At 58.5% G+C, this 57,671-nt stretch carries 48 protein-coding genes (1 of these 48 running past the window's edge); 20 read left to right on the forward strand and 28 right to left on the reverse strand.

Features of this window, described 5'->3' with window-relative positions; translation table 11 throughout:
- Positions 1-189 precede the first annotated feature (189 nt).
- The 3 genes from PMI27_RS30820 to PMI27_RS02870 all read right to left on the reverse strand — a co-directional run bounded on the left by PMI27_RS30820 (position 190) and on the right by PMI27_RS02870 (position 5,910).
- Positions 190-555: an endonuclease domain-containing protein gene (locus PMI27_RS30820; RefSeq protein ID WP_008148981.1), complete on the reverse strand. Its 366-nt coding sequence runs from the start codon at positions 553-555 to the stop codon at positions 190-192.
- 250 nt (positions 556-805) lie between these two features.
- On the reverse strand, positions 806-3,334 hold the full coding sequence (locus tag PMI27_RS02875) for a PepSY domain-containing protein (protein WP_008148978.1): 2,529 nt from the start codon (positions 3,332-3,334) through the stop codon (positions 806-808).
- A gap of 257 nt (positions 3,335-3,591) precedes the next feature.
- A complete protein-coding gene (locus PMI27_RS02870; RefSeq protein WP_008148976.1) occupies positions 3,592-5,910 on the reverse strand; it encodes a TonB-dependent receptor in 2,319 nt (772 codons plus the stop codon).
- A gap of 206 nt (positions 5,911-6,116) precedes the next feature.
- Between PMI27_RS02870 and PMI27_RS02865 the strand changes: the two genes are divergently transcribed.
- The 4 genes from PMI27_RS02865 to PMI27_RS02850 all read left to right on the forward strand — a co-directional run bounded on the left by PMI27_RS02865 (position 6,117) and on the right by PMI27_RS02850 (position 11,003).
- Entirely contained in the window at positions 6,117-6,797 is a 681-nt protein-coding gene (locus tag PMI27_RS02865) for a Fe2+-dependent dioxygenase (protein WP_008148973.1), read from the forward strand.
- On the forward strand, positions 6,794-7,549 hold the full coding sequence (locus PMI27_RS02860; protein ID WP_008148970.1) for a tetratricopeptide repeat protein: 756 nt from the start codon (positions 6,794-6,796) through the stop codon (positions 7,547-7,549). The genes PMI27_RS02865 and PMI27_RS02860 overlap by 4 nt, the downstream gene beginning before the upstream one ends.
- 219 nt (positions 7,550-7,768) lie before the next feature.
- Positions 7,769-10,033 (forward strand): alpha-xenorhabdolysin family binary toxin subunit A, encoded by a 2,265-nt coding sequence (locus PMI27_RS02855; protein ID WP_008148968.1) that lies wholly within the window; start codon positions 7,769-7,771, stop codon positions 10,031-10,033.
- 76 nt (positions 10,034-10,109) lie between these two features.
- Entirely contained in the window at positions 10,110-11,003 is an 894-nt protein-coding gene (locus tag PMI27_RS02850) for a hypothetical protein (protein WP_008148966.1), read from the forward strand.
- 62 nt (positions 11,004-11,065) lie between these two features.
- On the opposite strand, the gene PMI27_RS02845 is transcribed toward PMI27_RS02850, so the two are convergent.
- The 5 genes from PMI27_RS02845 to PMI27_RS02825 all read right to left on the reverse strand — a co-directional run bounded on the left by PMI27_RS02845 (position 11,066) and on the right by PMI27_RS02825 (position 16,150).
- Positions 11,066-12,229: a type III PLP-dependent enzyme gene (locus tag PMI27_RS02845; RefSeq protein WP_008148964.1), complete on the reverse strand. Its 1,164-nt coding sequence runs from the start codon at positions 12,227-12,229 to the stop codon at positions 11,066-11,068.
- Positions 12,230-12,699: 470 nt separating this feature from the next.
- Positions 12,700-13,857 carry an osmoprotectant ABC transporter ATP-binding protein OsmV gene (locus PMI27_RS02840; RefSeq protein WP_008148962.1) on the reverse strand — a complete coding sequence of 386 codons (1,158 nt, stop codon included), beginning with the start codon at positions 13,855-13,857 and terminating at the stop codon, positions 12,700-12,702.
- The gene (locus PMI27_RS02835) at positions 13,854-14,507 is read right to left on the reverse strand and encodes an ABC transporter permease (protein WP_008148960.1); all 654 of its coding nucleotides are present in this window, start codon (positions 14,505-14,507) and stop codon (positions 13,854-13,856) included. The genes PMI27_RS02840 and PMI27_RS02835 overlap by 4 nt, the downstream gene beginning before the upstream one ends.
- Before the next feature lie 12 nt (positions 14,508-14,519).
- Positions 14,520-15,413, reverse strand: coding sequence for a glycine betaine ABC transporter substrate-binding protein (locus tag PMI27_RS02830; RefSeq protein ID WP_008148958.1), 894 nt, complete (start codon positions 15,411-15,413; stop codon positions 14,520-14,522).
- Between the two features lie 20 nt (positions 15,414-15,433).
- Positions 15,434-16,150, reverse strand: a complete 717-nt coding sequence (locus PMI27_RS02825) for an ABC transporter permease (protein WP_008148956.1) — start codon at positions 16,148-16,150, stop codon at positions 15,434-15,436.
- Positions 16,151-16,753: 603 nt separating this feature from the next.
- Here PMI27_RS02825 and PMI27_RS02820 point away from each other — a divergent pair.
- Complete coding sequence (locus PMI27_RS02820) at positions 16,754-18,337, forward strand: peptide chain release factor 3 (protein ID WP_008148954.1); 1,584 nt, start codon at positions 16,754-16,756, stop codon at positions 18,335-18,337.
- 423 nt (positions 18,338-18,760) lie between these two features.
- Positions 18,761-19,006 (forward strand): hypothetical protein, encoded by a 246-nt coding sequence (locus PMI27_RS02815; protein WP_008148951.1) that lies wholly within the window; start codon positions 18,761-18,763, stop codon positions 19,004-19,006.
- 111 nt (positions 19,007-19,117) lie between these two features.
- On the opposite strand, the gene PMI27_RS02810 is transcribed toward PMI27_RS02815, so the two are convergent.
- From PMI27_RS02810 to PMI27_RS02765, 10 genes are all read right to left on the reverse strand, one after another.
- The gene (locus PMI27_RS02810) at positions 19,118-20,098 is read right to left on the reverse strand and encodes a peptide ABC transporter ATP-binding protein (RefSeq protein WP_008148949.1); all 981 of its coding nucleotides are present in this window, start codon (positions 20,096-20,098) and stop codon (positions 19,118-19,120) included.
- Complete coding sequence (locus PMI27_RS02805) at positions 20,098-21,066, reverse strand: ABC transporter ATP-binding protein (protein WP_008148946.1); 969 nt, start codon at positions 21,064-21,066, stop codon at positions 20,098-20,100. The genes PMI27_RS02810 and PMI27_RS02805 overlap by 1 nt, the downstream gene beginning before the upstream one ends.
- Positions 21,067-21,076: 10 nt before the next feature.
- On the reverse strand, positions 21,077-21,988 hold the full coding sequence (locus tag PMI27_RS02800; RefSeq protein ID WP_008148945.1) for an ABC transporter permease subunit: 912 nt from the start codon (positions 21,986-21,988) through the stop codon (positions 21,077-21,079).
- 10 nt (positions 21,989-21,998) lie between these two features.
- On the reverse strand, positions 21,999-23,009 hold the full coding sequence (locus tag PMI27_RS02795; RefSeq protein ID WP_008148942.1) for an ABC transporter permease subunit: 1,011 nt from the start codon (positions 23,007-23,009) through the stop codon (positions 21,999-22,001).
- A 74-nt stretch (positions 23,010-23,083) separates the two neighbouring features.
- Positions 23,084-24,679, reverse strand: a complete 1,596-nt coding sequence (locus tag PMI27_RS02790; protein WP_008148940.1) for an ABC transporter substrate-binding protein — start codon at positions 24,677-24,679, stop codon at positions 23,084-23,086.
- Positions 24,680-24,757: 78 nt separating this feature from the next.
- Entirely contained in the window at positions 24,758-26,170 is a 1,413-nt protein-coding gene (locus PMI27_RS02785; RefSeq protein WP_008148937.1) for an OprD family porin, read from the reverse strand.
- Positions 26,171-26,343: 173 nt separating this feature from the next.
- Positions 26,344-27,945 carry an ABC transporter substrate-binding protein gene (locus PMI27_RS02780; protein WP_008148935.1) on the reverse strand — a complete coding sequence of 534 codons (1,602 nt, stop codon included), beginning with the start codon at positions 27,943-27,945 and terminating at the stop codon, positions 26,344-26,346.
- A gap of 308 nt (positions 27,946-28,253) precedes the next feature.
- Positions 28,254-29,879 (reverse strand): ABC transporter substrate-binding protein, encoded by a 1,626-nt coding sequence (locus PMI27_RS02775; RefSeq protein ID WP_008148932.1) that lies wholly within the window; start codon positions 29,877-29,879, stop codon positions 28,254-28,256.
- A 258-nt stretch (positions 29,880-30,137) separates the two neighbouring features.
- The gene (locus tag PMI27_RS02770; protein WP_008148931.1) at positions 30,138-31,739 is read right to left on the reverse strand and encodes an ABC transporter substrate-binding protein; all 1,602 of its coding nucleotides are present in this window, start codon (positions 31,737-31,739) and stop codon (positions 30,138-30,140) included.
- Positions 31,740-32,044: 305 nt separating this feature from the next.
- The gene (locus PMI27_RS02765) at positions 32,045-32,761 is read right to left on the reverse strand and encodes an SIMPL domain-containing protein (RefSeq protein ID WP_008148929.1); all 717 of its coding nucleotides are present in this window, start codon (positions 32,759-32,761) and stop codon (positions 32,045-32,047) included.
- Between the two features lie 343 nt (positions 32,762-33,104).
- On the opposite strand from PMI27_RS02765, the gene PMI27_RS02760 reads away from it, so the two are divergent.
- The 4 genes from PMI27_RS02760 (at position 33,105) to PMI27_RS02745 (ending at position 37,674) form a co-directional block, all read left to right on the forward strand.
- The gene (locus tag PMI27_RS02760) at positions 33,105-34,367 is read left to right on the forward strand and encodes an ATP-binding protein (protein ID WP_008148927.1); all 1,263 of its coding nucleotides are present in this window, start codon (positions 33,105-33,107) and stop codon (positions 34,365-34,367) included.
- Complete coding sequence (locus PMI27_RS02755; protein ID WP_008148925.1) at positions 34,360-34,926, forward strand: response regulator transcription factor; 567 nt, start codon at positions 34,360-34,362, stop codon at positions 34,924-34,926. The genes PMI27_RS02760 and PMI27_RS02755 overlap by 8 nt, the downstream gene beginning before the upstream one ends.
- 97 nt (positions 34,927-35,023) lie before the next feature.
- Complete coding sequence (locus PMI27_RS02750; RefSeq protein ID WP_008148923.1) at positions 35,024-36,751, forward strand: ABC transporter ATP-binding protein/permease; 1,728 nt, start codon at positions 35,024-35,026, stop codon at positions 36,749-36,751.
- Between the two features lie 176 nt (positions 36,752-36,927).
- Positions 36,928-37,674 carry a FadR/GntR family transcriptional regulator gene (locus PMI27_RS02745; RefSeq protein ID WP_008148921.1) on the forward strand — a complete coding sequence of 249 codons (747 nt, stop codon included), beginning with the start codon at positions 36,928-36,930 and terminating at the stop codon, positions 37,672-37,674.
- A 54-nt stretch (positions 37,675-37,728) separates the two neighbouring features.
- Here the strand turns inward: PMI27_RS02745 and PMI27_RS02740 are convergent, their stop codons facing one another.
- From PMI27_RS02740 to PMI27_RS02725, 4 genes are all read right to left on the reverse strand, one after another.
- Positions 37,729-38,082 (reverse strand): hypothetical protein, encoded by a 354-nt coding sequence (locus PMI27_RS02740; RefSeq protein ID WP_008148919.1) that lies wholly within the window; start codon positions 38,080-38,082, stop codon positions 37,729-37,731.
- Positions 38,083-38,467: 385 nt separating this feature from the next.
- Positions 38,468-38,614 carry a hypothetical protein gene (locus PMI27_RS02735; protein ID WP_238545921.1) on the reverse strand — a complete coding sequence of 49 codons (147 nt, stop codon included), beginning with the start codon at positions 38,612-38,614 and terminating at the stop codon, positions 38,468-38,470.
- Positions 38,615-38,925: 311 nt separating this feature from the next.
- Complete coding sequence (locus PMI27_RS02730; RefSeq protein WP_008148915.1) at positions 38,926-39,120, reverse strand: hypothetical protein; 195 nt, start codon at positions 39,118-39,120, stop codon at positions 38,926-38,928.
- A gap of 14 nt (positions 39,121-39,134) precedes the next feature.
- Positions 39,135-40,451, reverse strand: a complete 1,317-nt coding sequence (locus PMI27_RS02725; RefSeq protein WP_008148913.1) for a hypothetical protein — start codon at positions 40,449-40,451, stop codon at positions 39,135-39,137.
- Between the two features lie 238 nt (positions 40,452-40,689).
- Here PMI27_RS02725 and kdgD point away from each other — a divergent pair, with 238 nt between their 5' ends.
- From kdgD to PMI27_RS02700, 5 genes are all read left to right on the forward strand, one after another.
- Positions 40,690-41,601: a 5-dehydro-4-deoxyglucarate dehydratase gene (gene kdgD, locus PMI27_RS02720; protein ID WP_008148911.1), complete on the forward strand. Its 912-nt coding sequence runs from the start codon at positions 40,690-40,692 to the stop codon at positions 41,599-41,601.
- Between the two features lie 60 nt (positions 41,602-41,661).
- Complete coding sequence (locus tag PMI27_RS02715; RefSeq protein WP_008148909.1) at positions 41,662-43,107, forward strand: aldehyde dehydrogenase family protein; 1,446 nt, start codon at positions 41,662-41,664, stop codon at positions 43,105-43,107.
- A 171-nt stretch (positions 43,108-43,278) separates the two neighbouring features.
- Positions 43,279-44,646, forward strand: coding sequence for an MFS transporter (locus PMI27_RS02710; protein ID WP_008148907.1), 1,368 nt, complete (start codon positions 43,279-43,281; stop codon positions 44,644-44,646).
- Between the two features lie 11 nt (positions 44,647-44,657).
- Positions 44,658-46,211 carry a galactarate dehydratase gene (garD, locus tag PMI27_RS02705; protein ID WP_008148906.1) on the forward strand — a complete coding sequence of 518 codons (1,554 nt, stop codon included), beginning with the start codon at positions 44,658-44,660 and terminating at the stop codon, positions 46,209-46,211.
- Positions 46,212-46,392: 181 nt separating this feature from the next.
- On the forward strand, positions 46,393-47,334 hold the full coding sequence (locus PMI27_RS02700) for an AEC family transporter (protein ID WP_008148904.1): 942 nt from the start codon (positions 46,393-46,395) through the stop codon (positions 47,332-47,334).
- 130 nt (positions 47,335-47,464) lie between these two features.
- On the opposite strand, the gene PMI27_RS02695 is transcribed toward PMI27_RS02700, so the two are convergent.
- From PMI27_RS02695 to gatC, 6 genes are all read right to left on the reverse strand, one after another.
- Entirely contained in the window at positions 47,465-47,845 is a 381-nt protein-coding gene (locus PMI27_RS02695) for a carboxymuconolactone decarboxylase family protein (protein WP_008148900.1), read from the reverse strand.
- Positions 47,842-48,903, reverse strand: a complete 1,062-nt coding sequence (locus tag PMI27_RS02690; RefSeq protein WP_008148897.1) for a calcium/sodium antiporter — start codon at positions 48,901-48,903, stop codon at positions 47,842-47,844. The genes PMI27_RS02695 and PMI27_RS02690 overlap by 4 nt, the downstream gene beginning before the upstream one ends.
- 50 nt (positions 48,904-48,953) lie before the next feature.
- Positions 48,954-49,328 carry a septal ring lytic transglycosylase RlpA family protein gene (locus tag PMI27_RS02685; protein ID WP_008148895.1) on the reverse strand — a complete coding sequence of 125 codons (375 nt, stop codon included), beginning with the start codon at positions 49,326-49,328 and terminating at the stop codon, positions 48,954-48,956.
- Positions 49,329-49,572: 244 nt separating this feature from the next.
- Entirely contained in the window at positions 49,573-51,018 is a 1,446-nt protein-coding gene (gene gatB, locus PMI27_RS02680) for an Asp-tRNA(Asn)/Glu-tRNA(Gln) amidotransferase subunit GatB (RefSeq protein ID WP_008148893.1), read from the reverse strand.
- Between the two features lie 10 nt (positions 51,019-51,028).
- A complete protein-coding gene (gene gatA, locus PMI27_RS02675; RefSeq protein ID WP_008148892.1) occupies positions 51,029-52,480 on the reverse strand; it encodes an Asp-tRNA(Asn)/Glu-tRNA(Gln) amidotransferase subunit GatA in 1,452 nt (483 codons plus the stop codon).
- A gap of 16 nt (positions 52,481-52,496) precedes the next feature.
- The gene (gene gatC / locus PMI27_RS02670; protein WP_008026876.1) at positions 52,497-52,784 is read right to left on the reverse strand and encodes an Asp-tRNA(Asn)/Glu-tRNA(Gln) amidotransferase subunit GatC; all 288 of its coding nucleotides are present in this window, start codon (positions 52,782-52,784) and stop codon (positions 52,497-52,499) included.
- Positions 52,785-52,998: 214 nt separating this feature from the next.
- On the opposite strand from gatC, the gene mreB reads away from it, so the two are divergent.
- From mreB to rng, 5 genes are all read left to right on the forward strand, one after another.
- Positions 52,999-54,036, forward strand: a complete 1,038-nt coding sequence (gene mreB / locus PMI27_RS02665; protein ID WP_002555108.1) for a rod shape-determining protein MreB — start codon at positions 52,999-53,001, stop codon at positions 54,034-54,036.
- 142 nt (positions 54,037-54,178) lie between these two features.
- Positions 54,179-55,336, forward strand: coding sequence for a rod shape-determining protein MreC (gene mreC, locus PMI27_RS02660; protein WP_081757446.1), 1,158 nt, complete (start codon positions 54,179-54,181; stop codon positions 55,334-55,336).
- On the forward strand, positions 55,336-55,827 hold the full coding sequence (gene mreD / locus PMI27_RS02655; RefSeq protein WP_008148886.1) for a rod shape-determining protein MreD: 492 nt from the start codon (positions 55,336-55,338) through the stop codon (positions 55,825-55,827). The genes mreC and mreD overlap by 1 nt, the downstream gene beginning before the upstream one ends.
- Positions 55,828-55,870: 43 nt before the next feature.
- Complete coding sequence (locus PMI27_RS02650; RefSeq protein WP_008148884.1) at positions 55,871-56,467, forward strand: Maf family protein; 597 nt, start codon at positions 55,871-55,873, stop codon at positions 56,465-56,467.
- Between the two features lie 57 nt (positions 56,468-56,524).
- Positions 56,525-57,671, forward strand: the 5' portion of a protein-coding gene (rng, locus tag PMI27_RS02645; RefSeq protein ID WP_008148882.1) for a ribonuclease G. The gene runs 311 nt beyond the window's last position; the window shows 1,147 of its 1,458 coding nt (coding positions 1-1,147); it begins with the start codon at positions 56,525-56,527; its stop codon lies off the right edge, out of view.

Here is a 57,671-nt window from a genome sequence, read left to right on the forward strand (position 1 = left end):
CCCCAGCCCTCTCCCCAAAGGGGAGAGGGAGCCGACCGAGGTGTCTTGCGCTGTACATCGACCTGAATGTCCGAGTCGATTATGGATTCAACGCAGCTGTTTCAGGTCGCAGATTTTCTACAGAAACCCACGGTCAATCCCCTCTCCCTCTGGGAGAGGGTTAGGGTGAGGGGGGATTTAAGATCAGAATCACGACGTTCGATTCACAGCAAACCTCAGGATCTGCTCAAGCACATCACTCATCCGCTCAATTACCTCTAGATTGCTAAACCGCACAACCTCAATACCATGCTGCTTAAGGTAAAGCGTTCGACGCTGGTCATGTATTTTTGCCGTCGTCTCGTAATGCTGACCACCATCCAGTTCGATGGCCAACTTCAGTTCCACGCAATAAAAATCGAGGAAGTACGGCGGGCATGGAAACTGCCGACGAAATTTCAGATTGGCGATTTGCCGAGAACGAAGTTTTTGCCAGAGCAGCAGTTCGCAGTCGGTTTGGTGGGTACGCAGGTGGCGGGCGAATTGGCGTTGGTTGGGAGTGGGGCGGGTGGGCATGCTTCACGTCCGTGTGAAGGGGGGATGGAGGTTTTACTGTAGCTGAGGTATTGCGATTCATCTTGAAATCGACCCCTCATCGGAACGCCGCCCGCCCATCCCTCTCCCCAAGGGGGAGAGGGGGAAAGGGAGCCGATTCTCATCGTTTTCAAAGCCTGAGTTCGACTCTATTTTTCAGGTCGATGTAACTCTAAGAACAACTCGGTCAGTCCCCTCTCCCTCTGGGAGAGGGCTAGGGTGAGGGGGACTTTTAGTAGACGTCGCGGCGATAGCGGCCTTGCTCAATCAACCGGTCGACCTCTGCAATTCCGAGTATTTCGTTGAGCACGTGATCCACGCCTGAAGCCATCCCTTGCAAGCTGCCGCAGATGTAAATGACCGCACCCTCCGCCAGCCATTTTTTCAATTCGTCCGCCGACTCGCGCAGTCGATCCTGCACGTAGATCTTCTCGGCCTGATCCCGCGAGAACGCCAGGTCCAGCCGCTCCAGATCCCCCGAAATCAACCACTCCTCAAGCTCATCACGACACAAGTAGTCATGCTCGCGATTGCGTTCGCCGAACAACAGCCAATGACGTTGCTGGCCATCGGCGATCCGCGCCTTGAGCAAACTGCGCAGCCCGGCCAGGCCGGTGCCGTTGCCCAGCAGGATCATCGGCACCGGTTCGACCGGCAGGTGGAAACCGCTGTTGCGCCGCACGCGCAAACTGATGGTGCCGCCCACCGGGGCGTGTTCAGTCAGCCAGCCGGAGCCGACACCCAGGCTGCCGTCAGGATGCAGTTCCTGGCGCACGATCAGTTCGAGAACGCCATCGGCGGCGATCGAGGCGATGGAGTATTCGCGCATGGCCAGGGGCACCAGCGCATCCACCAGCGCCTGGGCATGCAGGCCGACCAGGTGAGCTCTGTTTTCCGGCAGTTGTCGACTGGCGAGGGCTTGCTCCAGTGGTTGCGACAGGCCATCGAGCGCAACCGTGGCGCGACCGTCAATGCCCAGGCCATCGAGGAAATGTTCGATCGCCCACGGACAATTGCGCGGCAACACTTCCACCAGGTCACCGGCCAGCCAGCTGCTGGTGGTGGGGGCGGTGAGGCCGAGCAGGTAAACGCCCGAACCGCTGCTGTCAGGATTGAGCAGCTCACGGCGGATCAGGTTCCAGTTGTCATAGCTTGGCGCTTGCCAGGTGTCCACGGGCGCCTGTCCGGTCAGCAGACCCAGTTGCTGCTGCCAGTGACGCAAGGCGTAAGGGTCGCCGCTGTCGACCTCCACCGGCGCGAACAGGGTCTTGCCGCCGTGCTCGCCGAGCCAGGTGTGCAAGCGTCGAGCGAATCCGCAGAAGTGTTGATACTGCCGATCACCGAGGCCGAGCACGGCGTAGTTCAGGCTTTCCAGGCTCAACGTACGGCCCAGCACTTTGCGCTCAAACCCCCGGGCGCTATCCGGCGCTTCACCGTCGCCGAAGGTGCTGACGACGAACAACGCATTGCTGGAATCTCGCAAGTCTTGCTCGCTGACGTCCGCCAGCGGCTGAACCTTCACCGGCAGGCCCGCAGCCTGTAATTGCCCGGCGGTCTGCCACGCCAGTTGCTCGGCAAAGCCGCTCTGGCTGGCAAAGCCGATCAGCCACGCCGGTGCGTCATTGTCCGGTTGTGCGAGGTCTTTGCGGGCATCCTTGATCTGTTTTTTCTTGCGTCGACGATCGAGGTACAACAACCAGCCTGTGACGAAAAACAGCGGCATCGTCAGCGCACTGATCGTCAGGATGATCCGCCCGATGATTCCGAAATAGCTGCCGACGTGCAGCGCGTAAATGCTGGTCAGCAGTTGCGCCTTGAGGCTCTTGTCGCTGTAGCGATCATGCCGGGCGACGATACCGGTCGCCGGGTCCAGCGTGATCTGGTTCAGTGCACGGTCGTGGGGTGAGGTGTTCAACAGGTAGAACACGGTGGCCGGTTTTCCGGCCACGGGCGGCATGCGTATGTTGTAGGCACTCAGTGCCGGGCCGGCAGCGCTGTAGATGCTGCTCCACATCGCGGCGTAATCGGCAGTGGGCACCGGACCGCTTGGCGCAGGACCGCGACCGCTGCGGGCGCGCTCGTTCTGCGGCGAGTCGGAAAGCAATCGGGTCAGGCCCTTGTTGTACCACTCGTAGGACCAGGACAACCCGGTGAGCGCTGCCAGGAGGTAAAACACCAGGCACCAGGTACCGGCCACCGAGTGCAAATCCCAGTTGAAGCTGCGGCCTTTTTTCTTCCAGTCGAGGGTCAGCCAGGCACGCCAGCTTTTCCACTGACGCGGCCAGCGCAGGTACAGACCGGACAGGCAGAAGAACACGAGAATCAGCGTGCACGCGCCGGTGATTTGCCGACCGGTATCGCCCATGGCGAGGAACCGGTGCAGTTGCAGCATCAGGCCGAAGAAATCCTGGCCAGTGGCGTCGCCCATGAACTCGGCGGTGTACGGGTCGAAGTAGCGCATCTGCCCACGTCGTTCGCCCGGTGGCGGGGTAAAGATCACCCGCGCGGCGTTGCCGCTGTCGGTCTCGACCCAGAGCATCGAGACTTTCTTGCCGGAGGCGCCTTCGATTTTTTCCACCAGTTCGGCGGGCGGCAGGACGCCGGCGACCTGCTTCTCGACCTGCAACACGGAAGGGTTCAGCGCGCGCAGGATTTCATCCTGAAACGACACCGTCGCCCCGGTGATGCCCATCAGGGCCAGGACCAGTCCGGCGCTGATGCCGAAAAACCAGTGCAACTGGAACAGGGTTTTCTTCAACACGTCACTCGCCTTGTTCGTTCGAAAATAATGATCACGGCGCGCATTATGCCGTGGGTTGTCGAGAAACATTCTTTATTACGCACAAAAGCCCCGTTCACCTGGATGAACGGGGCCTGTCCCTGATTTCAGCTTCCATTCTCGCCTGTAGGAGCACAGCTTGCTGGCGATGACGGCGGCACTTCAGCATTGATGTCGGCTGACACACCGCTATCGCCAGCAAGCTGTGCTCCTACAGGGGATTGCGGTGTGACTGGCAATCAGAAGTGGAAGTTGGTGCTCAGCAATGCTGTACGACCCGCCGCCTGGTTGGCGAAGTGGGTCGAGAAAGCTTTGTCGTAGTAGGTTTCATCGGTCAGGTTCTGCACGTTCAGTTGCAGGTCGACGTTTTTGCTCAGCTTGTACGCGGCCATTGCGTCGTAACGAACGTAGGAATCAACCATGGTGGTGTTGGCCACGCTGCCGAACACATCATCGACATAAAACGCACCGCCACCGATGGTCAGCTTCGGCGTGACCTGATAAGTCGTCCACAGGCTGGCACTGTTTTTCGGTGTGTTAGGCAGCTCGTTGCCATCGTTGGCTTTACCCAGCGGACCGCCGTCGACTTGCTCGCTGTCCATAAAAGCGTAACCGGCGAACACTTGCCATTTGTCGGTGATCTTGCCGGCGGCCGACAGTTCGAAACCTTGAACGCGGGTTTTACCGGCGTTTTCATACGACGTGGTATTGACTTGAACGCGAGCGTTTTCTTTCTCGGTGCGGAAGATGTCAGCGGTCAGCGACAGACGGTCGTTCAACAGATTCCACTTGGTACCGATTTCGTAGTTCTTGGTGGTTTCCGGTTCCATGTCGCTTTTCAGCAGGTTGCCGTTGCGATCCGGCGTACCACCCAGCGGGTTGCCTTCCTGACCTTCGCCCAAGGTGTTGCCAGGTGGCGTGGCGGACGTTGCGTAGGACGCATAGATGCTGCCATTTTCTGCGGGCTTGTAGACCACGCCGAACTGCCCGGTAACGAACTCGCTCGTGTCGTCGCCTTTGGAGGTGGTCGTGCCGGCAGCGTTAAAGGTTTTGTATTCGGTATCAAAATGGTCGTAACGCAGGCCCATGTTCACCAGCCATTGCTCGGACAACTCCAGCGTGTCGAACACATACAGCGCATAGGTGTTGGCTTTGGTGTCGGTGCCAGCGTAGTTACGCGAGATTGCCCCGTTCCATGGGTCGTTCGGGTTCGGGTTGGACAAGGAGGTGCAGTTATAACCGCTCGGCGCACCAATCAATGTCGGCGAGCAGTTGGTGGTCACTGCAGCTGTTCTCGGGGTGGTGTCGGTGTTGACGTTATACGAGGACTTTTCGCTTTCCTCACGGCTCAACTCGATACCGGTAGAGAAGCTGTTTTTGAATCCGGCGATGTAGACGTCGCCAAACAGATCAGTCTGGTTAGTGGTGGTTTCGGTGTTGCTGACCCGGGTGTTGGCCCGACGCCAGACGCTGCCGTTATTGACGTTGCCCTTGCTGTCGTCCGGCTGGGTCAGGATGTAGTCCTGCATGCTGGTGCCGTGGCGCAGGGTGTTCTTGACGGTCAGCGCGTCGCTCAGATCGTGCTCGATGGCGATGGTTGCGGTGTCGGTGCGACCCTTGCGGAAGTCGCGGCCGTCGAGACCGTAGAAGTTGCTGCTGTCGCCGCCATCGTCAGGCTTGTCCGGGTTGGACTTGGTGCGAGCCGTCGAACCCGCGACCGGAATGCTGTATGGAATGCCGGAATCTGGCGTGTCGTTGCTTTCCAGGTGGTAGTAGTCGAGGTTGACGCGAGTGTCGGTGCCCAGGCCAAAGGCCAGCGACGGCGCGACGCCCCAGCGATCGTAATCGACGCTGTCACGACCGGCGACATTGCTTTCGTGGCTCATCAGGTTCAGACGGCCAGCGGCGGTGTCGGTGAACTGATAGTTGCCATCCATGGTGTAACGCTGGGTCTGGTCGGAACCCCAGGTGAAACCGCCATCGAGCGAGTTGCCCAGGTGAGCTTTTTTACTCACCAGGTTGATGCTGCCGCCCGCAGCGCCGCGGCCACCGATGGCCGAGTTCGGGCCTTTGCTGACTTCGATCGACTCAACGGCGAAGATTTCGCGGCTCTGCGAACCGGTATCGCGCACACCATCCAGATACGTATCGCCCTGGGCATCGAAGCCGCGAATGAATGGGCGGTCGCCTTGCGGGTTGCCGCCTTCACCGGCCCCGAAGGTAATGCCTGGAACAGTGCGCAGCGCGTCCTGCATGTTCAGGGCGCCAGTGTCCTTGAGCACTTGTTGCGGGATGACGGTGATCGAACGCGGCGTGTCCACAAGCGGTGCGGTGTACTTGGGCGAGGAGGCTTTTTCGACGTTGTAGGAAGTCTCGTCCTGGGCTTCGCCGGTGATAGCGGTTGCGCCCAGAGAAATCACATTACTCGGTGCTTTTTCGTCAGCTTTTTCCGCCGCGAAAACCATGTGGCCCGCAGAGCCGGCAGTAATCGCCATACCGATGGCCGATGCGAGCAAACGTGGTGAACTGACCGGTACTTGTGGTTGTTGACGTGACATTTGAATTCCCCTCCCCAAGGATTTGAGGCCGCGGAATATAGGGTAAACAGGTATTTGTATCAATTGCGAAACGTTACTATTCGCGACGAATTTACATTCTTTACAATTTAACCTTACGGTTTTTGCTGTCTCGTTCGTCACGGGGGTTTTACAGAGTCAATAAGAATCAATACCATTGGCGCCCCTTTGCCTTCAGGTGTCATCCCATGCTGCTGCACATTCCCGGCGTGTTCGCGAAAGAAGAAGTGCAGCGCATCCGCGAGGCTCTGGAGCAGGCGGATTGGGCTGACGGCAAGATCACCGCCGGCTACCAGTCGGCCAAGGCCAAGCACAATCTGCAACTGCCGGAAGGTCACCCGCTGGCCAAGGAAGTCGGCGCGGCGATGCTGGAGCGGTTGTGGAAAAATCCGCTGTTCATGTCAGCTGCCTTGCCGCACAAAGTCTTCCCTCCGTTACTGAACTGTTACACGGCCGGTGGCAGTTTCGACTTTCACATCGACAACGCCGTGCGCCAGCCCAAGGGCAGCATCGAGCGGGTGCGCACCGATTTGTCGGCCACGCTGTTCTTCAGCGAACCGGACGACTATGACGGCGGCGAACTGGAAATCCAGGACACCTTCGGCACTCAACGGGTGAAGCTGCCGGCCGGCGACATGGTTCTGTACCCCGGCACCAGCTTGCACAAGGTCAACGCCGTGACGCGCGGCACTCGCTACGCTTCGTTCTTCTGGACCCAAAGCCTGGTCCGCGAAGACAGCCAGCGTGCCTTGCTGTTCGAGATGGACGGGGCGATCCAGCAACTGACCCAGGACATGCCCGATCACCCTTCGCTGATTCGCCTCACCGGCACTTATCACAACTTGTTGCGTCGTTGGGTCGAGGTATGAGTTATCAACTGCGCCGTGAGGAAGTGCTCGACGGTGATCGTCTCAAAGCCATGCTCGAGGAAAGCCCGGCGCGCGCGGCACAGGCGATTCTGATCGCCGCCCGCGAAGGTGTACTCGATGCTCAGGCGTTGCTCGGGCAGATTCTGCTGGACGGGCAGGGCATCGAGCAGGATCAGCCGCTGGCCTTGCGTTGGTTCGAGATCGCCGCCCATGGCGGGCACTTGATGGCGCGTAACATGCTCGGTCGTTGTCATGAGCATGGTTGGGGTTGCGTTGCCGATGCCGCCGTTGCTGCGAGGCATTACCGGCAAGCCGCCGAAGCCGGGCTGGATTGGGCGATGTACAACTACGCTAACCTGCTGGCGACCGGGCGGGGTGTTATCGAAGATCAGGAGCAAGCGCTGAGTCTTTATCGCCGGGCAGCGGAACAGGGCCATGCGAAATCAATGAATTTGCTGGGGCGGTATCTTGAGGAAGGGCGGTACTGTCGGGCGGATCCTGTGACGGCGTTTGAGTGGTATCGACGTTCGGCGCTGGGCGGTGATTTTCGTGGGCAGTTCAGTTATGCCAGCGTTCTGGTGGAACTCTCGCACATCGAGGAAGCGCTGGTCTGGTATCGCCGGGCAATGCACGCGGGGCATTCGGTTTTTTTAAGTATCGCGGCGCAGACACTGTCGAGCGTGCCCCACGCGCAAGTGCAAGCAATGGCCGTGGAATATCGCGCACGGGCAGCCAACCAAGTAAACAGTTGAAGTTTGCCGTCGGCTTATCAAACGAGTGGCTGACTGATTAGTTGCTTGCTCGCCAGACGTTGGTATTTTTTATAAACATATTCTCGTGAGTCCGTACTTTGCGGCGGTGCGGTGTTGTGTTTTATTGTCAGTGCGAAGTTTGAATGGATTTAATATTTCGGCTTTGCATATCGCGTTATTAAATATCCAGTTGTATGTTGACTAATTAAAGGAATAATTATGTTTGGTAATAAGTTGTGGGATGACGCTCTGAAAAACGCCTCTCCCGAGCAAATCATGCAGTACGCCGCTGAAGCACCGGCACGGTTAATCAGTGCATCCGCTTCGGACTCTAATAGCGATGTACGTGCCACGGGACTGTTGCTGACTAAAAAACAAATCATCGATCTGCACAAGTATCAGGCTGCCGCTTTCAGGCTTCCGCGCACATTGAAAGACGTTACTGACTATCTGCGCTTCGGTGCCGGTCAGAATGGTGGCCCAGGCCTTTCCCCCGCGGAGTTTCTGACCACTTTCCTCAATACTCACAACCATGCCTCGCGTTGGACGGACTTGCGCGAACGCATCATGATGACGGGCCGCGGCCTCAGTAACTTCGCAACGAGCATGCTCACTTATAGCGCATCGATGGAAGAAGTTTATACCGATGTCAGGGCAGGCAATCTGTTGGACCTGCACGATATTAGAACGCTTGAGCAACTCAGAGCATTGGAGGTCGCGTTGGGCGACAAGTTTCCAGGTCTACAATTGGAAAGCGATACGCTCAATGATTTAGGTTATTTTCTCGACAAGATATTTGAAGAGGTCGATAAAAACTTAAAGGCTACCAGCGATATCAAGAAAGACCTCGATGCGTTTGGTACGGATCTTCAGGAATATATTCTGCCTGGCATCCAATTAAAGGTTGATCTGATAAAAAATAATACCTTGTCGGCAGAAATCAAAGCGCTTCAAGGGAAGATCGAGGAGCGCTCCAAAGAGATTGAACTGAAAAATACCGAGTACAAAGCCGCCGTCCAGGAAGCATTGAAAGCGGCCGCCGGGATGAACATTGTCGGGTTGGCGATGGCTATTTATATGGGCGTCGAGGCCGAAAACATCCGTGTAGCGCGTAACGAACTGTATGCCCAACAGGATCGCGACATTCTGAAACTGAACAACATGAATCAGACCTTGGGTTCTCTGGCGCGTGTAAAGCACGACTTGCAGAGTCTTGAGATCGTGGCAATCGATGCTGAAATCGCGACAAAAAACCTTATCTATACCTGGAACCTCTTGCACGATGCTGTCGCAAACTCTTCCAGGGCTATCGCTACCATCCACGATGCATTGTCGCTGCGACAGTTCATGGCGCAATTCAGGCTGGTCGTTAATCCATGGAGAAAAATCGAGACCGATGCCGACGCTCTTATTCTGGTGTTCAAGGAAGCTCAGGAGGAATTTTCGCGCAATAACCCGTTGGGAGCACGTTCGATGAATGTTGTAAGAATGTTCAATTCGGCCTATCCGCCGCTGGACTTGGTGGCATTAAGTACCCATCACCAACACATGCGTACTGCGCGCACTCAGGCCAATACCTGGCAGGTCAAGCTTGGTTACTTGCCGGACTTGTTCAGCCGCTTCGACAGCGTTGTCAAAGAGGTAGGTCGGGGAAGCAACGAGTTACAAGAAGCCGCTCAGACCAGCAAGTACGAACTCGAAACCATTCAGAGCGGTCTTGAAGACCTCGAAAAAGAACGACTGAGCGAGGCTGATCCGCTAGATATCGAAGAAATCGATGGCGATCGTAAGCGACTCTTGAAACAGGCAGCCGATGTAATCAAGGAGAAATCGGCCAGAATTGACAAATGCCTGGCGAATATCAGCGATTCGTTCGATCGACGCCTGGTCCAGACTTACCTGGTTGATTTTGCGCACGACGAGCAAATGGCCAAAGATGAAATCAATGATCTGCAGTCGAAGTTGCAGGCGCTGAGGGATGAGCGCAAAGCCCTCTCTGACGCAATCGCTACCTTGGAAAAGGCAGGCGTTGAAGCACTCGGCAAGGACATTGAACTGACCCTCAGCAAGGTCACCCAGTTGGGCTTGGCGCCTCCGCAAATTCAACTGGTAATGATGGCGATCGACCAACTTAAAAAAACATTAATCGACGCCGGAAAGACAATTGGTTTTATCGACATGCTTCGCGAGAGTGACAAGTTGAAGCTGAAGATTGACGCCCAGGCCGAGAAGATTGATGTCCAGAATTCAATTATTCAAGCATCACTCGGCAGGATGAAATACTTGCAGGCGATTCTTTTGATAGAGGATGCGCGACATGAATATGCCGCTGTCTATGGCAGTGCTGCGGCAGCTTATCGGCAGTTCCTGGCGGCGACCGCCGCAGCGCAATTTGCCGACCTCGAAGCACTGAGCAACGCATTCAAAGTGCAGGCACCGCTGTTTATCAAGTTCCTCGCTCCCGTGTCGGTGCCAATGCGCTGATAAACGGATGACCACGGGCTGCCAGCGGCAACTTTGACGCTGGCAGTCGAGGATTTGTCAGGTCAGGGAGAGACTGATGCTGGATTATTTATTGGCAGAAAAGAATTTTGCCTCGTTGAAGCAATACATTGTTTTTTTGAACGACTTGCCTGGCGCACTTGGGGAAATCAACCGGTTCTCAGATTCTATCGCTCGATCCGGATATACCTTGTTGCCTCGGCCCGATTCTCAGGCATTGATTCAAGTTGCGCGTGACAACGCAGTCTGCTGGCGAACGATCGGTATTACTGTACCTCGCCTCGGTGAAGTGTCGAGTCGGGTACTGCAGGATGTGAGCGGTTTTATCCGCGAGTTTCAGGCGATTGTCAGCGTTACCGAGAATCGGCGTTTGGCGATTTCGGTGATTGATCCGCAGCAGTTCGCCGTTGTCAGGTCTGCCGGTTGGGGCAATGCACCCCGTGCCAATGTGATTGATGTGATACACGAACTCTATGCGCGGCTCGAACGTTGCAGATATGCAGTGACGGACTTCAAGTTGCAGGTAACTAAACTTGCGGTGTCGATCCACAGCATTTTTATTCGCTTCATCGAATCGCTGAGATTGCCGTTAAGTACCGAAGGCCCGATGTCCAAGATTGAAGCCTATTACACCTTGGGTCGAATTGGGTTGCCGGGCATGGATTACGATCCTGGCGAGCCGTACTCGCAAGCGCAACGGCAAGCCATGTCCCTAGCGCATATGGGACGCCTTGACGATCTTTACCGGCAAGCCAGTGTTGCCGCGTGCAACCTCGGTGATTTCTGCTACCGCTGGACCTACATGCTCGATGAAACCAAACGGTCGCTGGCAACTCATCATCCTCACCAAACGATGAGGCGTGCCAAGGCCTCTTTGCCGATGATTACCGGCTCACTGGAGGATGTTAAATCCATGTCTGACCAACTGTTGAAAATGGCCAGGGTCTTCTAATAAAAAAAACCCATGACACTGTCATGGGTTTTTTATTGGGCGCTTGAAACTCGAAGCGTCAGTTACACGTAAAACGACTTCAACGGCGGGAATCCATTGAACTCAACGGCGCTGTAGCTGGTGGTGTAGGCACCGGTCGACAACCAGTACAAACGATCACCAATCGCCAGGTTCAGCGGCAAGCCGTACTTGTAGTTCTCGTACATGATGTCGGCGCTGTCGCAGGTCGGGCCGGCGATGACGACTTCTTCCACTTCACCTTTTTTCTCGGTCCAGATCGGGAACTTGATGGCTTCGTCCATGGTTTCGATCAGGCCGGAGAACTTGCCCACATCCGTGTACACCCATCGCTCAACGGCGGTACGGGATTTACGGGCGACCAGCACTACTTCGCTGACCAGGATGCCGGCGTTGGCGATCAACGAACGGCCCGGTTCCAGGATGATTTCCGGCAGGTCGTCACCGAAGTCTTCCTTGAGGAAACGGATGATTTCTTCAGCGTAGGTTTCCAGGCTGTTGGTGCGGGTGATGTAGTTGGCCGGGAAGCCGCCGCCCATGTTGATCAGCTTCAGGTGAATGCCGTCTTCTTCTTTCAGGCGTTCGAAGATCACTTTGACCTTGGCGATCGCCGCGTCCCAGACGCTGATGTCGCGCTGTTGCGAGCCGACGTGGAACGAGATGCCGTAAGGCACCAGGCCCAGGTCACGAGCGAGGATCAGCAGGTCCATGGCCATGTCGGTCTGGCAGCCGAATTTGCGCGACAAAGGCCAGTCAGCGGTGGTCGAGCCTTCGGTGAGGATGCGCACGTAGACTTTCGAACCCGGTGCAGCCTTGGCGATGTTGCGCAGGTCGGCTTCGGAGTCGGTGGCATACAGACGCACGCCCTTCTCGTAGAAGTAGCGAATGTCTTTGGATTTCTTGATGGTGTTGCCGTAGCTGATGCGATCCGGGCCGACGCCCTGGTTCATCACTTTGTCGAGCTCGTAGATCGAAGCGATGTCGAAGTTCGAGCCTTTCTCTTTGAGCAGGTCAATGATTTCGACGGCCGGGTTGGCCTTGACTGCGTAGTAGACCTTGGCGAATTCGAAACCGGCGCGCAGGTCGTCATAGGCCTGGCTGATCATCGCGGTGTCGATCACCACGAACGGGGTTTCTTGTTTGTCGGCGAAGGCCTTCATTTTGTTGAAGGTATCGCGCGCGAAATAGTCTTCGACGTTGATCGACATGCTGGGAACTCCTACTGGCAAACTAGATTAATCAATGGGTGCAAATGAACGTCCTCCGTATCCCCACTTTGGTTCGCCTACTTCCCAAGGCATGTCGCCGAAAGCAAAAAGGCCATGGGAAGCGGTGCTTTCCCTTGGCCTTGCTGTCTCGTCGTCAGTACTTGAGCCGGATGGATCGTTTCCAGCATGGACGTTCGGCGCGAACTTTAGGGCGTGAGGGGCTTGAGATCAACAAAAAATGTCGCGTTTTTACACGCATCCGTCGTGCGGTCCCGGACAGCTACTGATGTAACCGACCTGCATGACAGTGTGATGTTCCCGTAGGAGGGATATTTGAGGTGTTTCAGAAGAGATTTGTGTTGCCCCATTCGCGAGCAGGCTCGCTCCCACAGTAGATTTTTGTTGATGCATAGATTGCATGCACACCACAGATCCAAAGTGGGAGCGAGCCTGCTCGCGATGGCGCCAGATCAGGCGACGGCAGTCTCTGCCGGCGACACAATGCTGGTCTTGCCCCCACGGGACTTACCGGAGCTCAGATACTCGGCAATCGATTCCTGTGTCACTTCACCCAGGAACACCCGCTCCGCATCCATCACCGGCAACCACGAGCGGTTGAACTCGTACATCCGCGACAGCAGGATGCGCAAATGCTCGTCGAACGCGGCGGTAGCGTTGAATTCGCGCAAATACTGCGCGCAAGTACCGGTCTGACGGTGCAGGTCGCGACGTCGTACATAACCCAGTGCTTTATTGTCGGCGCAAGTGACCACCACATAACGACGGTCAAGTTCGTCCATCAACTCCAGGGCTTCAGCCACCGGCGTTTCGGGGCTCACCGACGGCGCGTTGTCCGCCGCGTCTTCGGCTTTCACCAGCAACAGACGCTTGAGGGTGCTGTCCTGGCCGACGAAGTTGCTGACAAAATCGTCCGCCGGGTGCGCCAGCAGCGTGTCCGGGTGATCGATTTGTAGCAGCTTGCCAGCGCGGAAGATTGCAATCTTGTCGCCCAGCTTGATGGCTTCGTCGATGTCGTGGCTGACCATGATCACGGTCTTGTTCAACGCCCGTTGCATCTCGAAGAACTCGTTCTGGATCATCTCGCGGTTGATCGGGTCGACCGCGCCGAACGGTTCGTCCATCAACAACAGCGGCGCATCGGCTGCCAAGGCACGAATCACGCCGATCCGCTGCTGTTGGCCACCGGACAATTCACGCGGGTAGCGGTTCAGGTACTGCTTGGGTTCCAGCTTGATCATGCTCATCAACTCGCGGGCGCGGTCGTGGCATTTCTGTTTGTCCCAGCCCAGCAGACGCGGAACGATGGTGATGTTTTCCTCGATGGTCATGTTCGGGAACAGACCGATCTGCTGGATCACATAACCGATGTTGCGGCGCAGGGTGACGGCGTCGAGGTCGGTGGTGTCTTCGCCGTTGATCAGGATCTTGCCGGAGGTCGGCTTGATCAGGCGATTGATCATTTTCAGCGTGGTGCTTTTGCCGCAGCCCGATGGCCCGAGGAACACACAGATCTCGCCTTCATTGACGGTCAGGCTTACCGAGTCCACGGCTTTCACATCTTTGCCGTTGCTTTGGAAGGTCTTGCTGAGGTTTTGAAGTTCGATCATTTGAGCAGTCCTTTTGGAGTCAGCGTGCGTTGCAGCCATTGCAGAAGCAGGTCGGCGAAGATGGCCAGGAGACTGACCAGCACGGCGCCGACGATCAGCATCGACATGTCGCTGCGGCTGATTGAAGCGAGAATAAGTACACCAAGGCCACCGGCGCCGATGGTGGCGGCGATGGTCATCACACCAATGTTCATGACCACGGCGGTGCGCACACCGGCGAGGATCACTGGCACCGCAATCGGCAGTTCGACCATGCGCAGGCGCTGGCCGAAGGTCATGCCGATGCCGCGGGCGGCTTCGCGAATGCCGGGGTCGACGCCGGTCAGGGCGAGGTAGGTGTTACGCATGATCGGCAGCAGCGAGTACAAAAACACCGCGGTGATCGCCGGCATCGGGCCCAGGCCCTGGCCGAATTTGGAGTAGAACGGCAGCAGCAGGCCGAACAGCGCAATCGACGGCACCGTCAGCAGCACCGTGGCGCTGGCCTGCAACGGGCCGGCGAGGGTCGGGAAGCGCGTCATCAGGATGCCGAGCGGCACGCCGACCAGAATCGCCAGGGTCACGGCGATACCGACGAGGGTGATGTGCTGCCCGGTCAGTTGCAGGACCAACGGCCAGTCGAGATGGGAAAAGGCGTTCAGAAATTCCATGTCTCTTCCTCCTTATTTGATCGGATGCTGGCGCAGGAAATCTGCAGCAACGGATGAAGGACTTTCGTGATCGACATCGACCCGCGCATTGAGTTGACGCATGGTGGCGTCGTCGAACAGTTCGGCCAGCGGCTTGAGCTCTTCCGCGAGTTTTGGGTGAGCGTCGAGGTAGACCTGACGCACCACCGGCGCAGCGGTGTAGTCCGGGAAGTAGTGCTTGTCGTCTTCCAGCAGTTTCAGCTTGAAGGCGTTCAAACGACCGTCCGTGGTGTAGACCAGTCCAGCAAACACCTGACCATTGCGCAGGGCGGTGTAGACCAAACCAGCATCCATCTGCCGGATGTTTTTGCGGGTCAGGTTCATGCCGTAGAGGTCGACCATGCCGTCCAGACCGTCGGAGCGGTTGGCGAACTCGGTGTCCAGGGCGACGAGGTGATTGGTCTTCGCCTCAGCCTGCATCACCGTGTTCAGCTCGCTGATGGTGTTGATCTGCGGGTAAGCCTTGGCGGTGTTTTCTGGCAGGGCCAGGGCGTAGGTGTTGCTGAATTTCGACGGGGTGAGCCAGATCAGGCCTTTTTTCGCGTCGAGTTCTTTCACCTTGGCGTAGGACTGAGCGCTGTCGAGCTTGTCGGTGATGTGGTTGTAAGCCACCAGCGACACGCCGGTGTATTCCCACATCAGGTCGAGCTGACCACTTTCATGAGCGCTGCGGGCCAGGTTACTGCCCAGACCGCCGGTCACCTGAGTGTCGTAACCCTTGGTGCGCAGGTATTGGGAGGTGATTTCCGCCAGCAGGGTTTGTTCAGTGAACACCCGGGCGCCGATGCGGATCACCGGTTTTTCAGCGGCTTGGGCAAATCCTGCGAACAGCAGGACGCAGCCTAGTATTAAGCTTACTTTTTTCATGTTGATTCCTTTGCCGAGGCTTAAGACGGGCGCAAGCCGCGTTCGAGCCAGAGGCGGCTGGCGAGTGTCACCAGACCGTCGAGCAGCAAGGCCAGCAGGGCGGTGCAGGCCGCGCCGAGCAGCAGTTGCGGCTGATTGTTCAGGGCGATGCCAGGGAAAATCAGGCTGCCCAGGCTGTTGGCGCCAATCAGGAACGCCAGCGGTGCGGTACCGACGTTGATCGCCAGCGCCACGCGCACGCCACCGATGATGATCGGCACGGCGTTCGGCAGTTCGACCCGCCACAGCACCTGAGTCGGTGTCATGCCGATGCCGACGGCCGCTTCCTTGAGCGAACCCTGGACGTTTTTCAGGCCTTCATAGGTGTTGCGCACGATCGGCAACAGCGAGGCGAGGAACAGGGCGAAAATCGCGGGGCCGCTGCCAATGCCGAGGATACCCAGGGCGATGGCCAGTACGGCAAGAGGCGGCACTGTGTTGCCGATGTTGAAGATCTGCATGAAGCGTTCAGCGCGGCCCACCATGGTCGGGCGGCTGAGAAAGATACCGGCGGGTATGCCCACAACAAGGGCGGCCAGCATGGAAGCGAGGACAAGAATCAAATGGGCTTGCAGGTAAAACAACAAATCGTCGCGGTAATGTTCGATCGTGTTGATGCCAATCCAGTGGACCAGCAGGGCCAGAAGGGCGACGACAACCGCACCTCCTATCAGCCCCTTGCCATAGCGAATAGCCACAGGCGGACTCCTTTTTTTCAGTCGGCGGACGCAGTCCCGTGTGGTGGGTGGCCGGGGTAGTCAGTTTTGTGGGTTCAACTTCGGCACCAGAAGTCCATATCCTGCGTTGCTGTTCCTCGCCATAGCTAGCTATGACTCGTCACAGCGCCTTGGCTATGAACTTCTGGCATCCGAATTTGAACCCACAAAACTGACCACCCCGGCCACTAGCCATTCCTGGCTGCCGGGATGATCAACGTTCGCGAGAAGCAGCTCTTCATGCTGATAAAACCGCATGAGATCGAGCCATAAGCGCAGCCTCGTCAGGCCAACTTGCTGATTTTTCAGCCCCTGGTACGAGTGCCGTAACAGGGGAGTGGACGTCTGCACCTTTTAAAAGGTTCCATATTTAGCAGCAATTAGCCACCGTAGGAGCTGCCGAAGGCTGCGATCTTTTGATCTTGATCTTCGGTGGTCTTGAAAAAACAAGATCAAAAGATCGCAGCCTTCGGCAGCTCCTACAGGGGATGCGGTGTTCGGGAAGACCTACGGACGGTGGTCCGTAGAGGTCGGTTTGCGCTATACTCGCCGCCCTTTTTTGAATCACCTGCCAGGCGATTTCCCATGACCAAACAGGCCGCCGAAGTCGCGAAACGCCGCACTTTCGCCATTATTTCCCACCCCGATGCCGGTAAAACCACCATCACCGAGAAGCTCTTGCTGATGGGCAAGGCGATTGCGATTGCTGGCACGGTGAAATCTCGCAAGTCTGACCGCCATGCCACCTCCGACTGGATGGAAATGGAAAAACAACGGGGTATTTCCATTACCACGTCGGTCATGCAGTTCCCGTATCGCGACCACATGATCAACCTGCTCGACACCCCGGGCCACGAAGACTTCTCCGAAGACACCTACCGCACCCTGACGGCGGTTGACTCGGCATTGATGGTTCTCGACGGCGGTAAGGGTGTTGAGCCACGCACCATCGCGCTGATGGACGTCTGCCGTCTGCGTGACACGCCGATTGTCAGCTTCATCAACAAACTCGACCGTGACATCCGCGACCCGATCGAACTGCTCGACGAAATCGAAGCGGTCCTGAAGATCAAGGCAGCGCCGATCACCTGGCCGATCGGCTGCTACCGCGACTTCAAGGGCGTTTATCATCTCGCCGACGACTACATCATCGTGTACACCGCGGGCCACGGCCACGAGCGCACCGATGTGAAAATCATCGAGAAGCTCGACTCCGATGAAGCCCGCGCGCACCTCGGTGACGAATACGATCGCTTCGTCGATCAGCTGGAACTGGTGCAGGGCGCCTGTCACGAATTCAATCAACAGGAATTCCTCGACGGCCAACTGACCCCGGTGTTCTTCGGTACTGCACTGGGCAACTTCGGTGTCGATCACGTGCTCGACGCCGTGGTCAACTGGGCGCCGAAACCGCTGGCCCGTGTCGCCAACGAGCGCACCGTGGAACCGGTTGAAGAGAAATTCGCCGGCTTCGTGTTCAAGATCCAGGCGAACATGGACCCGAAACACCGCGACCGTATCGCCTTCATGCGTATCTGCTCCGGCAAGTACGAAAAAGGCATGAAGATGCGCCACGTGCGCACCGGCAAGGATGTGCGGATCGGCGATGCGCTGACCTTCTTCTCCTCCGAGCGTGAGCAACTGGAAGAAGCCTTCGCCGGCGACATCATCGGTTTGCACAACCACGGCACGATCCAGATCGGCGACACCTTCACCGAAGGCGAAGTCCTGGGCTTCACCGGTATCCCGCACTTCGCCCCGGAACTGTTCCGTCGCGTACGCCTGCGTGATCCGCTGAAATCCAAGCAACTGCGTCAGGGCCTGCAGCAACTGGCGGAAGAGGGCGCCACTCAGGTGTTCTTCCCGACGCGCAGCAACGACATCATCCTCGGCGCCGTTGGTGTGCTGCAGTTCGATGTGGTCGCCAGCCGTTTGAAAGAGGAATACAAGGTTGAGTGCTCTTACGAGCCGATCACTGTTTATTCCGCGCGCTGGATCGATTGCAGCGATAAGAAGAAGCTCGAAGAGTTCAGCATCAAGGCTGTGGAAAACCTTGCCATCGACGGCGGCGGTCACCTGACCTACCTGGCCCCGACGCGGGTCAACCTGGCGCTGATGGAAGAGCGTTGGCCGGACGTGAAATTCCGTGCGACGCGTGAGCATCATTAAGCGTTGAGCTGAAACACCCAAAAGCCCCGCCGCGAAAGCTGCGGGGCTTTTTATTGCCTGTGACATCGCCACCCCTCACCCTAGCTCTCTCCCAAAGGGAGAGGGGACTGACCGAGGTGTTCTTGGCGCTACATCGACCTGAGAGTACGAGCTGAACTCAGGTTTTTAAAAAACATGGAGATCGGCTCCCTTTCCCCCTCTCCCCCTTGGGGAGAGGGCTGGGGTGAGGGGGGGCTTTTGAGCTCGCCGCAAATTTCAGAAATAACCATTCGACCTTGCAATTATTCAAAACCAATCTCCCCGCAAACGGCATTCCGTCCATTCGTTAGCGCCCTATCTGGAGAACCGAATCAATCGGAACTAGATTCTATTCAACGCCAGAGAAGGCATCGCTGTTTCACCTACAAATGGATGGAATCGGCTATGAACAGGTTGCTACGCGTTTTATTGATGTTGAAAGTATTGGTAATGCTGACCCTCGGCAGTTCGGCGGTCTGGGCCGAGTGCGAGAATCACGATACCCAGGCTTCGAGCGGGCAGGTCGGGCATGGTGAGTTGATGCTCGCCAAGTCCGAATCGGAGCCGGGCGATCAGGGGCAGGGCGGCAGCGCAGACGATGACGACTCGACCACTGACGAACCGGACAGCGACGAGGATGAAGGCGCTTAAGTGACAGACAAAAGAAAACCCCTCCTGCCCGACTGATGCGCAGCCGAGAAGAAGGGGTTAGTGAACAGGACGTCTATCCCTGGGGGAGCGAGCGGGCTCACTCCCACATTTTTATGCCGCGCCGTCGAGGAATTGCTCGGCGTAGTGGCAAGCCACCTGGCGGCCATCGAGCAGGCGCAGGGCCGGCTCTTCAGTGCTGCAACGCTCGGTCGCGTACGGGCAGCGCTTGTGGAAAGCGCAACCCGATGGCGGGTTCAACGGGTTGGGCAACTCGCCGACGATCTTGATTTTCGGCTTGTTCGGGTCCGGGTGAATGGTCGGGGTGGCCGACAGCAGCGCCTGGGTGTACGGGTGCAGAGGACGCTCGTAGATGTCGTTCTTCGGGCCCATTTCTACCGGGCGACCGAGGTACATCACCATTACGTCATCGGCGACGTGTTGCACCACCGCCAGGTTGTGGGAGATGAACACGTAAGCGGTGTTGAACTCTTGCTGCAAGTCCATGAACAGGTTCAGCACCTGCGCCTGAATGGACACGTCCAGCGCGGAGGTCGGTTCATCCGCTACCAGCACTTTAGGCTGCAACATCATCGCGCGGGCCAGGGCGATCCGCTGGCGCTGTCCGCCGGAGAACATGTGCGGATAACGCTGGTAGTGCTCAGGACGCAAGCCCACCTGCTTCATCATCGCCTGCACTTTCTCACGACGTTCGGCGGCGCTCAGGTTGGTGTTGATCAGCAGCGGTTCGCCGAGCTGGTCACCGACTTTTTGCCGTGGGTTCAACGACGCATAAGGGCTCTGGAACACCATCTGCACGTCTTTGCGCAGTTGCTTGCGTTCAGCCTTGTTCGCACCGGCGACTTCCTGCCCGGCGATTTTCAAGGAACCGGAGGACGGCTCTTCGATCAGCGTCAGGGCACGGGCCAGGGTGGATTTGCCGCAGCCCGATTCGCCGACGACAGCGAGGGTCTTGCCGGCTTCCAGTTCGAACGACACACCGTTCAAGGCGCGTACGGTCGCATGGCCCTTGAACAGGCCTCGGGACACTTCGTAGTGACGGGTCAGGTCGCGGGCGGTAAGTACGACGGCCATTACGCCACCTCCTGATTCAGCGGGTAGAAGCAGCGGGCGAGGCTGTTGCTTTTCGGGTCAAGGGTTGGACGTTGCTGACGGCAGTTATCCTGCACGTACGGGCAACGCGGCGACAGCAGGCAACCCTGCGGACGGTCATAACGACCGGGAACGATGCCCGGCAGCGTGGCCAGGCGCGTGGCGCCCAGGCTGTGTTCCGGAATCGCCTTGAGCAGCGCTTCGCTGTACGGGTGCGCCGGGATGTCGAACAACTGAGGCACCTGACCCACTTCGACCGCTTGGCCGGCGTACATCACGCACACGCGCTGAGCGGTTTCGGCCACGACCGCGAGGTCGTGAGTGATCAGCACCAGGCCCATGTTCTGCTCTTTCTGCAGCGCCAGCAGCAGGTCCATGATCTGCGCCTGAATCGTTACGTCCAGTGCCGTAGTCGGTTCGTCGGCGATCAGCAGTTTCGGTTCGCCGGCAATCGCCATGGCGATCGCAACACGCTGGCTCATACCACCGGACAGTTGATGCGGGTAAGCATCCATGCGGCTGGCGGCGCCTGGGATTTCAACTTTTTCCAGCAGTTCGATGGCGCGCTTGCGGGCGTCTTTGCGGGACATTTTCAGGTGCAGGCGCAGCACTTCTTCGATCTGGAAACCGACGGTGTAGCTCGGGTTCAGGGCGGTCATCGGGTCCTGGAAAACCATCGCCAGGTCTTTGCCGACAATCTGCCGACGCTGACGGTTGCTCAGTTTGAGCATGTTTTTGCCGTCGAAATTCAGGGCGTCGGCGGTGACGATCCCCGGGTGTTCTATCAGGCCCATCAGCGCCATCATGGTCACGGACTTGCCGGAACCCGATTCGCCAACGATGGCCAGAACTTCGCCCTTGTCCACGGTAATGTCGAGACCGTCGACCACCGGAACGGCGTTCTTGTCGCCGAAGCGAACGTTGAGATTCTTGATTTCTAACAGTGACATTTGAATCTCCTCAGGCGGCGTTCTTGAGTTTCGGGTCCAGCGCATCGCGCAGGCCGTCGCCCATCAAGTTGATTGCCAGCACGCTGAGCAAAATGGTCAAACCAGGCAGACTGACGACCCACCAGGCGCGTTCGATGTAGTCGCGAGCCGAAGCCAGCATGGTGCCCCACTCAGGGGTTGGCGGTTGAACGCCAAGGCCGAGGAAGCCCAGTGCGGCGGCATCGAGGATCGCCGAGGAGAAACTCAAGGTCGCCTGAACGATCAGTGGCGCCATGCAGTTAGGCAGCACGGTGACGAACATCAGGCGTGGCAGACCGGCACCGGCCAGGCGCGCGGCGGTCACGTAGTCGCGGTTCAGTTCGCCCATCACCGCGGCGCGGGTCAGACGAACATAGGACGGCAACGAAACCACGGCGATGGCAATAATGGTGTTGATCAGGCCAGGGCCGAGGATGGCGACAATCGCCACCGCCAGCAGCAGGGACGGCAGGGCCAGCATGATGTCCATCAGACGCATGATGGTCGGGCCGAGCAAGCGCGGGAAGAACCCGGCGAACAGCCCCAAAAGGATGCCCGGAATCAGCGACATCACCACCGACGACAAGCCGATCAGCAGGGACAGGCGCGAACCGTGGATCAGCCGCGACAGCAGGTCGCGACCCAGTTCATCGGTGCCGAGCAGGAACTGGAGTTGCCCACCTTCCAGCCAGGACGGCGGGGTCAGCAGGAAGTCGCGGTACTGCTCGCTCGGGTTATGCGGTGCCACCCAAGGGGCGAACAGGGCGCAGAAAATAACCAGCAGCATGAACAGCAGGCCGGCGACGGCGCCTTTGTTCTTGGAGAACGCTTGCCAGAATTCTTTGTAAGGGGACGGATACAGCAGGCTTTGATCGACTGCTACCGGTGTAGTGAGAGTGGTCATGGTCTTGATCTCAGCGCTGATGACGGATGCGTGGGTTGGCAAAGCCGTAGAGGATGTCCACCACGAAGTTGACCAGAATCACCAGGCAGGCGATTAACAGGATGCCGTTTTGCACCACGGGATAGTCCCGTGCGCCAATGGCTTCGATCAGCCATTTGCCGATGCCGGGCCAGGAGAAGATGGTTTCGGTCAGGACGGCACCGGCCAGCAATGTGCCGACTTGCAGGCCGACCACGGTCAGCACCGGAATCAGCGCGTTACGCAGGCCGTGGACGAACACCACGCGCGATGGCGACAGGCCTTTGGCGCGGGCGGTACGGATGTAGTCTTCACGCAGCACTTCGAGCATCGAAGAACGGGTCATCCGCGCGATAACTGCCAGCGGGATGGTGCCGAGCACAATGGCCGGCAGGATCAGGTGATGCAGAGCATCGAAGAACGCACCGACGTCATCGGCCAGCAGCGTGTCGATGAGCATGAAACCGGTCCGCGGTTCGATGTCGTAGAGCAGGTCGATCCGCCCGGACACCGGGGTCCAGCCCAGGGACACCGAGAAGAACATGATCAGGATCAGGCCCCACCAGAAGATCGGCATCGAGTATCCCGCCAGGGAGACGCCCATCACCCCGTGGTCGAACAGGGATCCTCGCTTGAGTGCCGCGATCACCCCGGCCAGAAGGCCCAGGATGCCGGCGAACAACAGGGCGGCCATGGACAGTTCCAGGGTCGCGGGGAATAGAGACGTGAATTCGCTCCAGACACTTTCACGGGTACGCAGGGATTCGCCGAGATCGCCGTGGGCCAGTTTGCCAACGTAATCCAGGTATTGGGCATACAGGGGTTTGTTCAGACCTAGGCGTTCCATTGCCTGAGCGTGCATTTCGGGGTCGACTCGACGTTCGCCCATCATTACTTCCACGGGGTCGCCTGGAATCATGCGAATCAACGCGAAAGTCAGCAAGGTGATGCCGAAGAACGTGGGGATCAATAACCCCAATCGGCGGGCAATAAAACTAAACATCTTGTGGTGTACCTCATCAGCCGGTTAGGCGTGCCTGGCGTCCCTGGGGTCAGGGACGCCGGGAGTTTTCTTATCTACTTCACCTGGGTGGTGGCGAAGTTATTAGTGGTGAGCGGGCTAATGTGATAGCCCTCTACGTTGTTGCGCATTGCGGTGAACATACGGGTGTGCGCCATGCTGATCCATGGCTGGTCCTGATTGAAAACCTCCTGGGCTTGCTCATAGAGCGCTGCGCGTTCCGCCGGGTTTACTTTAGCCCTGGCTTCATCGATCAGCGTCTGGAACTTCTCATTGCACCAACGTGCGTAGTTTTCGCCGTTTTTGGCGGCCTCGCAACTGAGCATAGGCGTCAGGAAGTTATCCGGGTCGCCGTTATCGCCCGCCCATCCGGCAGAAACCATGTCGTGCTCGCCGTTTTTCGCGCGCTTGAGCATTTCGCCCCACTCCATGACGCGAATATCGACCGTGATCCCGACCTTGGCCAGGTCGGCCTGCATCATCTGCGCGCCGAGCATCGGGTTCGGGTTGGTTGGACCGCCGCCGTTACGGGTGAACAGGGTAAACGTAGTGCCATCCGGCACGCCGGCTTCCTTGAGCAAGGCGCGAGCCTTGTCCAGATCACGCGGCGGGTTGGTCAGTGTGTGGTTGTAGCCCAGCAGGGTGTCCGGGTACGGGTTGACCGCCACGGTCGCATTGCCTTTGCCAAACAACGCGTTGACGTATGCAGCCTTGTCGAAGGCGATATCGATGGCTTTACGCACGCGCACATCGCTCATGTACTTGTGCGAGGTGTTCATGGCGATGTACGAGACGGTCATCGCGTTCATTTCATCGACGCTCAGTTTGGCGTCTTTCTTGATGCTCGGAATGTCATCTGGCTTGGGATACAGCGCAATCTGGCATTCGTTGGCTTTCAGTTTTTGCAGGCGTACGTTGTTGTCGGTGGCGATGGCCAGGATCAGCGAATCAGCCGGTGGCTTGCCACGGAAGTAATCCGGGTTGGCCTTGAAGCGGACTTGAGCGTCCTTGTTGTAACGCTGGAAAACGAACGGGCCGGTGCCGACAGGCTTGTTGTTCAGGTCGCCGGTCTTGTTGGCCTTGAGCAGCTGGTCGGCATACTCGGCAGAGTAGATCGAGGAGAAGGCCATGGCGATGTCGGCCAGGAACGGCGCTTCACGGCGGGTCAGGGTGAAGGTGACCGTGTTGTCATCGATCTTCTCGACACTTTTGAGCAGTTCCTTGAAGCCCATGCTTTCAAAGTACGGGAAGCCCACGCTCGACAGTTTGTGCCACGGGTGATTCGGGTCCAGCTGGCGCTGGAAGCTCCAGACCACGTCGTCGGCGTTCATGTCGCGGGTCGGCTTGAAGTATTCGGTGGTGTGGAACTTGACGCCTTTGCGCAGGTGGAACGTGTAGGTCAGACCGTCCTCGCTGATGTCCCAGGAATCGGCCAGTGCCGGAATCACTTCAGTGGTGCCGGGCTTGAAGTCCGCCAGACGATTGAAGATGGTTTCGGCCACCGCATCGGCGGTGACTGCAGTCGTGTACTGGACCATGTCGAAGCCTTCCGGACTGGCTTCGGTGCAGACCACCAGGGGTTTGGCCGAGACGCCAACAGCGACACTCAGCAACGCGGCTGCGATGGCCGCACGTAGGGGAAGCATTTTCATCAAGAACCCTCTGCAATCAGTTTAAGGATTAATGCCCCACGGCTGATTCGTCACTGAATCAGCCGTGGGGCAAGTGCATTACAGGATGTTGAATGGAATCGTGGTCACGAGACGGAACTCGTTGATGCTGCCATCACCCTGGTTTTCGCTGGCACGGTGAGCGGTGTAGGTCGCGCGAACAGTGGTGGCCTTGAGTGGGCCGCTCTGAATGGCGTACGTAGAACCGATGCCGTATTCGTAGTGGGTTTCGCCGTCCATGTTTTTCACGTCATAGGCGGTACCTGTGTAGTGAGTACCGTCGATGCCCCAGCCACGCGCCTGGTAGATGTTGAACTTCAGGCCTGGCACGCCGTATTCAGCCATGTTCAGGCCGTAGGCGATCTGGAAGGATTTCTCGTTCGGGCCGTTGAAGTCCGACAGCAGGGAGTTGGCCAGGTAGATGCCGTTGGTTTCGTGCAGGTAGTCGAAGTACTCGTTACCGTTAATTTCCTGGTACGAGAAGCTCAGGGTGTGAGCCTGGTGAGTCAGGCCGAACGACAGGGAGCCAGCTTGGTTGTCGATTTCGCCCAGCAGTTTTTTGCCTTCGTCGACGGTTTTGTAGTAGTTCAGGCCAGTGGTCAGGCTCAGAACCGAGCTGTCACCCAACACGTGGCTGGCGCCGAAGTAGTACTGGTTCCACAGATCTTCAGCCTGGGTGCCCCAGAGGCTGGTGGTCAGGCTGGCGAACGGCTGGTAGGTGATACCGCCGGTGTTGACGTGATCGGTTTCAGCGTTGGAGTCGCCGTATTCGGAGCGGAATTTGCTCAGGCTTTCTTCGGTACGCGGCGAAACGCGGTCAAAGGTCCCCAGATCGAAAGCCAGGTTATTCAGCTCTTCGCTGTGGATCGCAACACCTTCGAAGCTCGAAGGCAGTGGGCGGTTGCCGATCACATCGACTTGCGGGCTGCTGAAGTTCATGCGGCCAGCGGTCAGGGTGGTGTTGGAGACACGGGCCTTGACGTTGGCCAGGCCGATTTTGCTCCACTGACCTTGAGCGTCGCCGCCTTCTTTGGTCAGGGTACGGTTGTTGCCCGCGCCTGGGCGTGTGCCCGGTGCGCCGCCGTTGTTGGACGCCAGGTTCTCGCGGTCACGTTCCAGAGCAATGGCGTTGTAGGCCGCTACTTCTGTGCTGAAACCCACGGTGCCTTCAGTGAAGCCCGAGTTGTACTTGACGATGGTGCCCTGGAGCCAGTTGATACGACGATCAGTCGGGGTCGCTACACCGTCTTTACGGTAAGTGAACTTGCCACCACGTTTCAGTTGTTCGTTGGCGTACCAGTTACGCGTGCTGCCGGTGACCGTACTGCCTTCGATAAAGCCGGTTGCATCGGCTTGAGCGCTTTTGGTGTTGACCGTAACCGGGGTGAATTCCTGGCTCTGGGTTTCTGCGTACGCCGAGGCGGTTACGCTGCTGATGGCCAAGGCCAATAACGCGGTGCTACTCAGTTTCATGGGGTGACGCTCCTTTCTTTCTTTTTTTAATGCCGGTCTTATTGGGTGATCCGGCTATTTGGTTTTGAACTGATTCAAGGCATCGCAAACGTTTGCTGTAGGCCTGATTGACGAATTACGGCAATACGCTTGCGTGAGGGCGGAATCCGCCCCCAGCGTTTCTGGCTAATCGGTTATTTTTCTATGCTGACGCCCGAGAACACGTTACGACCGAAAGGACTCACCTTGAATCCTTCGATTTTGGCGCTCAACGGCTGGTTAACCGTCGAGTGAGCGACTGGCGTAATTGGCACCTGCTGCTTGAGGTACTGTTGCGCCTGTTTGTAGAGCACGGTGCGCTGGTCGCGGTCGGTGACGACCTTGGCCTGCTTGATCAGCTTGTCGTAAGCCGGATCACACCACATGGAGTAGTTGTTGCCGCCAATGGCGTCGCAGCTGTAAAGCGTGCCGAGCCAGTTGTCCGGGTCCCCGTTGTCACCGGTCCAGCCGATCAGGCTGACATCGTGCTCGCCATTCTTGGTGCGCTTGATGTACTCGCCCCACTCATAGCTGACGATCTTCACTTTGAGGCCGATTTTCGCCCAGTCAGCCTGGAGCATTTCGGCCATCAATTTGGCGTTCGGGTTGTAAGGGCGCTGAACGGGCATCGCCCACAAAGTAATTTCTGTGCCTTCCTTCACGCCGGCAGCCTTGAGCAGTTCCTTGGCTTTTTCCGGGTTGTAGGCGGCGTCTTTAATGGCCTCGTCGTAGGACCATTGGGTCGGTGGCATGGCGTTGACCGCCAGCTGACCGGCACCTTGATAGACGGCGTTGAGAATCCCTTGCTTGTTCACCGCCATGTCCAGCGCCTGGCGCACTTCGAGCTGGTCGAAAGGCTTGTGGCGCACGTTGTAGGCGATGTAACCGAGGTTGAAACCAGGCTTCTCGATGAGCTTGAGCGTCGGGTCGTTCTTCAGCGCGGTCACGTCGGCAGGGCGCGGGTGCAGGGTGATCTGGCACTCGTTGGCCTTGAGCTTCTGCACCCGCACCGAGGCGTCGGTGTTGATGGCGAAAATCAGGTTCTCGAGCTTGACCCGGCTCGGGTCCCAGTACTGCTTGTTGCCGGTGTAACGGATGTTGGAATCTTTCTGGTAACTCTTGAACACGAACGGCCCGGTGCCGATCGGCTTCTGATTAATGTCGCTTGGTTTGCCTTCGGCCAGCAGTTTGTCGGCGTATTCGGCGGACAGAATGGCGGCGAAGCTCATGGCGATGTTCTGGATGAACGCGGCGTCCACGCTGTTGAGCGTCATGACCACGGTCAGCGGCCCGGTCTTCTCGACCTTGGCGATGTTCTTGTTCAGGCTCATCCCGTTGAAATACGGGAATTCGGTCGGATAAGCCTTACGGAAAGGTTGCTGTGGATCGAGCATGCGATTGAACGTGAACAGCACGTCATCGGCGTTGAAATCACGGGTCGGCGTGAAGTATTTGGTTGTGTGAAATTTCACCCCTTCGCGCAGGTGAAACGTGTACTTGAGACCGTCCTCGGAAATATCCCAGCGAGTGGCCAGGCCTGGTACGACGTTGGTGGCGCCTTTTTCGAACTCTGCCAGTCGGTTGTACAACGGCTCGGCGGCGTCGTTATCGGTCGCGGTCGTGTACTGCGCGGTGTCGAAGCCAGCCGGGCTGCCTTCGGAGCAGAACACCAGGCTGTTATTGGCGGCCTGGCTGATGGAAGTGGCGGCCAGCAGGCCGGTGCCCAGCAATGCGGATAAAACCAAGGTATGGCGCATGACGCTCCCTTTTCTCATTCTCTAAGTGTTTTCAATGAATCGCCGTCCCGTCCGGGGACGTGGAGGCATCACTGATCTCAAGCCATGACAGGCAGCAATAACCGAAAGCCCGCGCACAAACTGGTCAGATCCCGACGGTATGAGCCGCGGGTCTGGCAGTAAATGCGTAGAGTCCTAAAGACTCGTAGGAAATGGCAACGCGTCCGACGCCGCTGCTGTAATGCTTGGCGGAATTGGATGTAGGTGGTTTCCTACTTTCTCGGCAGATAAAGCAACGGCGACGTCAAAAACGTCGCCGCTGCCAAATCTTATTTGCTGACGCTGACGCCGTAGAAGGAGTTCAAGCCAAACGGGCTGATCTTGAAGTCCTGCACGCTGTCGCGCATGGGTTGGAACACCGTCGAGTGAGCGATAGGTGTCATTGGAACGGCATCTTTGAGGACGTGTTGCGCCTGTTTATACAGTTCGGTGCGCTTGGACTGATCGGTCGTGCGCTTGGCTTCTTTCACGATGCCGTCAAACTTCTTGTCGCACCACTTGGAGAAGTTGTTGCCTTGCAGCGAATCACAGCCGAACAGCACGTTCAGCCAGTTGTCCGGGTCACCGTTGTCGCCGCTCCAGCCAATCAGCATCGCGCCGTTTTCGCCGCCTTTGGAGCGCTTGATGTACTCGCCCCACTCGTAGGTCACGATCTTGGCTTTGATACCGATCTTGGCCCAGTCGGACTGCAGCATTTCAGCCATCAGTTTGGCGTTCGGGTTGTACGGACGTTGTACCGGCATCGCCCACAGATTGATCTCGGTGCCTTCCTTGATGCCGGCTTCCTTGAGCAGCTCTTTGGCTTTCTCAGGGTTGTACGGCGCATCCTTGATGGTGGTGTCGTAAGACCACTGGGTCGGTGGCATGGCGTTGACGGCCAGTTGACCTGCACCCTGGTAAACCGAGTCGATGATCTGCTGCTTGTTGACGGCCATGTCCAGCGCTTGACGCACTTTCAGTTGGGCCATCGGGTTCGGCTGATCGCTGCCCTTGATCTTGTCCATCACGTTGTAGGCGATGTAACCCAGGTTGAAACCAGCCTGGTTAGGCACTTTCAGAGTCTTGTCTTCTTGCAGCGCCTTCAGGTCGGCCGGACGTGGGAACAGAGTGATCTGGCACTCGTTCTTCTTCAGCTTCTGGATACGTACCGACGGGTCGGTGGTGATGGCGAAGATCAGGTTGTCGATCTTGACGTCGTCAGGCTTCCAGTAGTCCTTGTTCCCGGTGTAGCGGATGTTGGAATCTTTCTGGTAGCTCTTGAACACGAACGGACCAGTGCCGACCGGCTTCTGGTTGATGTCGGCGGCTTTGCCTTCTTTCAGCAGCTGCGCGGCGTATTCGGCGGACTGGACGGAAGCGAAGCTCATGGCCATGTTCTGGATGAACGCGGCGTCGACTTCTTTCAGGGTGAACTTGACAGTTTTGTCGTCAACTTTATCGATCTTGGTGATGTTGGTGTCCATCCCCATGTCGGTGAAGTACGGGAATTCGGTTGGGTACGCCTTACGGAACGGATCATCCTTGTTAATCATGCGATTAAAGGTGAACAGCACGTCGTCGGCGTTGAACTCACGAGTCGGCTTGAAGTACGGGGTGGTGTGGAACTTGACGCCTTCACGCAGGTGGAAGGTGTAAGTCAGGCCATCATCGGAGATGTCCCATTTGGTCGCCAAACCAGGAATAACGGCGGTGCCGCCGCGCTCGAACTGAGTCAGGCGGTTGAACATGGTTTCTGCAGAGGCGTCGAAGTCGGTTCCGGTGGTGTACTGACCAGGATCAAAACCGGCCGGGCTCCCTTCGGAGCAAAACACCAGGTTAGTCGCCGCTTGGGCGAAAGGTGCGCTGGCTAACAAGCTTGCGCCGACTAAAAACGGAATGACCGCGTGTTTAAGCATGGTGGCCTCATGATTTGTTGTCATTTTTGGAATTAGAGGACGACCTCGTGAGTCGACCTGCGGATACTTATGCAGGGGCCATACCCAATGCAAGATCCGGAGCGACCACAGGCGTTAAACAGTGGCACGAACGTACCTTAATGTCGCATTTGTATAAATTCACGCACATTTGACCGTTTGCGCAGGTTTTTTTCAGTGCAAATCGCGCACCGACAGAGTGCGTCCGGGGCGCCAGGCGCACCCGGTTAGAGCGCGGTGTTACTTATTTATACCCACACCATAGAAGGGTGTGAGGCCGAACGGGCTGATCTTGAAGTCGGTGACTTCCTTGCGCAGCGGCTGGAACACCGTCGAGTTGGCAATCGGTGTGATAGGTACTTGTTGCTTAAGGATTTGTTGTGCCTGTTGGTACAAATTGACCCGTTGCTGTTTGTCAGTGGACACTTTGGCCTGCTGAATTAATTTGTCGTACGCCGGGTCGCACCATTTGGCGTAGTTGCTACCTTTCACCGCGGCGCAGCTGTAGAGCACGCCGAGCCAGTTATCCGGGTCGCCGTTGTCGCCAGTCCAGCCGTAAATCATCGCGTCGTGTTCGCCGTTCTTGGCGCGCTTGATGTACTCGCCCCATTCATAGCTGACGATGTTGGCCTTGATCCCGATTTTCTCCCAATCCTGCTGGATCATCTGTGCCGACATCCGGGCGTTGGGGTTGGATGCGCGCTGCACGGTCATGGCCCACAAATTAATAGTGGTACCGGGTGCAACTCCTGCTTCTTTCAGTAGCGCCTTCGCTTTCGTCGGGTCGTGAGGCGCGTCCTTGATGCTTGGGTCATAAGACCATTGAGCGGGAGGCAGGGCGTTCTGCGCCAGTTGGCCGGCACTTTGGTAAACGGCTTTGATGATCGCGGGTTTGTCGATGGCCATGTCCAGCGCCTGGCGAACCTTGAGCTGATCCAGCGGTGGATGAGTCACGTTGTAGGCCAGGAAACCGAGGTTGAAACCGGCTTGTTTGAGCACGGTGAGATTCGGGTCTTTCTCCATGACTTCGATGTCTGCCGGGCGTGGGTAACCGCTGACCTGGCATTCGCCGGCCTTGAGTTTCTGCAAGCGAACGGCAGCGTCCGGGGTGATCGAGAAGATCAGGTTGTCGAGTTTCACGTCCTCGGGTTTCCAGTAAGCCTTGTTGGCGGCGTAGCGGATCTGCGAGTCCTTTTGATAGCGCTTGAACACGAACGGGCCGGTGCCGACGGGTTTCTGGTTGATGTCCGCGGGTTTGCCTTCTTTTAGTAACTGGGCGCCGTACTCGGCGGATTGCACCGAGGCGAAGCTCATGGCCAGGTTTTGGATGAAGGCGGCGTCGATGTTGTTCAGGCTGAAACGCACGGTGTGGTCGTCGATTTTGTCGACGCTCTTGATCGTTTTGTTCAGGTCCATGTCGGTGAAGTACGGCGACTCGGCGGGGTAGGCCTTGCGGAACGCGTTCTCCGGGTCGAGCAGGCGCTGGAAGGTGAACAGCACGTCGTCGGCGTTGAAGTTGCGGGTCGGGGTGAAGTAGTCGGTGGTGTGGAACTTCACGCCGTCGCGCAGGTGGAAGGTGTAGGTGAGGCCGTCCGTGGATACCTCCCATTTTGTTGCCAGACCAGGTTCGACTTCGGTGCCGCCGCGTTTGAATTGGGTGAGACGGTTAAAGACGGTTTCGGCCGAGGCGTCGAAGTCGGTGCCGCTGGTGTATTGGCTGGGATCGAAACCGGCGGGGCTGGCTTCGGAGCAGTAGACCAGGGTGGTGGCGGCTTGGGCGAGTGGGGCGGTCGTTGCTAGGGCTAGGGCGAGCAGAAGTGGTTTGACGGTGGTTCTTTCCATGGAGTCCCCGAGGGTTTGGGCGGTGGTGTTTTCCTGAGGGTAGCGGTGTTGGTGAGATTGGTGGAAATATCCGTTTGTGAGGGGGACCCCTCTATCTCGGCATATTCAGGCTGCTTTTCGAGCTTGGCGGCCTGACAGCCGACCAGCTTTTTACTGATGTACACAGTTCAACTGTGGGAGCGAGCCTGCTCGCGATGGCGGCCGATCAATCACCACAAGGCCTGACGGAAAAACTCCATTTCTGCAGGGCAAAAAAAACGGCGATCACTTCGGTGATCGCCGTTTTTGTGTTTGGGATTGTCGAATCAAGGCATCAACACTTCAATCGAACCATCCGCCGTCATGCTGACCTGACTTGTACCGGCTTCGACTTCCGGCGTAACCGGCGCACTGTCCATGCTCGCCGCTTTCATCATCATCGGCGCGCGCATGTACGGTTGTGGATAACCGTTGCTGTTTAGGTTCAGGTTTACGATTTTGTAGCCCTTGCCGCCCAACGCATCGGTCGCCAATTGAGCACGGGCCTTGAAGGCTGTCACGGCGTCTTTAAGCAGCGCATCTTCGCTGGCCTTGCGGGTTGGGGTGGCGATGGCGAAGTCCATGCCGCCCATTTTCAGGTCGGTGAGCAGTTCGCCGGTCAGTTTCGACAGCGCCGCGAAGTCGGAGCTTTCCAGGCGCAGTTCGGCGCGTTCGCGCCAGCCGGTGATTTTCTGGCCCTTGGTGTCGTAGATCGGGTAGCTGTTGCGGCTGCCTTGGCGCAGGGTGATGTCTTTGACCTGCTTGGCCTGAGCCAGTGCTTTGTTCATGGTGGTGCTGACGTCGGCGGCGAGTTTGGCCGGGTCGGTGTTTTGTTCTTCGGTGTAGAGGGTCACGATCATCAAGTCGCGGGCCACTTCCTGACTGACTTCGGCGCGCAGGGCGATCTGGTTGTAGTGCAGTTCGTCGGCGGCCAGGGCCGGGAGGCTGGCGATAGTGCCAGCGCTAAGGGCGAGGAGGGCGGCGCTGCGGCGGAATGTGTGCATGAAAGCTCCTTGGGCAATGCGCAGGGGTAATGTCCGAGCCTGCGTGAAACCATCAGACTCTAGCTTTAATGATCCGGTTCGCACAGTTACAACTTCTATACAGATCGATCACAGGTGACCGCTGCGCAGTCAATCGCGGGCAAGCCTTGCTCCTACAGATGACGGGTGTGCAGAAGATATGTGTACGACGCAAACCTGTAGGAGCAAGGCTTGCCCGCGATGACTATCTGATAGTCGCTGAATACCTTCCCCGCCTGTGGCGGTTTGCCGCACTTTTGCCTGCCAGCCCCCGTGCTTGGTTATACTCCGTGCGATCCGCCTGGAGCGCTCATCAGGAGAGCTCATGCTCGCCCCCGTTCAAATCACTTCCGCAACTCGCCAGAATCTCTGGCGGCTGACGTTCATCCGCACATTGGTGTTGGCCGCTCAGGCCGGTTCCGTGGGCCTGGCCTACTGGCTCGACTTGCTGCCGCTGCCCTGGTTTCAACTGGCCGCGACCCTCGGTTGCTCGATGTTGCTGTGCGCGTTCACGGCCATTCGCTTGCGCACCTCATGGCCGGTTACCGAACTCGAATACGCCGTGCAACTGGCCTGCGACCTGTTTATCCACAGTGCCTTGCTGTATTTCTCCGGCGGCTCGACCAACCCCTTCGTCTCTTATTACCTGGTGCCGCTGACCATCGCCGCCGTGACTTTGCCGTGGCGTTATTCGGTGATTCTGTCCGGTATCGCGTTGACGATGTACACCCTGCTGCTGGCCCGCTTCTATCCGCTGCAGACCTTCCCGATCGCTCGGGAAAACCTGCAGGTTTACGGGATGTGGCTGAGTTTCGCCCTGGCTGCGGCGGTCATCACTTTCTTCGCTGCACGCATGGCCGAAGAGCTGCGCCGTCAGGAAGAACTGCGTGCCATCCGTCGCGAAGAGGGCCTGCGCGATCAGCAACTGCTGGCCGTCGCCACCCAGGCCGCCGGTGCTGCCCATGAACTGGGCACGCCGTTGGCGACCATGAGCGTGTTGCTCAAGGAAATGCGTCAGGACCATCACGACCCGATGTTGCAGGACGACCTGAGCGTGCTGCAGGATCAGGTCAAACTCTGCAAAGAAACCTTGCAGCAACTGGTGCGCGCCGCCGAGGCCAATCGTCGATTGGCCGTGGAGATGCAGGACGTCACCGATTGGCTCGACGAAGCCCTGAACCGCTGGCACCTGATGCGCCCGGAAGCCAGTTACCGCTTCCAGCGCTTGGGCCAAGGCGCCGTGCCGCGCATGGCGCCGCCGCCGGACCTGACCCAGGCGCTGCTGAATTTGCTCAACAATGCCGCCGACGCTTGCCCCGAAGGGCTGCAAGTGACGCTGGACTGGAATGCCGAGGACTTGACCATCAGCATCCGCGACCACGGTGCCGGTGTGCCGCTGGCCATCGCCGAGCAGATCGGCAAGCCATTTTTTACCACCAAGGGCAAAGGTTTCGGCCTGGGCCTGTTTTTGAGCAAGGCCAGCGTGACACGCGCCGGCGGCTCAGTGAAACTCTACAGTCATGAGGAAGGCGGTACGCTCACCGAGCTGCGCCTGCCCCGTGTCGCCCGAGGAGACGAACATGAGTGACGAGATCCAAGTCGAAGGCGAAGGCGAAGAACTGCCGCATTTGCTGCTGGTAGACGACGACGCAACTTTTACCCGAGTGATGGCCCGTGCCATGGCCCGCCGCGGCTTTCGCGTCAGCACCGCCGGTTCCGCCGAAGAAGGCCTGACCATCGCTCAGGCGGACCTGCCAGACTACGCCGCGCTGGACCTGAAAATGGACGGCGATTCCGGCCTGGTACTGTTGCCCAAGCTCCTTGAGCTGGACCCGGAAATGCGCGTGGTGATCCTCACCGGTTACTCGAGCATCGCCACCGCCGTCGAAGCGATCAAACGCGGCGCCTGCAATTACCTGTGCAAACCGGCGGACGCCGATGACGTGCTGGCCGCGCTGCTCTCCGAGCATGCCGACCTTGACACGTTGGTGCCGGAAAACCCGATGTCGGTCGATCGCCTGCAGTGGGAGCACATCCAGCGCGTGCTGACCGAGCACGAAGGCAACATCTCCGCCACTGCCCGCGCCCTGGGCATGCACCGCCGCACGCTGCAGCGCAAACTGCAGAAGCGTCCCGTTCGTCGCTGAACCTGCGCTGAACGAATGCAGGCCGCTCCTCGCGGGGAACCGAACCGATCATCTATGATCGGTTCGTGTGTGTTCTTTTCTTTATCGAGCCTTATCCATGAATCAGAACGCTGAATATTCCGCGGTCAACGATGCTGTGCGCGGGCAGTTTTTTCGCAAAGTCTGGGCGATGACCACGCCTTACTGGCGTAGCGAAGAGAAGGGCAAGGCCTGGACGTTGCTGATCGCCGTGATCGCGCTGTCGTTGTTCAGTGTGGCGATTTCGGTGTGGATCAACAGTTGGTACAAGGATTTCTACAACGCCCTGCAGAAAAAGGACGAAGCGGCCTTCTGGCAGTTGATCCTGTATTTCTGCGGCATTGCGGCGGTGGCCATTCTTGGCGCGGTGTATCGGCTCTACCTGACCCAGATGCTGACCATCCGCTGGCGGGCCTGGCTCACCGAGAAGCACTTCGCCCGTTGGCTCGGCAACAAGAATTACTACCAGCTGGAGCAGGGCGGTTACACCGATAACCCGGACCAACGGATTTCCGAAGACCTTAACAGCTTCACTTCCAATACCTTGAGCCTGGGCTTGGGCCTGATCCGCAACGTGGTCAGCCTGGTGTCCTTTTCGATCATCTTGTGGGGCGTATCGGGCAGTATTGAAGTGTTCGGCTTCACCATTCCCGGCTACATGTTCTGGTGCGCGCTGGTTTACGCCGCGGTCGGCAGCTGGCTGACGCATTTGATTGGTCGTCGCTTGATTGGCCTCAACAACAATCAACAACGCTTCGAAGCCGACCTGCGTTTTTCCATGGTCCGGGTTCGCGAGAATGCCGAAAGCATTGCGCTGTACAACGGCGAACCCAATGAGAACCGTCGCTTGAGCAGCCGCTTCGGGCTGGTCTGGCATAATTTCTGGGACATCATGCGCGTGTCCAAGCGCTTGACGTTTTTCACTTCAGGGTATGGCCAGATCGCAATCATCTTCCCGTTCATGGTCGCCGCGCCGCGTTACTTCGCCGGCAAGATCGAGCTCGGTGAGCTGATGCAAATCAACTCCGCCTTTGGCAACGTCCAGGAGAACTTCAGCTGGTTCATCAGCGCGTACCAGGACCTCGCCGCGTGGCGCGCCACCTGTGATCGTCTGCTGAGTTTCCGCCAGGCCATGACCGACAACGAAGAGCGTGCACCGGCCATCGATGTACAGAATTCAGGTTCTGCATTGAAGGTGCACAACCTCGGCCTCGACCTCGCTGACGGTCGTCACCTTCTGACCAATGCCGACATGACCGTGGAGGAGGGCGAGCGCGTCATGCTCAGCGGTCGTTCCGGCAGCGGCAAGTCGACCTTGCTGCGGGCGATGGGGCATTTATGGCCGGCTGGCCACGGCAGTATTCGTCTGCCGGCGGCGCGTTATTTGTTCCTGCCGCAAAAACCCTATCTGCCGATTGGCACGTTGCGTGAAGCGCTGAGTTATCCACAGCCGGGCGATACGTATTTGCACGAGCGCTACGCTCACGTGCTGGAAGCCTGCCGTTTGCCGCATCTGGTTGCCCGTCTGGACGAAGCCAATCACTGGCAGCGCATGTTGTCGCCGGGTGAACAGCAACGTCTGGCCTTTGCCCGTGCGCTGCTTTACGCACCGCAATGGCTGTACATGGACGAAGCGACCTCGGCGATGGACGAGGAGGACGAAGCGTCGCTGTATCAGGCCTTGATCGATGAGATTCCGGGCTTGAGCATCGTCAGCGTCGGGCATCGCAGCAGCCTGAAGCGCTTCCATCCACGGCATGTTCGGATCGAGAATGGCCATCTGGTGGACCAAACCGTGACCGCATAAACCCCACAACCCCGTAGGAGCAAAGCTTGCTCGCGATCGCCTTGACGCAGTTTATTTGAAGTACCGCGTCATCGTTCATCGCGGGCAAGCCATGCTCCTACAGGGGTTAGGTGATCGTACAACCGCGTTGAGCTATGATGCGGTTTCAGCCGTAACTTTTGAGAAAGACGTTCACCATGGAAAACCCGATCGACGCACCACGCCTCCCTCGCAAGCGCCGCAGCCTCGCTCAGGAACTGGTGACGGTGCTGTCCGAGCAGATCCGCGACGGTCACCTCAAGCGTGGCGACAAGTTGCCCACCGAGTCGGCGATCATGGATGCCCATGGCGTCAGCCGCACCGTGGTGCGCGAAGCGATTTCCCGTTTGCAGGCGGCCGGCCAGGTTGAAACCCGCCACGGCATCGGCACCTTCGTGCTCGACACCCCAAGCCCGAGCGGTTTCCGTATCGACCCGGCGACCGTGGTGACGCTGCGGGATGTACTGGCGATTCTGGAACTGCGCATCAGCCTTGAAGTGGAATCCGCCGGCCTCGCCGCGCAACGCCGCAGCCCCGAGCAACTGGCATTGATGCGAGCGGCGCTGGATGCATTGAATGAAAGTGTTTCCCATGCCAGCGATGCGGTGGCGTCCGACTTCCAGTTCCACCTGCAAATCGCCCTGGCGACCGGCAACCGCTATTTCACCGACATCATGACCCACCTGGGTACCAGCATCATTCCGCGCACGCGCCTCAACTCCGCGCGCCTGGCCCATGACGACCAACAGCACTACATGAATCGCCTGAGTCGTGAGCACGAAGAGATTTACGACGCGATTGCGCGTCAGGATTCGGATGCGGCGCGGGCAGCGATGCGGTTGCACCTGACGAATAGCCGGGAGCGGCTGCGCCATGCGCATGAAGAGGCTGAGGCGCAGCGCTGAAGGTCTGCAGGTTGTCGACGGTCAGCGGATTAGGTGCTGACCGTCGCTCATTAACTACAGTTCGAGTTGTACCTTTAGCGCAGCGGATTGCTCAGGCGTTTGGCCAATGCGTGTTACCACGTAGTGCAAGTCGGCGGTGGCACCTGGTTTCAGGTTCTTTTCGAAGACGTGCTTCGGAATCTTGAACACGATGGGTTGACCCGTGTCACCTGCTGTCAGCACGAGTTGCCCCTGCCAAGTATTGTCGGTAGAGGTCTTTACCTTAAATTCGACTTTATCTCCTGTAGCTGCATTCTGGTTTGGGGGAACCTCACCAGGTGTCGGGTCTGGCAGGTTGTGAACGTAAAGAACGTCGCCAACGGCGTCTGGAAGCATCGGTGCAGGCAAGGTTTTCATTTGTGCAGTCATGACCAAAATCCTTTTAACCATCAATCAAACCGTTTGACAGGCGCGAACTGGAACGCTGCGCTGGCGGGGCCGGTCTGTTAACCCCGAAACCATTTAGGCCGTAGCGACAGTCGTTCGGCTACTGTCACAAATGACAGTGCCGACGAGTGGTGGGTGAAATGGGCTGAGTAATTTGTTGGCTGATAGATTGCCATCGCGAGCAGGCTCGCTCCCACAGGGACTGATGTTTGCCGACGGTGATCGTGCAACTGTGTTGAGCCTTTTGTGGTTTGAGCCGCAACTTTCGAAAAAGCCGTTCATCATGGAAAACCCCATCGACGCACCACGCCTTCCTCGCAAGCGCCGCAGCAGCGCTCAGGAACTGCGGGGTAGGTGTTTTCAGATATCACGCCGGGGCCGTTGCGTAGTCGACGTACTCGACTGTGTTATCAATCAATACTTTGAATTTTTTGCGGGTGATCACCCAATCCTTTCCGGGAATCATTTCAAATTCGACGATGTCTCCGACGTTCACATGGAGGTCAAACTCCATGGGCATCTCCAGAGCGACACCATTAGTTTCGGCCGGAAATGTAAATCGGTGTTTTGTTCTCATAGACGTTCTCCCAAGCATTAATTGGAGTAACCGATTTAGCGTCTTTCAGCGATTACTCAAAACTGTAAGAAATACCAGTTTCGATGAACGGTCAGTGTCTGTTCTGCACCTTCCGCTGCGCCCGAAAAAACGCCATCGTCGGAACGCCGCCCGGAGCAGACTCGCTCCCACAGGGGATCTACTCTGAACACACGATCAAATGTGGGAGCTAGCCTGCTCGCGATAGGGCCGTCAGCCGTGATGCTAAATTAACAGGCTGAGCGCAGGATCGAACGATCCACCCTCACCGCCAATCCAGCCACCCCAGCCTTGGCATCGAACGCCACATGCCCATGCTCATCCACCACCGCTTTGGCAATTGGCTTGCCATCAGCCAACAACTCCAGTGGCGCACCCTTCAGCGATTGGCCCGAGGCCAGTTCCAGTTTCAATTTGAAAGTCATCATCGATCTCCTTATCAGGCAACGTTGCCAGTGGGTTTGTAATCCTTGAGCAGCAAATAAGTGCTCCAGCCCCACCAGTCATCCACGGTGGTGGTGTCGTTCAGGTTGTTGACGTCCTTGCGCCGCAGCACCTTGTTGCCCTCGACCCTGAACAGCGGCGAGAAGTTGGCCGCCAGGTTCAGTACGGCTTGCAGATCAGGCGTCTTTTTCAAGGCGCCGAATTGGCCGGCCGACGGGGCGATTCCACTGAGATACGCCGCGAACACTTCATCCGCCGACACCTGAACCGCCTGATTCACCTGGACGCGATTGGCGCTGGAGAGGTCGTCGAAGTAGCGTTTGTCCCCATACGCGCGCCATTTATCGCGGTTGCCATTGCGCACATTGAGGCCGAATTTGCTGTCTTCGTCGTGCATGAAGCGCGTGATCAAAGAACCCAGATCGCTCGGCGTGACCACCGCTGCCAATTGTTTGCGCGGCACTCGCAGGTGGCCGGTGGAAAACAGGTCGGTCAGGTAGTGATCGGCAAAAGCGTTCATCGCATAGGCCAGCTCCAGCTGCTTTTCATCGCCGCTGGCGTGGGCCCGCACCGCTTGTTGCACCGCCGCAGTGTGCCCGGCGATATAGGCCAGCAGCGCCCATTCGGCGAAGTGATCGGCATTGTTGGCGGCCAGTTTCAGGTAGCGGCCAAATGGGAACAACGCCGAGGCGAAACTGCCTCCGCCGGTGATCTTGTTCCACTCTTCTGACAACGTATCACCGAGGGCGTCATAAGCCTCGTGAGGTTGTTTACCGTCCTTGATCGCCTGCTTGATCGCGGCGATTTCCTTTTGCATGACACCGAGGATCAGCTTGGCCTCAGCGTTAGCAGCAGGCAGCACGGCCAGCGAGTTGAAGGCATTGGTAAAACGCTGGATTCGGTCGGCGACCGTCGCGCCTTCGCTGATCGGTTGATCGGGAATTCCATAGAAATCACCCCCCAACGCAATGACCTGGCCATAGGTCAGCGCCAGCCCATTGGGTAGATGCAGTTCCACCTGCGAAGCGGGGATAGCCGGTGCGTCTTTGATGAAGCGCAGCAGTGTGCTGTCGCCGATGGCGGTGTGTTCGCCACCCTCGAACCTCAGCTGTGGCTTGCCTTTCAGGGCATTGCCAGAGGCTGTGGGCAGAGGCGCGGGAAGGGGAGTCGTAGAGCTGTGATGATCAGCAATCTGCAAGATCACATGTGGGTTATCCCCAATGAGAGGGATGCCATGCTCGGTAAAAAGATCATCCAGTTCGGCAATGACCTGTTTCGGTTTTTCCTTCGGTTGTGCGTGTAGACCTGACATTTCTATCTCCTTGATATGTCGTCGGTACGATCAAAAAATAACTGTATGTATATACAGTCGTTTGGATCATAGACGAGAAATTTCCTACGTCAAGAAAATACCTTTCCGACTCAAATTCTGCGGTTGGCGATGAAATGCAGTTGACGGTTATTATTTAAGTTGTACGATAACCTACAACTTCGGCGAAGGCTGAACGGTTTTCTCACACACATACGTCGCTATCCAGGGTGTTCGAATAATGAATCCACAAGAACTGAAGTCCATCCTCTCTTCCGGTCTGCTGTCTTTCCCGGTTACCGATTTCAATGCTCAGGGCGATTTCCATCGCGCGGGCTACATCAAGCGTCTCGAATGGCTGGCCCCATACGGCGCCTCGGCATTGTTCGCCGCGGGCGGCACCGGTGAGTTCTTCTCTCTGGCGGCCAGTGAATATTCGGAAATCATCAAGACTGCCGTCGACACCTGCGAAACCAGCGTGCCGATTCTGGCCGGCGTTGGCGGTTCGACTCGTCAGGCCATCGAATACGCACAGGAAGCTGAGCGTCTGGGCGCCAAAGGCCTGTTGCTGCTGCCGCACTACCTGACCGAAGCCAGCCAGGACGGCGTTGCCGCCCACGTTGAAGCCGTGTGCAAATCGGTGAAAATCGGCGTGGTGGTTTACAACCGCAACGTCTGCCGCCTGACCGCGCCGCTGCTGGAACGTCTGGCCGAGCGCTGCCCGAACCTGATCGGCTACAAGGATGGCCTGGGCGATATCGAGTTGATGGTGTCGATCCGTCGCCGCCTCGGTGATCGCTTCAGCTACCTGGGCGGTTTGCCGACCGCTGAAGTCTACGCCGCAGCCTACAAGGCACTGGGCGTACCGGTTTACTCCTCGGCGGTGTTCAACTTCATCCCGAAAACCGCGATGGATTTCTACCACGCCATTGCCCGCGAAGATCACGCCACCGTCGGCAAGATCATCGACGACTTCTTCCTGCCATACCTGGACATCCGTAACCGTAAAGCCGGCTACGCGGTGAGCATCGTCAAGGCAGGGGCAAAAATTGTCGGCTATGACGCAGGTCCTGTGCGTGCGCCGCTGACCGATCTGCTGCCAGAAGAGTACGAAGCTCTGGCTGCGCTGATCGACAAGCAAGGTGCGCAATAACAAACCCGATTAAACAAGGCCGCTGAGTATTCAGCGGCCTTTTGCGTGAGGAGATTCTCTGTGGCTGATTCAAAGCGTTTTGATAACTACATCGGTGGCCAATGGGTTGCCGGCGCCGACTACTCCACCAATATCAACCCGTCCGAGCTGACCGACACCATTGGCGAGTACGCCAAGGCTGATCTGGCTCAGGTTCACGCCGCCATCGACGCCGCTCGCGCCGCGTTCCCGGCCTGGTCCACGTCGGGCATTCAGGCACGTCACGATTCGCTGGATAAAGTCGGCAGCGAAATCCTCGCCCGTCGCGAAGAGCTCGGCACCTTGCTGGCCCGGGAAGAGGGCAAGACCCTGCCCGAAGCCATCGGTGAAGTGACGCGCGCCGGCAACATCTTCAAGTTCTTCGCCGGTGAATGCCTGCGTCTGTCCGGCGACTATCTGCCGTCGGTGCGTCCGGGTGTGAACGTCGAAGTGACTCGCGAAGCGCTGGGTGTGGTCGGTCTGATCACGCCATGGAACTTCCCGATCGCGATCCCCGCGTGGAAAATCGCCCCGGCCCTGGCCTACGGCAACTGCGTCGTGCTGAAACCGGCCGATCTGGTGCCGGGTTGTGCTTGGGCGCTGGCCGAAATCATCTCCCGCGCAGGCTTCCCGGCCGGCGTGTTCAACCTGGTGATGGGCAGCGGTCGAGTGGTTGGCGATGCACTGGTGCAGAGCCCGAAAGTCGACGGCATCAGCTTCACCGGTTCCGTGGGCGTCGGTCGTCAGATCGCGGTCAACTGCGTGTCGCGCCAGGCCAAGGTTCAGCTGGAAATGGGCGGCAAGAACCCGCAGATCATTCTCGACGACGCCGACCTCAAGCAAGCGGTCGAGCTGTCGGTACAGAGCGCGTTCTACTCAACCGGCCAGCGTTGCACCGCCTCGAGCCGCTTCATCGTCACCGCTGGGATTCACGACAAGTTCGTTGAAGCCGTGGCTGAGCGCATGAAGTCGATCAAGGTCGGTCACGCACTGAAAACCGGTACCGATATCGGTCCGGTGGTTTCCCAGGCTCAGCTTGAACAGGACATGAAGTACATCGACATCGGCCAGTCCGAAGGTGCGCGTCTGGTCAGCGGCGGTGGTCTGGTGACCTGCGACACCGAAGGCTACTACCTTGCGCCAACCCTGTTTGCCGACAGCGAAGCCGCGATGCGCATCAGCCGCGAAGAGATCTTCGGCCCGGTGGCCAACGTGGTTCGCGTAGCGGATTACGAGGCTGCGCTGGCCATGGCCAACGACACCGAGTTCGGTCTGTCGGCGGGCATCGCCACCACGTCGTTGAAGTACGCCAACCACTTCAAGCGCCACTCCCAGGCCGGGATGGTGATGGTCAACCTGCCGACGGCGGGCGTGGATTACCACGTTCCATTCGGTGGGCGGAAAGGTTCATCCTATGGCTCCCGCGAGCAAGGTCGCTACGCGCAAGAGTTCTACACCGTGGTGAAGACCTCTTACATCGGTTCGTAACGCAACACCCTTGTAGGAGCTGCCGCAGGCTGCGATCTTTTGATCTTGATTTTCGGTGTCATTGATGGCGCTAAAGATCAAAAGATCGCAGCCTCGTTTCACTCGACAGCTCCTACAGGGAACACAACAGTTTCACCCGCGCATAAAAATAATCAGTGGGAGTACATCTACATGCAAGCGACCAAGCCGACCCACGTCCGCTATTTGATTTTGCTCATGCTTTTTCTGGTGACCACGATCAACTACGCCGACCGGGCTACCATCGCCATCGCGGGCTCCAGCCTGCAAAAAGACCTCGGCATCGACGCGGTCACTCTCGGTTATATCTTCTCCGCATTCGGTTGGGCCTACGTGGCCGGGCAAATTCCCGGTGGCTGGTTGCTGGACCGTTTCGGCTCGAAAAAAATCTACGCGCTCAGCATCTTCACTTGGTCGCTGTTCACCGTGCTGCAGGGCTATGTCGGTGAGTTCGGCATGTCCACGGCGGTGGTTGCGCTGTTCATGCTGCGTTTCCTGGTGGGCCTGGCCGAAGCGCCATCCTTCCCCGGTAACGCACGCATCGTTGCGGCCTGGTTTCCGACCGCTGAACGCGGTACGGCGTCTGCGATTTTCAACTCGGCGCAATACTTCGCCACGGTACTGTTTGCGCCGCTGATGGGCTGGATCGTTTACAGCTTCGGCTGGCAGCACGTGTTTATCGTCATGGGCGTGATCGGCATCATCTTCTCGGGGATCTGGCTGAAGGTTATCCACAGCCCGCGTCAGCATCCGATGATCAACGACGCCGAGTTCAAACACATCGCCGACAACGGCGGCATGGTCGACATGGACCAGGACAAAGGCAAAGGCAAAAAAGGCGACGGTCCGAAGTGGGACTACATCCGTCAGTTGCTGACCAACCGCATGATGCTCGGCGTGTACCTGGGCCAGTACTGCATCAACGGCATCACCTACTTCTTCCTGACCTGGTTCCCGGTGTACCTGGTGCAGGAACGCGGCATGACCATCCTCAAGGCCGGTTTCATCGCCTCGTTGCCGGCGATCTGCGGCTTCATCGGTGGTGTACTCGGCGGGGTGATTTCCGACTACCTGCTGCGCAAAGGCCATTCCCTGACCTTCGCCCGCAAGGCACCAATCATTGCTGGCTTGCTGGTCTCCAGCAGCATCGTGGCCTGTAACTACGTTGATGTTGAATGGATGGTTGTCGGCTTCATGGCCCTGGCGTTCTTCGGCAAAGGCGTGGGCGCGCTGGGTTGGGCCGTGGTCTCTGACACCTCGCCAAAACAGATCGCCGGTCTCAGCGGTGGCTTGTTCAACACTTTCGGTAACATCGCCTCGATCACCACCCCGATCGTCATCGGCTACATCATCAGCTCCACCGGTTCGTTCAAATGGGCGCTGGTGTTTGTCGGTTGCAACGCCCTGGTCGCGGTGTTCAGCTACCTGGTAATCGTCGGTCCGATCAAACGTGTGGTACTCAAGGAGCCGCCCGTCAGCGGTCCTGAAACCAATAACAAATTATCTGAAGCGCATTCCTGAGGAGCGGCGTCATGCAGTTGATTGAACATTCCGACTCGCCGCGCTACATCCGCCTGCACGAGCGGGACAACGTAGTGATCGTGGTCAATGACCAAGGCGTACCGGCCGGTACCGAATTTCCGGACGGGTTGGTCACCGTGGACTTCGTGCCACAGAGCCACAAAGTCACGCTGGAAGACATTCCCGAAGGTGGCCAGGTGATTCGTTACGGGCAGACCATCGGCTACGCGTTGCAGCCGATTCCGCGCGGCAGCTGGGTCAAGGAAGATCAACTGCGCATGCCCACCGCGCCACCGCTGGACAGCTTGCCGCTGTCCACCGAAGTGCCGGCGGCGCAGGCACCGCTGGAAGGCTTCACGTTCGAGGGTTATCGCAACGCCGACGGCACCGTCGGCACGCGCAACATTCTCGGGATCACCACGACGGTTCAGTGCGTCACTGGCGTGCTGGATCATGCGGTCAAGCGCATCAAGGACGAGTTGCTGCCGCTCTATCCGCACGTCGATGACGTGGTGGCGCTGACTCACAGTTACGGTTGTGGCGTGGCGATCACCGCCACCGACGCGTACATCCCGATCCGCACCGTGCGCAATCTGGCGCGCAACCCGAACCTGGGTGGCGAAGCCTTGGTCATCAGCCTGGGCTGCGAGAAATTGCAGGCCGGGCAGGTGATGCACGAGAACGACAGCTCGGTGGATTTGAGCGATCCGTGGTTGTACCGCTTGCAGGATTCCAGTCACGGTTTCACCGAGATGATCGAGCAGATCATGGCGCTGGCCGAGACCCGTTTGAAGAAGCTCGATCAACGTCGCCGGGAAACCGTGCCGGCGTCCGAGCTGATTCTGGGCATGCAATGCGGCGGCAGCGATGCGTTTTCCGGGATCACCGCCAACCCGGCGCTGGGTTATGCCTCGGACCTGTTATTGCGGGCCGGTGCGACGGTGATGTTTTCCGAAGTCACCGAAGTGCGCGATGCGATTTACCTGCTGACTTCACGGGCGGAAACCGAGGAAGTCGCTCAGGAACTGGTGCGCGAGATGGACTGGTACGACCGTTACCTGGCCAAGGGCGAAGCGGATCGCAGCGCCAACACCACGCCGGGCAACAAGAAGGGCGGGTTGTCGAACATTGTCGAGAAGTCCCTGGGCTCGATCGTCAAATCCGGCAGCAGCGCGATCAACGGGGTGCTGGGGCCTGGCGAGCGCTTCAAGCGTAAAGGCCTGATTTTCTGTGCGACCCCGGCCAGTGACTTTGTCTGCGGGACGTTGCAATTGGCGGCGGGGATGAACCTGCACGTGTTCACCACCGGGCGTGGCACGCCATATGGTTTGGCGATGGCGCCGGTGGTGAAGGTGTCGACCCGGACCGAGCTGGCGCAGCGTTGGCCAGACCTGATCGACATCGATGCCGGGCGGATTGCAACCGGGCGGGCCTCGATTGAGGACCTTGGCTGGGAGTTGTTCCACTACTACCTGGATGTGGCCAGCGGCAAGAAGCAAACCTGGGCTGAGAAGCACAAGCTGCATAACGACATCACCTTGTTTAACCCTGCACCCATCACCTGAGACCGAGTCGCCTGCATCGCGGGCAAGCCTTGCTCCTACGGTTTTATGTCGTTCACGCCATTGCGTACGACGCAGACCTGTAGGAGCAAGGCTTGCCCGCGATAGCGTTCTCCCAGACGCCAACGTCCCCAGTGGCTTATCATTAGCCCCCTAACGACGCTCACCCAAGGTTATCCCCGGCATGCTGGCTATCTTCCTCGAAACCCTGAACATCACCGCGCCGGTGTTTGCCATGCTGTTTCTGGGGGTGCTGCTCAAGCGCATCGACTGGATCAACGACAACTTCATCCACACTGCGTCGGCCCTGGTGTTTAACGTCACCATGCCGGCGTTGCTGTTTCTGGGCATCCTCCATGCCGACCTGCACGCCGCGTTGCAACCGGCGCTGCTGATCTACTTCTCGCTCGCCACTCTGGTGTGTTTTGCCATCGCCTGGGGCTGGGCGATCTGGAAGTGTCCGCGGGAGGACCGGGGGATTTACACCCAAGGCGCCTTTCGCGGCAACAACGGGGTGATCGGCCTCGCACTGGCGGCGAACATGTACGGCGACTACGGGATTTCCCTCGGGGCGATTCTCGCGGCGTTGGTGATCCTGTTTTACAACACGCTCTCGACCATTGTGCTGGCGGTGTACAGCCCGGTGATCAAGTCCGACCCTTGGAGCATCTGCAAAAGCGTGATGGTCAATCCGCTGATCATCAGCGTGTTTGCCGCGGCGCCGTTTGCCTACTTCAAGATCAGCTTGCCGGGATGGCTGGAGACGTCCGGCCAATACCTGGCGCAAACCACCCTGCCGTTGGCGCTGATCTGTATCGGCGGCACGCTGTCGCTGGCAGCACTGCGCAAAAGCGGCAACATGGCGCTCAGCTCAAGCCTGGTGAAGATGATTGGCCTGCCGGTTCTGGCGACGCTGGGGGCGTGGCTTTGGGGCTTTCGTGGTGCGGAGTTGGGGATTCTGTTTCTGTATTTCGGCAGCCCGACCGCCGCGGCCAGTTTTGTCATGGCCCGTCAGGCCAATGGCAATCATGAACTGGCGGCAGCGATCATCGTGATCACCACGTTGATGGCGGCGGTCACCACCAACATCGGGATCTTCTTGTTGCAGTGGGGCGGGTGGATTTAGCTGGAGGTTTTGCGCTGTTCTTCAGGGCCTCATCGCGAGCAGGCTCACTCCCACAGGGGGAATGCATTCCAAATGTGGGAGCGAGCCTGCTCGCGATAGCAATCTTTCTAACACCACAAACGCCCGCCGGTTACTCCGGCTTCTGATAGGTGTCGATCACTTCCTGCGCCGCCCGAAACGCATCAATCGCCGCCGGCACACCGGCATACACCGCGCAATGCAGCAGCGCTTCACGAATCTCTTCCACGGTGCAGCCATTGTTCAATGCACCACGCACGTGGCCTTTCAATTCCTGCGGGCACTTCAACGCGGTCAGCGCGGCGAGGGTGATCAGGCTGCGGGTTTTCAATGGCAAACCTTCGCGGTTCCAGACGCCGCCCCAGGCGTGCTCGTTGACGAAATCCTGCAGCGGTTGAGTGAACTCGGTGGCATTGCCCAGCGCGCGGTCGACGAAGGCGTCGCCCATTACTTGGCGGCGGACTTCAACCCCAGGCTTTTTATCATCGGTCATGGCAATTCCTTGTTGTGGTGTTGGCGACGCCAGGCGCGCAGCGACGTGAACAGCAAAAACGCCATCAGCGCCGGCAGGACAAAAAACAGCATCAGGTGTTCAAGCTTGCCAGCCAGCGGCATGCCGGTGGTGAACGACACCACGTGCAGACCGTAAGCCAGATACAAACCCAAAAACAGCAGACCTTCGGCGCGGGTCACCCGGTAACCGGAATAGAACACCGGCAGGCACAACACCGCGACGCCGAGCATCACCGGCAAGTCGAAATCCAGGGCGTTGGGCGACACCGACAGCGGCGACGGCGCGACCAACGCGGTGAAGCCCAGTACGCCCAAGAGGTTGAACAGGTTGCTGCCGATCACGTTGCCCACGGCGATGTCGCGCTGACCGCGCAACGCGGCGATCAACGAGGTCGCCAGTTCAGGCAGGGACGTGCCGACGGCGACGATGGTCAAGCCGATGATCCGCTCCGACAACCCCAGATCAGTCGCGACCGAAACCGCCGCGCCTAACAGCAAGTGCCCGGCGTAGACCAGCATCGCCAAACCCACGACGATCATCAGCAGACTGCTGATCCATGGCGCTTGCGGGGCTTCGTGGGTCGTCGATTGCGGGCGGGTCGAGTGCCGCGACTGGCGCAGCAGCAGGCCCAGATACAGTGCCATCGCCGCCAGCAGCATCACGCCATCGGCACGGGTCAGTTCTTCGTTCCAAGCCAAGACGAACACCAAAAGACTGGCGCCGATCATCAGCGGGATATCCAGGCGCACCAGTTGCCGTGAAACCCGCAGCGGGATGATCAGCGCCGAAAGCCCGAGGGTGACGAGGATGTTGAAGATGCTACTGCCGATCACGCTGCCGACGGCGATGTCGGCGTTCTGCGTCAGGGTCGCTTGCAGGCTGACCGCCATCTGCGGTGCGCTGCTGCCGAGGGCGACGATGGTCAGGCCGATAATCAGCGGTCGTACATGTAAGCGTGCGGCGAGGCGCACGGCGGCGCGCACCATCAGCTCGGCGCCGGCGATCAGCAACAGCAGGCCGCTGAGCAATTCAATCACGCTGATCAGGGGTAAATCGGCAAGTCCGAAAATGGTCGGCGCTCCATCGGTCAGTCGTCGAGGGCTTGCACACGAACCCGTGCAGTGCCGCTTCTGAGCATACCCAGTTGTTCGGCGGCCTCGTGTGAAACATCGATCAGACGCCCACGGGTATGTGGCCCACGATCGTTGATGCGAACCACACAGGACTTGTCGTTGTTCAGATTGGTGACCTTCACCCGCGTGCCAAAGGGCAACTGGCGATGGGCGGCGGTCAGGGAATTCTTGTTGAAACGCTCGCCACTGGCGGTGCGTTTACCTTGGTGTTTGGCGCCGTAATACGAGGCAATGCCGGTTTTGTCATAGCCGTGCGGATCGATGACATCGTTGCTGGCGCAACCGGCCAGCAGGGAGAGCAGGGCGCAGGCACTGAGCAGACGCTTCATTTAGAAAGCTCCCAAAAACAAATGTGGGAGCGAGCTTGTTGTTGGCGGGCGGGCTTGTTGTGGCGAGGGGGCTTGCCCCCGTTGGACTGCGCAGCAGTCCCAAAACCTGAAAACGCGGTGTTCAGAAATTGGGGCCGCTTCGCGACCCAACGGGGGCAAGCCCCCTCGCCACAAAAGCCCTCTAGCCACAAAAGCTCGCTCCCACAAGGGGTAGAGCCAGGCTTAAGATCTGGCTCCATTGCGATCAGCCTTCGAGCTTGCTTTTCAGCAGTTCGTTAACCTGTTGCGGGTTGGCCTTGCCTTTGGAGGCTTTCATGGCCTGGCCGACGAAGAAGCCGAACATCTTGCCGCGTTTGGCTTCGTCTGCCGCGCGGTACTGTTCAACCTGTTCGGCGTTGGCCGCGAGCATTTCGTCCAACACTGCCGAGATCGCGCCCGTGTCGGTCACTTGCTTCAGGCCGCGCTTGTCGATGATCTCGTCCGCGCTGCCTTCGCCGTTGGCCATGGCCTCAAACACCACTTTGGCGATTTTGCCGGAGATGGTGTTGTCGGTGATGCGCAGCAGCATGCCGCCCAGTTGTTCGGCCGAGACCGGCGACTGATCGATGTCCAGGCCCTGTTTGTTCAACAGGCTGCCCAATTCAACCATCACCCAGTTGGCTGCCAGCTTGGCGTCGCCGCCGATGCTCACGACTTTCTCGAAGTAATCGGCTTGCTCGCGGCTGGTGGCCAGGACGCTGGCGTCGTAGACCGACAGACCGAACTGCGCCTGGAAGCGCTCGCGTTTCTGCGGTGGCAATTCCGGCAGGGTGGCGCGTACGTCGTCGAGGAACGAGTTCTCGATGACCACCGGCAGCAAGTCCGGATCGGGGAAGTAACGGTAGTCGTTGGCTTCCTCTTTGCTGCGCATCGGACGGGTTTCGTCCTTGTTCGGATCGTACAGACGGGTCTGCTGGATCACCCGGCCGCCGTCTTCGATCAGCTCGATCTGACGTTGCACTTCGGTGTTGATTGCCTTCTCGATGAAACGGAACGAGTTGACGTTCTTGATCTCGCAACGCGTGCCGAATTCAACCTGGCCTTTCGGACGGATCGACACGTTGCAGTCGCAACGCAGCGAGCCTTCGGCCATGTTGCCGTCGCAGATGCCCAGGTAGCGGACCAACGCGTGGATAGCCTTGACGTAAGCCACGGCTTCCTTGGCACTGCGCATGTCCGGCTCGGACACGATTTCCAGCAACGGCGTGCCGGCACGGTTCAGGTCGATGCCGGTGGCGCCGCTGAATTCTTCGTGCAGGCTTTTACCGGCGTCTTCTTCCAGGTGCGCGCGGGTGATGCCGACGCGTTTGACCGTGCCGTCTTCCAGCGCGATGTCCAGGTGGCCTTTGCCAACGATCGGCAATTCCATCTGGCTGATCTGGTAGCCCTTGGGCAGGTCCGGGTAGAAATAGTTTTTACGGGCGAACACATTGTGCTGGCCGATCTCGGCATCAATCGCCAGACCGAACATTACCGCCATGCGCACCGCTTCCTGGTTCAGCACCGGCAATACGCCAGGCATGCCGAGGTCAACCAGGCTGGCCTGGGTGTTCGGCTCGGAACCAAAGGTGGTGGAACTACCGGAAAAGATTTTCGACCGGGTAGTGAGCTGGGTATGAATCTCCAGCCCGATCACGACTTCCCATTGCATGTGTTTCTCCTCAGAAGCCGGTTGGGGTGCGGGTGTGCCAGTCAGTGTTGAGCTGATACTGGTGGGCAACGTTCAACAGGCGACCTTCCTGGAAATACGGGGCGAGCAATTGCACGCCGACCGGCAGACCATCGACAAAACCGGCGGGCATGGACAAGCCCGGCAGACCAGCGAGGTTGGCGGTAATGGTGTAGACGTCTTCCAGGTACGCAGCGACCGGGTCGCTGTTCTTGGCGCCGAGCTTCCAGGCCGGGTTCGGCGTGGTTGGGCCGAGGATGATGTCGACCTCATTAAAGGCTGCCATGAAGTCGTTCTTGATCAGGCGACGAATTTTCTGCGCCTTCAGGTAGTAGGCGTCGTAGTAACCGGCCGACAGCGCGTAGGCACCGACCATGATCCGGCGCTGCACTTCCGGGCCGAAGCCTTCACCACGGGAACGCTTGTACAGGTCGATCAGGTTTTTCGGGTCTTCGCAGCGGTAGCCGAAACGTACACCGTCGAAACGCGACAGGTTGGAAGACGCTTCTGCCGGGGCGATCACGTAGTACGCAGGGATCGCGTGCTGCATGTTCGGCAGGCTGATTTCCTTGACCACGGCACCGAGCTTTTCCAGCTCCTTGACGCTGTTGTGGATCAGCTCGGCAATGCGCGGGTCGAGACCGGCGCTGAAATACTCTTTAGGAACGCCGATGCGCAGGCCTTGCAGCGAACCGTTGAGGCCGGCGCTGTAATCCGGCACGGGCTCGTCGATGCTGGTGGAGTCTTGCGGGTCGAAACCGGCCATGCCTTGCAGCAGGATCGCGCAGTCTTCGGCAGTGCGCGCCAATGGGCCGCCCTGATCGAGGCTGGACGCGTAAGCGATCATGCCCCAGCGCGAAACGCGACCGTACGTCGGTTTCAGGCCGGTAAGGTTGGTCAGCGCGGCGGGCTGACGAATCGAACCGCCGGTGTCGGTGCCCGTCGCCGCCGGCAACAGACGAGCGGCAACCGCAGCCGCCGAACCGCCAGACGAGCCGCCCGGAACGTGTTCCAGGTTCCACGGGTTTTTCACTGCGCCGTAGTAGCTCGACTCGTTGGCCGAACCCATGGCGAATTCGTCCATGTTGGTCTTGCCCAGGGTCACGGCCCCGGCGGCAGCCAGTTTGGCAACGACAGTGGCGTCGTACGGTGCTTTAAAGTTGTCGAGCATCTTCGAGCCGCAGCTGGTGCGGATGCCCTGGGTGCAGAACAGGTCTTTGTGGGCAATCGGCGCACCAAGCAGGGCGCCGCTCTCACCATTGGCCCGGCGTGCGTCAGCGGCTTTCGCCTGCTGGAGCGCCAGGTCTTCGGTGAGGCTGATGAAACTGTTGAGCTGCGGATCGAGCTGGGCGATACGCGCCAGCAGGGTTTTGGTCAGCTCTTCGGAAGAAAACTTTTTATCGGCGAGACCGCGGGCGATCTCGGCCAGAGTCAATTGATGCATTGCAGGCTCTTTCCCTTTAGTCGATGACTTTCGGAACCAGGTACAGGCCGTTTTCGACCGCTGGTGCGATGGACTGATAGGCCTCGCGATGATTGGTCTCGGTCACGACGTCTGCGCGCAGGCGCTGGCTGGCTTCCAGTGGATGGGCGAGCGGCTCGATACCGTCGGTATTGACCGCCTGCATTTCGTCGACCAGCCCCAGAATGCTGTTCAGGGCCGAAGTGATGTGTGGAAGATCGGCATCATTAAGGCCCAGACAGGCCAGATGAGCGATTTTTTCCACGTCGGAGCGTTCAAGCGTCATGGGATTCTCCAGTGGAAGGAAAACAGAACGGATGCTATCCGTGTGTTAGATTGTCGGAACACTACCGCATTTCTACGGTCATAAGGCCGCGATTGTGGGGGTTGGTGCACAGAAAAGCGGCCAATTTAACATATTGGCGCCTTGCCCAAAATCCCTGTCGTTGTTAGAGTTTGCCGCACTTTTTTACCCACGCGTTGCCTAGGGTCCCTTTCCCATGTTCAAGAAACTGCGTGGCATGTTTTCCAGCGATCTTTCCATTGACCTGGGCACTGCCAACACCCTTATTTACGTGCGCGAGCGCGGTATCGTCCTGAATGAGCCCTCGGTTGTGGCTATTCGGACACACGGTAACCAGAAAAGTGTCGTTGCTGTCGGCACCGAGGCCAAGCGCATGCTCGGCCGTACGCCGGGCAACATTGCTGCCATTCGTCCGATGAAGGATGGCGTGATCGCCGACTTCAGCGTTTGCGAAAAGATGCTGCAGTACTTTATCAACAAGGTTCACGAAAACAGCTTCCTGCAGCCTAGCCCTCGTGTGTTGATCTGCGTTCCGTGCAAATCCACCCAGGTTGAGCGTCGTGCCATCCGTGAGTCGGCCCTCGGTGCCGGTGCCCGTGAAGTGTTCCTGATCGAAGAGCCAATGGCGGCTGCGATCGGTGCCGGCCTGCCGGTTGAAGAAGCTCGCGGCTCGATGGTTGTCGATATCGGTGGTGGTACCACTGAAATCGCGCTGATCTCCCTGAACGGTGTGGTTTACGCTGAATCCGTACGGGTTGGCGGCGACCGCTTCGACGAAGCGATCATCACTTACGTGCGTCGCAACTACGGCAGCCTGATCGGCGAATCCACTGCCGAGCGCATCAAGCAGGAAATCGGTACTGCCTACCCGGGCGGCGAAGTTCGTGAAGTCGACGTTCGTGGCCGTAACCTGGCCGAAGGCGTTCCACGCGCATTCACCCTGAACTCCAATGAAGTGCTGGAAGCTCTGCAAGAGTCCCTGGCCACCATCGTTCAGGCTGTGAAAAGTGCACTGGAGCAATCGCCTCCGGAACTGGCTTCCGATATCGCCGAGCGTGGTCTGGTACTGACCGGTGGTGGCGCCTTGCTGCGTGACCTCGACAAGTTGCTGGCCCAGGAAACCGGTCTGCCAGTCATCGTTGCCGAAGACCCGCTGACCTGCGTTGCTCGCGGCGGTGGCCGTGCGTTGGAAATGATGGATAAACACACCATGGATCTGCTGTCGAGCGAGTGATCTCGCCGGTTGCATCTATGCTGTTGGCGCGCAGGCAGCACTTTGCAGTGCTGCCTGTTGGCGTTTATCTTCTGTCAGTCTGCATCCAGGCCGGTTTGATGCCGTATGAATAAAGAAAACATTTGCCTGGGAGGAGCGGCTTATTAAACCGCTTTTCACCAAAGGGCCTTCACTGGGCGTGCGCTTGTTGGTGCTGGTCGTGCTATCGGTCGCGCTGATGGTGGTCGATGCCCGCTTCACACTGCTCAAGCCAGTGCGTAGCCAAATGTCGCTGGTGCTGATGCAGTCCTACTGGATCACCGACCTGCCACAGCGGCTATGGCAGGGTGTGGCCAGCCAATTTGGCAGCCGTACCGAGCTCGTCGCCGAAAACGAAAAACTCAAAACCGAAAACCTGCTGTTGCAGGGCCGCATGCAAAAGCTTGCCGCCCTTACCGAGCAGAACGTTCGGCTGCGCGAGTTGCTTAACTCCTCCGCGCTGGTCAACGAGAAGGTCGAAGTGGCCGAGCTGATCGGCATGGACCCCAATCCCTTCACCCACCGCATCATCATCAATAAAGGTGAGCGCGACGGTGTGGTCCTCGGTCAGCCGGTGCTCGATGCTCGCGGCCTGATGGGCCAGGTGGTCGAGTTGATGCCGTATACCTCTCGTGTGCTGTTGTTGACCGACACCACTCACAGCATTCCGGTGCAGGTGAACCGCAACGGTCTGCGCGCGATTGCCAGCGGCACCGGTAACCCGGAACGCCTGGAGCTGCGTCACGTAGCTGATACCGCCGATATCAAGGAAGGCGATCTGCTGGTCAGCTCAGGTCTCGGCCAGCGGTTCCCGGCGGGTTACCCGGTAGCGACGGTCAAGGAAGTGATTCACGATTCCGGTCAGCCGTTCGCTATTGTGCGCGCCGTGCCGACCGCCGCCTTGAACCGCAGCCGTTACCTGTTGCTGGTGTTCACCGACGGCCGCACAGCCGAAGAGCGCGCCAACGAAGCTGCCCAGGCTCAAGAAGCCTTGGACCAGCACGGTGGTGGCCCCATCATTCCAGCGACAGTGCCGAAACCGGCCATCGTCCCGGCTGCTGTTGCTGCGCCCGCGATTCCGGTAGCGCCGACGGCTGCCCCTGCTGCCACAACCCCGCCCAAACCTGCGGCAACTCATCCTGCTGCTGCGAAACCTGCCGCCAGCAAGCCGCCCGCGGCGCAACCCGCGGCCGCTAAACCGCCGGCCACGCAACCTGCTGCCGTGAAGCCTGCTGCCAAGCCGCCTGTCTCTGCGCCGGCTACCACTGGGGGACGAGAATAATGGTTGGTGCTACTGCCTCCCGAAATGGCTGGATGGTCTGGCTGACATTCGCCATAGGCATGCTGCTCAGCGTTTCGCCGCTGCCACAATTCATGGAAATCCTCCGTCCACTGTGGCTGGCCTTGCTGCTGGCATTCTGGGCGTTGGCCATGCCGCAGAAAGTCGGGATGGTCACCGCATGGTGCCTGGGCCTGGCCGAAGACGTGCTCTACGGCACGCTGCTGGGGCAGAACGCGTTGATCCTGACGCTGATCACGTACTTGGTGCTGGCGCTGCAACAGCGCCTGCGCATGTTCCCGATGTGGCAACAGAGCCTGGTGATCCTGGTGATCTTTGGCCTCGCGCAGCTTGTTCAACTATGGCTCAGCGCCCTGACCGGCAATCGTCAGCCGACGCTGGCGCTGGTCTTGCCGGCACTGGTCAGCGCATTGCTCTGGCCATGGATCAGCTACGGTTTGCGCGGTTTGCGTCGACGCTACAAAATCAACTAATTCGGTCAGGCATTTGCCCGCACCTCGACAGGGAGATGTCTTGATGAAACAGCTGTACCTCGCCTCAGGCTCGCCGCGTCGGCGTGAACTGCTCACGCAGATCGGCGTGCCGTTCACCGCCATCAGCGCGGACATCGATGAAACCCCTTTAAACAATGAATCCCCGTCGGCCTATGTCGAGCGCCTGGCGCGCGGCAAAGCCGAGGCTGGACGCGGGGGCGTCGTGTCCGACGCAGATTTTTGCGTACTGGGCGCCGATACCGCCGTGGTGCTGGACGGGAAAATTCTCGGCAAGCCGGTTGATGAAGCCGAGGCGTGCGCCATGCTTATGATGTTGTCCGGGTGTGAACATGAAGTCCTGACGGCGATTGCGGTGCGCGACGGTGAGCGTTGCGAGTCTCGGGTGGTGAGCAGTCTGGTGCGCTTTCGCAACATCAGTCGCGCCGAAGCGGTGGCCTACTGGGCCAGCGGCGAGCCGCAGGACAAGGCCGGCGGCTACGGTATTCAAGGGCTCGGCGCGGTGTTTGTCGCCGGACTCAACGGCAGTTACTCGGCGGTGGTCGGGTTACCGCTGTGCGAAACCGCTGAGCTGCTCGGCCATTTCGGCATACCCTGTTGGCAAACCCTTAACGCGCGTTGAGCGTCGTACTGACAAGATGCGGCCATTATCGTGAACATGCCTGAACGAGACCCTGCCATGAGTGAAGAGATCCTGATCAACATCACGCCGATGGAATCGCGCGTGGCGGTGGTTGAAAACGGTGTGCTGCAAGAGGTCCACGTCGAGCGCACGCAAAAGCGCGGGATCGTCGGCAACATCTACAAAGGCAAGGTCGTGCGAGTATTGCCTGGCATGCAGGCGGCCTTCGTCGACATCGGACTGGACCGCGCCGCGTTCATTCATGCCTCGGAAATCTCCCTGCGCGAAGGCCCGGCGGTCGAGAGCATCAGCTCTCTGGTTCACGAAGGCCAGAGCCTGGTGGTGCAAGTCACCAAAGACCCGATCGGCTCAAAAGGCGCACGCCTGACGACTCAGTTGTCGATTCCCTCGCGTTATCTGGTGTACATGCCGCGCACCGCACACGTTGGCATTTCGTTGAAGATCGAAGACGAAGCCGAGCGCGAACGTCTCAAACAAGTGGTCACTGATTGCGTGGCCAAAGAAGGCATCCAAGAGGCGGGTGGCTTCATCCTGCGTACCGCAGCCGAAGGTGCCGGTGCCGATGAAATCCTCATGGACATTCGCTACCTGCGTCGTCTCTGGGATCAGATCAACGAGCAGATCAAAACCATCAGCGCGCCGAGTGTGATCTACGAAGACCTCGGCCTGGCGCTACGCACCTTGCGTGACCTGGTGAGCCCGAAAATCGAGAAGATCCGGATCGACTCCCGGGAAACCTTCCAGAAAACCACACAGTTCGTCGCCGAGCTGATGCCGGAAATCGCCGATCGTCTTGAGCATTACCCGGGTGAGCGGCCGATCTTCGACCTGTACGGTGTCGAAGACGAAATCCAGAAGGCCCTGGAACGCAAAGTCCCGCTGAAATCCGGCGGTTACCTGGTGGTCGATCCGGCGGAAGCCATGAGCACCATCGACGTCAACACCGGGGCGTTCGTCGGTCATCGCAACCTCGAAGAAACCATTTTCAAGACCAACCTCGAAGCCGCGACCGCCATTGCTCGCCAGCTGCGCCTGCGCAACCTGGGCGGGATCATCATCATCGACTTCATCGACATGGAAGATGAAGAGCACCAGCGTCAGGTGCTGCGCACACTCGAGAAGCAACTGGAACGCGATCACGCCAAGACCAATATCATCGGCATCACCGAGTTGGGCCTGGTGC

Source organism: Pseudomonas sp. GM41(2012), from assembly GCF_000282315.2.
In the GTDB taxonomy this organism is placed as follows: domain Bacteria; phylum Pseudomonadota; class Gammaproteobacteria; order Pseudomonadales; family Pseudomonadaceae; genus Aquipseudomonas.

What these genes read in the sequence shown, in the direction of transcription:
- PMI27_RS02710 (WP_008148907.1), top strand. Translation starts at nt 43,279, where the DNA reads ATGCAAGCGACCAAGCCGACCCACGTCCGCTATTTGATTTTGCTCATG.
- PMI27_RS02650 (WP_008148884.1), top strand. Translation starts at nt 55,871, where the DNA reads ATGAAACAGCTGTACCTCGCCTCAGGCTCGCCGCGTCGGCGTGAACTG.
- PMI27_RS02860 (WP_008148970.1), top strand. Translation starts at nt 6,794, where the DNA reads ATGAGTTATCAACTGCGCCGTGAGGAAGTGCTCGACGGTGATCGTCTC.
- PMI27_RS02760 (WP_008148927.1), top strand. Translation starts at nt 33,105, where the DNA reads ATGCTCGCCCCCGTTCAAATCACTTCCGCAACTCGCCAGAATCTCTGG.
- gatC (WP_008026876.1), bottom strand. Translation starts at nt 52,784, where the DNA reads ATGACGCTTGAACGCTCCGACGTGGAAAAAATCGCTCATCTGGCCTGT.
- PMI27_RS02870 (WP_008148976.1), bottom strand. Translation starts at nt 5,910, where the DNA reads ATGTCACGTCAACAACCACAAGTACCGGTCAGTTCACCACGTTTGCTC.
- garD (WP_008148906.1), top strand. Translation starts at nt 44,658, where the DNA reads ATGCAGTTGATTGAACATTCCGACTCGCCGCGCTACATCCGCCTGCAC.
- PMI27_RS02740 (WP_008148919.1), bottom strand. Translation starts at nt 38,082, where the DNA reads ATGACTGCACAAATGAAAACCTTGCCTGCACCGATGCTTCCAGACGCC.
- PMI27_RS02765 (WP_008148929.1), bottom strand. Translation starts at nt 32,761, where the DNA reads ATGCACACATTCCGCCGCAGCGCCGCCCTCCTCGCCCTTAGCGCTGGC.
- PMI27_RS02835 (WP_008148960.1), bottom strand. Translation starts at nt 14,507, where the DNA reads ATGGAATTTCTGAACGCCTTTTCCCATCTCGACTGGCCGTTGGTCCTG.
- PMI27_RS02810 (WP_008148949.1), bottom strand. Translation starts at nt 20,098, where the DNA reads ATGGCCGTCGTACTTACCGCCCGCGACCTGACCCGTCACTACGAAGTG.
- PMI27_RS02750 (WP_008148923.1), top strand. Translation starts at nt 35,024, where the DNA reads ATGAATCAGAACGCTGAATATTCCGCGGTCAACGATGCTGTGCGCGGG.
- PMI27_RS02795 (WP_008148942.1), bottom strand. Translation starts at nt 23,009, where the DNA reads ATGTTTAGTTTTATTGCCCGCCGATTGGGGTTATTGATCCCCACGTTC.
- PMI27_RS02845 (WP_008148964.1), bottom strand. Translation starts at nt 12,229, where the DNA reads ATGTCGATCAACGTCGAAGACTATTTCGCGCGCGATACCTTCAACAAA.
- mreD (WP_008148886.1), top strand. Translation starts at nt 55,336, where the DNA reads ATGGTTGGTGCTACTGCCTCCCGAAATGGCTGGATGGTCTGGCTGACA.
- PMI27_RS02865 (WP_008148973.1), top strand. Translation starts at nt 6,117, where the DNA reads ATGCTGCTGCACATTCCCGGCGTGTTCGCGAAAGAAGAAGTGCAGCGC.
- PMI27_RS02695 (WP_008148900.1), bottom strand. Translation starts at nt 47,845, where the DNA reads ATGACCGATGATAAAAAGCCTGGGGTTGAAGTCCGCCGCCAAGTAATG.
- PMI27_RS02770 (WP_008148931.1), bottom strand. Translation starts at nt 31,739, where the DNA reads ATGGAAAGAACCACCGTCAAACCACTTCTGCTCGCCCTAGCCCTAGCA.
- PMI27_RS02855 (WP_008148968.1), top strand. Translation starts at nt 7,769, where the DNA reads ATGTTTGGTAATAAGTTGTGGGATGACGCTCTGAAAAACGCCTCTCCC.
- PMI27_RS02800 (WP_008148945.1), bottom strand. Translation starts at nt 21,988, where the DNA reads ATGACCACTCTCACTACACCGGTAGCAGTCGATCAAAGCCTGCTGTAT.
- PMI27_RS02830 (WP_008148958.1), bottom strand. Translation starts at nt 15,413, where the DNA reads ATGAAAAAAGTAAGCTTAATACTAGGCTGCGTCCTGCTGTTCGCAGGA.
- PMI27_RS02725 (WP_008148913.1), bottom strand. Translation starts at nt 40,451, where the DNA reads ATGTCAGGTCTACACGCACAACCGAAGGAAAAACCGAAACAGGTCATT.
- PMI27_RS02785 (WP_008148937.1), bottom strand. Translation starts at nt 26,170, where the DNA reads ATGAAACTGAGTAGCACCGCGTTATTGGCCTTGGCCATCAGCAGCGTA.
- PMI27_RS02840 (WP_008148962.1), bottom strand. Translation starts at nt 13,857, where the DNA reads ATGATCGAACTTCAAAACCTCAGCAAGACCTTCCAAAGCAACGGCAAA.
- PMI27_RS02805 (WP_008148946.1), bottom strand. Translation starts at nt 21,066, where the DNA reads ATGTCACTGTTAGAAATCAAGAATCTCAACGTTCGCTTCGGCGACAAG.
- PMI27_RS02730 (WP_008148915.1), bottom strand. Translation starts at nt 39,120, where the DNA reads ATGACTTTCAAATTGAAACTGGAACTGGCCTCGGGCCAATCGCTGAAG.
- kdgD (WP_008148911.1), top strand. Translation starts at nt 40,690, where the DNA reads ATGAATCCACAAGAACTGAAGTCCATCCTCTCTTCCGGTCTGCTGTCT.
- PMI27_RS02775 (WP_008148932.1), bottom strand. Translation starts at nt 29,879, where the DNA reads ATGCTTAAACACGCGGTCATTCCGTTTTTAGTCGGCGCAAGCTTGTTA.
- PMI27_RS02815 (WP_008148951.1), top strand. Translation starts at nt 18,761, where the DNA reads ATGAACAGGTTGCTACGCGTTTTATTGATGTTGAAAGTATTGGTAATG.
- PMI27_RS02790 (WP_008148940.1), bottom strand. Translation starts at nt 24,679, where the DNA reads ATGAAAATGCTTCCCCTACGTGCGGCCATCGCAGCCGCGTTGCTGAGT.
- gatA (WP_008148892.1), bottom strand. Translation starts at nt 52,480, where the DNA reads ATGCATCAATTGACTCTGGCCGAGATCGCCCGCGGTCTCGCCGATAAA.
- mreB (WP_002555108.1), top strand. Translation starts at nt 52,999, where the DNA reads ATGTTCAAGAAACTGCGTGGCATGTTTTCCAGCGATCTTTCCATTGAC.
- PMI27_RS30820 (WP_008148981.1), bottom strand. Translation starts at nt 555, where the DNA reads ATGCCCACCCGCCCCACTCCCAACCAACGCCAATTCGCCCGCCACCTG.
- gatB (WP_008148893.1), bottom strand. Translation starts at nt 51,018, where the DNA reads ATGCAATGGGAAGTCGTGATCGGGCTGGAGATTCATACCCAGCTCACT.
- PMI27_RS02745 (WP_008148921.1), top strand. Translation starts at nt 36,928, where the DNA reads ATGGAAAACCCGATCGACGCACCACGCCTCCCTCGCAAGCGCCGCAGC.
- PMI27_RS02755 (WP_008148925.1), top strand. Translation starts at nt 34,360, where the DNA reads ATGAGTGACGAGATCCAAGTCGAAGGCGAAGGCGAAGAACTGCCGCAT.
- PMI27_RS02850 (WP_008148966.1), top strand. Translation starts at nt 10,110, where the DNA reads ATGCTGGATTATTTATTGGCAGAAAAGAATTTTGCCTCGTTGAAGCAA.
- PMI27_RS02820 (WP_008148954.1), top strand. Translation starts at nt 16,754, where the DNA reads ATGACCAAACAGGCCGCCGAAGTCGCGAAACGCCGCACTTTCGCCATT.
- PMI27_RS02780 (WP_008148935.1), bottom strand. Translation starts at nt 27,945, where the DNA reads ATGCGCCATACCTTGGTTTTATCCGCATTGCTGGGCACCGGCCTGCTG.
- PMI27_RS02700 (WP_008148904.1), top strand. Translation starts at nt 46,393, where the DNA reads ATGCTGGCTATCTTCCTCGAAACCCTGAACATCACCGCGCCGGTGTTT.
- PMI27_RS02685 (WP_008148895.1), bottom strand. Translation starts at nt 49,328, where the DNA reads ATGAAGCGTCTGCTCAGTGCCTGCGCCCTGCTCTCCCTGCTGGCCGGT.
- PMI27_RS02735 (WP_238545921.1), bottom strand. Translation starts at nt 38,614, where the DNA reads ATGGAGTTTGACCTCCATGTGAACGTCGGAGACATCGTCGAATTTGAA.